52 protein-coding genes and 1 tRNA gene are annotated in these 56,860 nt (G+C 67.5%); 21 read left to right on the top strand and 32 right to left on the bottom strand.

Annotation, left to right across the window (positions count from 1 at the left end; all coding sequences use genetic code 11):
• Positions 1-76 precede the first annotated feature (76 nt).
• The 6 genes from MFF07_RS09105 to MFF07_RS09080 all read right to left on the bottom strand — a co-directional run bounded on the left by MFF07_RS09105 (position 77) and on the right by MFF07_RS09080 (position 6,071).
• Positions 77-289 carry a TOBE domain-containing protein gene (locus MFF07_RS09105; RefSeq protein ID WP_147817939.1) on the bottom strand — a complete coding sequence of 71 codons (213 nt, stop codon included), beginning with the start codon at positions 287-289 and terminating at the stop codon, positions 77-79.
• Between the two features lie 106 nt (positions 290-395).
• Complete coding sequence (gene xseA / locus MFF07_RS09100) at positions 396-1,898, bottom strand: exodeoxyribonuclease VII large subunit (RefSeq protein WP_238231660.1); 1,503 nt, start codon at positions 1,896-1,898, stop codon at positions 396-398.
• Between the two features lie 46 nt (positions 1,899-1,944).
• On the bottom strand, positions 1,945-2,283 hold the full coding sequence (locus MFF07_RS09095) for a hypothetical protein (RefSeq protein WP_238231658.1): 339 nt from the start codon (positions 2,281-2,283) through the stop codon (positions 1,945-1,947).
• Positions 2,284-2,486: 203 nt separating this feature from the next.
• Complete coding sequence (locus MFF07_RS09090; protein WP_147817550.1) at positions 2,487-3,257, bottom strand: helix-turn-helix domain-containing protein; 771 nt, start codon at positions 3,255-3,257, stop codon at positions 2,487-2,489.
• Between the two features lie 61 nt (positions 3,258-3,318).
• Positions 3,319-3,903, bottom strand: coding sequence for a class GN sortase (locus MFF07_RS09085; protein WP_147817549.1), 585 nt, complete (start codon positions 3,901-3,903; stop codon positions 3,319-3,321).
• The gene (locus MFF07_RS09080; protein ID WP_147817548.1) at positions 3,903-6,071 is read right to left on the bottom strand and encodes a marine proteobacterial sortase target protein; all 2,169 of its coding nucleotides are present in this window, start codon (positions 6,069-6,071) and stop codon (positions 3,903-3,905) included. Before MFF07_RS09080 ends, MFF07_RS09085 begins: the two co-directional genes overlap by 1 nt.
• 351 nt (positions 6,072-6,422) lie before the next feature.
• On the opposite strand from MFF07_RS09080, the gene uvrA reads away from it, so the two are divergent.
• The 3 genes from uvrA (at position 6,423) to MFF07_RS09065 (ending at position 11,845) form a co-directional block, all read left to right on the top strand.
• On the top strand, positions 6,423-9,506 hold the full coding sequence (uvrA, locus tag MFF07_RS09075; protein WP_147817547.1) for an excinuclease ABC subunit UvrA: 3,084 nt from the start codon (positions 6,423-6,425) through the stop codon (positions 9,504-9,506).
• Between the two features lie 544 nt (positions 9,507-10,050).
• Positions 10,051-11,064 (top strand): transporter, encoded by a 1,014-nt coding sequence (locus MFF07_RS09070; RefSeq protein ID WP_147817546.1) that lies wholly within the window; start codon positions 10,051-10,053, stop codon positions 11,062-11,064.
• 220 nt (positions 11,065-11,284) lie between these two features.
• A complete protein-coding gene (locus MFF07_RS09065) occupies positions 11,285-11,845 on the top strand; it encodes a fasciclin domain-containing protein (RefSeq protein WP_147817545.1) in 561 nt (186 codons plus the stop codon).
• Between the two features lie 215 nt (positions 11,846-12,060).
• Here MFF07_RS09065 and MFF07_RS09060 read toward each other — a convergent pair whose 3' ends face one another.
• Together MFF07_RS09060 and MFF07_RS09055 are read right to left on the bottom strand one after the other, a co-directional pair.
• Positions 12,061-12,771 (bottom strand): anti-sigma factor, encoded by a 711-nt coding sequence (locus MFF07_RS09060; protein ID WP_147817544.1) that lies wholly within the window; start codon positions 12,769-12,771, stop codon positions 12,061-12,063.
• Complete coding sequence (locus tag MFF07_RS09055) at positions 12,768-13,319, bottom strand: sigma-70 family RNA polymerase sigma factor (protein WP_147817543.1); 552 nt, start codon at positions 13,317-13,319, stop codon at positions 12,768-12,770. The genes MFF07_RS09060 and MFF07_RS09055 overlap by 4 nt, the downstream gene beginning before the upstream one ends.
• 245 nt (positions 13,320-13,564) lie before the next feature.
• Between MFF07_RS09055 and MFF07_RS09050 the strand changes: the two genes are divergently transcribed.
• Both MFF07_RS09050 and trmFO read left to right on the top strand, forming a co-directional pair.
• The gene (locus MFF07_RS09050; protein WP_147817542.1) at positions 13,565-14,539 is read left to right on the top strand and encodes a S1C family serine protease; all 975 of its coding nucleotides are present in this window, start codon (positions 13,565-13,567) and stop codon (positions 14,537-14,539) included.
• Positions 14,540-14,635: 96 nt separating this feature from the next.
• Entirely contained in the window at positions 14,636-16,060 is a 1,425-nt protein-coding gene (trmFO, locus tag MFF07_RS09045) for a methylenetetrahydrofolate--tRNA-(uracil(54)-C(5))-methyltransferase (FADH(2)-oxidizing) TrmFO (RefSeq protein WP_147817541.1), read from the top strand.
• A 12-nt stretch (positions 16,061-16,072) separates the two neighbouring features.
• On the opposite strand, the gene MFF07_RS09040 is transcribed toward trmFO, so the two are convergent.
• The 7 genes from MFF07_RS09040 to yajC form a co-directional block, all read right to left on the bottom strand.
• Entirely contained in the window at positions 16,073-16,678 is a 606-nt protein-coding gene (locus MFF07_RS09040) for a GNAT family N-acetyltransferase (protein WP_147817540.1), read from the bottom strand.
• A 122-nt stretch (positions 16,679-16,800) separates the two neighbouring features.
• Positions 16,801-18,537: an L-lactate permease gene (locus tag MFF07_RS09035; RefSeq protein ID WP_238231655.1), complete on the bottom strand. Its 1,737-nt coding sequence runs from the start codon at positions 18,535-18,537 to the stop codon at positions 16,801-16,803.
• 146 nt (positions 18,538-18,683) lie between these two features.
• The gene (locus MFF07_RS09030) at positions 18,684-19,565 is read right to left on the bottom strand and encodes a phytoene/squalene synthase family protein (RefSeq protein WP_238231653.1); all 882 of its coding nucleotides are present in this window, start codon (positions 19,563-19,565) and stop codon (positions 18,684-18,686) included.
• Positions 19,566-19,575: 10 nt separating this feature from the next.
• Entirely contained in the window at positions 19,576-19,971 is a 396-nt protein-coding gene (locus tag MFF07_RS09025) for an Mth938-like domain-containing protein (protein ID WP_147817537.1), read from the bottom strand.
• A gap of 7 nt (positions 19,972-19,978) precedes the next feature.
• Complete coding sequence (gene secF / locus MFF07_RS09020; protein WP_147817536.1) at positions 19,979-20,920, bottom strand: protein translocase subunit SecF; 942 nt, start codon at positions 20,918-20,920, stop codon at positions 19,979-19,981.
• A gap of 127 nt (positions 20,921-21,047) precedes the next feature.
• The gene (gene secD, locus MFF07_RS09015; protein ID WP_147817535.1) at positions 21,048-22,649 is read right to left on the bottom strand and encodes a protein translocase subunit SecD; all 1,602 of its coding nucleotides are present in this window, start codon (positions 22,647-22,649) and stop codon (positions 21,048-21,050) included.
• 67 nt (positions 22,650-22,716) lie between these two features.
• Positions 22,717-23,052 carry a preprotein translocase subunit YajC gene (yajC, locus tag MFF07_RS09010; RefSeq protein ID WP_147817553.1) on the bottom strand — a complete coding sequence of 112 codons (336 nt, stop codon included), beginning with the start codon at positions 23,050-23,052 and terminating at the stop codon, positions 22,717-22,719.
• A gap of 405 nt (positions 23,053-23,457) precedes the next feature.
• Between yajC and MFF07_RS09005 the strand changes: the two genes are divergently transcribed.
• The 5 genes from MFF07_RS09005 (at position 23,458) to MFF07_RS08985 (ending at position 26,191) form a co-directional block, all read left to right on the top strand.
• On the top strand, positions 23,458-23,670 hold the full coding sequence (locus MFF07_RS09005; RefSeq protein ID WP_147817534.1) for a hypothetical protein: 213 nt from the start codon (positions 23,458-23,460) through the stop codon (positions 23,668-23,670).
• Positions 23,671-23,701: 31 nt separating this feature from the next.
• Positions 23,702-24,613 (top strand): metallophosphoesterase, encoded by a 912-nt coding sequence (locus MFF07_RS09000; protein WP_147817533.1) that lies wholly within the window; start codon positions 23,702-23,704, stop codon positions 24,611-24,613.
• Positions 24,614-24,702: 89 nt separating this feature from the next.
• Entirely contained in the window at positions 24,703-25,257 is a 555-nt protein-coding gene (locus tag MFF07_RS08995; RefSeq protein ID WP_238231652.1) for a TerB family tellurite resistance protein, read from the top strand.
• A 58-nt stretch (positions 25,258-25,315) separates the two neighbouring features.
• Positions 25,316-25,783 carry an ABC transporter ATPase gene (locus tag MFF07_RS08990; RefSeq protein WP_147817532.1) on the top strand — a complete coding sequence of 156 codons (468 nt, stop codon included), beginning with the start codon at positions 25,316-25,318 and terminating at the stop codon, positions 25,781-25,783.
• Positions 25,784-25,882: 99 nt separating this feature from the next.
• Positions 25,883-26,191 (top strand): hypothetical protein, encoded by a 309-nt coding sequence (locus MFF07_RS08985; protein WP_238231650.1) that lies wholly within the window; start codon positions 25,883-25,885, stop codon positions 26,189-26,191.
• A 17-nt stretch (positions 26,192-26,208) separates the two neighbouring features.
• Here MFF07_RS08985 and MFF07_RS08980 read toward each other — a convergent pair whose 3' ends face one another.
• Positions 26,209-27,741, bottom strand: coding sequence for an acyl-CoA carboxylase subunit beta (locus MFF07_RS08980; RefSeq protein WP_147817531.1), 1,533 nt, complete (start codon positions 27,739-27,741; stop codon positions 26,209-26,211).
• A 347-nt stretch (positions 27,742-28,088) separates the two neighbouring features.
• Here MFF07_RS08980 and MFF07_RS08975 point away from each other — a divergent pair, with 347 nt between their 5' ends.
• The 4 genes from MFF07_RS08975 to MFF07_RS08960 all read left to right on the top strand — a co-directional run bounded on the left by MFF07_RS08975 (position 28,089) and on the right by MFF07_RS08960 (position 32,753).
• Positions 28,089-28,511 (top strand): hypothetical protein, encoded by a 423-nt coding sequence (locus MFF07_RS08975; RefSeq protein WP_238231648.1) that lies wholly within the window; start codon positions 28,089-28,091, stop codon positions 28,509-28,511.
• A gap of 558 nt (positions 28,512-29,069) precedes the next feature.
• A complete protein-coding gene (locus MFF07_RS08970; RefSeq protein WP_238231647.1) occupies positions 29,070-29,798 on the top strand; it encodes a hypothetical protein in 729 nt (242 codons plus the stop codon).
• Between the two features lie 397 nt (positions 29,799-30,195).
• A complete protein-coding gene (locus tag MFF07_RS08965) occupies positions 30,196-31,407 on the top strand; it encodes a GNAT family N-acetyltransferase (protein WP_147817529.1) in 1,212 nt (403 codons plus the stop codon).
• 188 nt (positions 31,408-31,595) lie between these two features.
• A complete protein-coding gene (locus MFF07_RS08960) occupies positions 31,596-32,753 on the top strand; it encodes a M20 aminoacylase family protein (protein ID WP_147817528.1) in 1,158 nt (385 codons plus the stop codon).
• An 85-nt stretch (positions 32,754-32,838) separates the two neighbouring features.
• Here the strand turns inward: MFF07_RS08960 and MFF07_RS08955 are convergent, their stop codons facing one another.
• Positions 32,839-33,792, bottom strand: coding sequence for a cation diffusion facilitator family transporter (locus MFF07_RS08955; RefSeq protein WP_147817527.1), 954 nt, complete (start codon positions 33,790-33,792; stop codon positions 32,839-32,841).
• A gap of 180 nt (positions 33,793-33,972) precedes the next feature.
• On the opposite strand from MFF07_RS08955, the gene MFF07_RS08950 reads away from it, so the two are divergent.
• Complete coding sequence (locus tag MFF07_RS08950) at positions 33,973-34,404, top strand: HIT family protein (protein ID WP_147817526.1); 432 nt, start codon at positions 33,973-33,975, stop codon at positions 34,402-34,404.
• 6 nt (positions 34,405-34,410) lie between these two features.
• On the opposite strand, the gene MFF07_RS08945 is transcribed toward MFF07_RS08950, so the two are convergent.
• The 3 genes from MFF07_RS08945 to MFF07_RS08935 form a co-directional block, all read right to left on the bottom strand.
• Positions 34,411-34,827, bottom strand: coding sequence for a PilZ domain-containing protein (locus MFF07_RS08945; protein WP_147817525.1), 417 nt, complete (start codon positions 34,825-34,827; stop codon positions 34,411-34,413).
• Between the two features lie 103 nt (positions 34,828-34,930).
• Complete coding sequence (locus tag MFF07_RS08940) at positions 34,931-35,158, bottom strand: hypothetical protein (protein WP_147817524.1); 228 nt, start codon at positions 35,156-35,158, stop codon at positions 34,931-34,933.
• A 104-nt stretch (positions 35,159-35,262) separates the two neighbouring features.
• Positions 35,263-37,320, bottom strand: coding sequence for an NAD(+) synthase (locus MFF07_RS08935; protein WP_238231645.1), 2,058 nt, complete (start codon positions 37,318-37,320; stop codon positions 35,263-35,265).
• 285 nt (positions 37,321-37,605) lie between these two features.
• Here MFF07_RS08935 and MFF07_RS08930 point away from each other — a divergent pair, with 285 nt between their 5' ends.
• Together MFF07_RS08930 and MFF07_RS08925 are read left to right on the top strand one after the other, a co-directional pair.
• Positions 37,606-40,734: a DNA translocase FtsK gene (locus MFF07_RS08930; protein WP_444543601.1), complete on the top strand. Its 3,129-nt coding sequence runs from the start codon at positions 37,606-37,608 to the stop codon at positions 40,732-40,734.
• A 126-nt stretch (positions 40,735-40,860) separates the two neighbouring features.
• The gene (locus MFF07_RS08925; protein WP_147819120.1) at positions 40,861-41,751 is read left to right on the top strand and encodes a LolA family protein; all 891 of its coding nucleotides are present in this window, start codon (positions 40,861-40,863) and stop codon (positions 41,749-41,751) included.
• Positions 41,752-41,755: 4 nt separating this feature from the next.
• Here the strand turns inward: MFF07_RS08925 and MFF07_RS08920 are convergent, their stop codons facing one another.
• Complete coding sequence (locus tag MFF07_RS08920) at positions 41,756-42,505, bottom strand: lysophospholipid acyltransferase family protein (RefSeq protein WP_238231643.1); 750 nt, start codon at positions 42,503-42,505, stop codon at positions 41,756-41,758.
• A 137-nt stretch (positions 42,506-42,642) separates the two neighbouring features.
• Here MFF07_RS08920 and xth point away from each other — a divergent pair, with 137 nt between their 5' ends.
• Positions 42,643-43,452, top strand: a complete 810-nt coding sequence (xth, locus tag MFF07_RS08915; protein WP_147819124.1) for an exodeoxyribonuclease III — start codon at positions 42,643-42,645, stop codon at positions 43,450-43,452.
• A 156-nt stretch (positions 43,453-43,608) separates the two neighbouring features.
• Here the strand turns inward: xth and MFF07_RS08910 are convergent, their stop codons facing one another.
• The 4 genes from MFF07_RS08910 to MFF07_RS08895 form a co-directional block, all read right to left on the bottom strand.
• Complete coding sequence (locus MFF07_RS08910) at positions 43,609-45,051, bottom strand: amino acid permease (RefSeq protein WP_147819126.1); 1,443 nt, start codon at positions 45,049-45,051, stop codon at positions 43,609-43,611.
• Between the two features lie 51 nt (positions 45,052-45,102).
• Positions 45,103-46,233 (bottom strand): aminotransferase class I/II-fold pyridoxal phosphate-dependent enzyme, encoded by a 1,131-nt coding sequence (locus tag MFF07_RS08905; RefSeq protein WP_147819128.1) that lies wholly within the window; start codon positions 46,231-46,233, stop codon positions 45,103-45,105.
• Positions 46,234-46,285: 52 nt separating this feature from the next.
• The gene (locus MFF07_RS08900) at positions 46,286-47,929 is read right to left on the bottom strand and encodes a B12-binding domain-containing radical SAM protein (protein WP_147819129.1); all 1,644 of its coding nucleotides are present in this window, start codon (positions 47,927-47,929) and stop codon (positions 46,286-46,288) included.
• Between the two features lie 121 nt (positions 47,930-48,050).
• Positions 48,051-49,745, bottom strand: a complete 1,695-nt coding sequence (locus tag MFF07_RS08895; protein ID WP_147819131.1) for a sensor histidine kinase — start codon at positions 49,743-49,745, stop codon at positions 48,051-48,053.
• A 513-nt stretch (positions 49,746-50,258) separates the two neighbouring features.
• Between MFF07_RS08895 and MFF07_RS08890 the strand changes: the two genes are divergently transcribed.
• From MFF07_RS08890 to MFF07_RS08880, 3 genes are read left to right on the top strand one after another with little or no spacing between them, the layout of a single operon-like run.
• A complete protein-coding gene (locus tag MFF07_RS08890) occupies positions 50,259-51,011 on the top strand; it encodes a glycosyltransferase family 2 protein (protein ID WP_238231641.1) in 753 nt (250 codons plus the stop codon).
• A 26-nt stretch (positions 51,012-51,037) separates the two neighbouring features.
• On the top strand, positions 51,038-51,763 hold the full coding sequence (locus MFF07_RS08885) for a TVP38/TMEM64 family protein (protein WP_187272645.1): 726 nt from the start codon (positions 51,038-51,040) through the stop codon (positions 51,761-51,763).
• Complete coding sequence (locus MFF07_RS08880; protein WP_238231640.1) at positions 51,760-53,208, top strand: DUF2142 domain-containing protein; 1,449 nt, start codon at positions 51,760-51,762, stop codon at positions 53,206-53,208. Before MFF07_RS08885 ends, MFF07_RS08880 begins: the two co-directional genes overlap by 4 nt.
• Before the next feature lie 62 nt (positions 53,209-53,270).
• Here the strand turns inward: MFF07_RS08880 and rplA are convergent, their stop codons facing one another.
• From rplA to MFF07_RS08845, 7 genes are all read right to left on the bottom strand, one after another.
• On the bottom strand, positions 53,271-53,966 hold the full coding sequence (gene rplA, locus MFF07_RS08875; protein WP_147817317.1) for a 50S ribosomal protein L1: 696 nt from the start codon (positions 53,964-53,966) through the stop codon (positions 53,271-53,273).
• 10 nt (positions 53,967-53,976) lie between these two features.
• Positions 53,977-54,426: a 50S ribosomal protein L11 gene (gene rplK, locus MFF07_RS08870; RefSeq protein ID WP_147817316.1), complete on the bottom strand. Its 450-nt coding sequence runs from the start codon at positions 54,424-54,426 to the stop codon at positions 53,977-53,979.
• Between the two features lie 156 nt (positions 54,427-54,582).
• Positions 54,583-55,116 (bottom strand): transcription termination/antitermination protein NusG, encoded by a 534-nt coding sequence (gene nusG, locus MFF07_RS08865; protein WP_147817315.1) that lies wholly within the window; start codon positions 55,114-55,116, stop codon positions 54,583-54,585.
• A gap of 56 nt (positions 55,117-55,172) precedes the next feature.
• On the bottom strand, positions 55,173-55,475 hold the full coding sequence (secE, locus tag MFF07_RS08860; protein ID WP_147817314.1) for a preprotein translocase subunit SecE: 303 nt from the start codon (positions 55,473-55,475) through the stop codon (positions 55,173-55,175).
• Between the two features lie 170 nt (positions 55,476-55,645).
• Positions 55,646-55,722 (bottom strand) — tRNA-Trp (locus MFF07_RS08855).
• 76 nt (positions 55,723-55,798) lie between these two features.
• Entirely contained in the window at positions 55,799-56,206 is a 408-nt protein-coding gene (locus MFF07_RS08850) for a DUF1444 domain-containing protein (protein ID WP_238231638.1), read from the bottom strand.
• A 12-nt stretch (positions 56,207-56,218) separates the two neighbouring features.
• Entirely contained in the window at positions 56,219-56,707 is a 489-nt protein-coding gene (locus tag MFF07_RS08845) for a hypothetical protein (RefSeq protein WP_238231636.1), read from the bottom strand.
• Positions 56,708-56,860: the final 153 nt, after the last annotated feature.

Here is a 56,860-nt window from a genome sequence, read left to right as displayed (position 1 = left end):
AGCCGTGCCGCGGTTCGCAAAGGCGGCCCGAGGCGTCAACCCGGCCGCGGCGCGGGAGGGGAATGCGAGGCGCGTTCTACGGCTTCACCAGCAGCACGTTCACCGCCTTGGCGATGACGTGGACGGTGTCGCCGTCCTTGAGGTCGAGTTCGTCGAGAGAGTCGAGGGTCATCACCGAGGTGATGCGATAGTCGGTGCCGACGAGCTTCGCCTCGACCTGCGCCATCACCGAGCCGCGCTTGATCGCGACCACTTCGGCGGGGATGTCGTTGCGCGCGCCGTGCTTCATGGGACCGTCCTCGTCGGCCGGCCCGGTGCCGGTGCGAGCGGATAGGTGTGGCGCGTGCCGTATCCGGCAAGGCGCGCCCGGCTTTCTGGTAAGCTGAGGACGCGTTTCAGAACAATGAGCCCTGGCGCGCCGCCGGCCGCTTCGGCTCGCGGGTCTTGCCGCCGCGAGCCGAGCGCTTGGCGTGGCCCTCCCCGTCCGCTGTATCGGATTCGGGGATCGCGACGACGGCGCCGTCCGCGAATTGGAGGTGCAGCCGCGCCGCCATTCCCGCGATGGTGGCCGAGCGCAGCGGTGCGCCGTCCTCGTCGCGCACCAGCACGTAGCCGCGGGCCAGGACCCCGCGATAGCTCAGCGCGCCGAGGAGGCCGCCCAGCGCTTCGAGGCGGTCGCGGCGGCGCTCGATGGCGTAGCGCAGGGCCGTGCGGGGCCGTTCGCCGATTCGGGCGAGACGGCCGCGGGCATCGGCTAGGGCGACGGCCGGCGAACGGCGGGCAAGGCGGTCGCTCAGGCGGGTCAGCCGCTCACGGTGGTCGCGGGCATTGGCGGCAAGAGCTGGGGCGAGCCGGGCTTCGGCGAGGTCGAGGCGCTGGCGCTTGGCCGCGAGGAAGGCGTCGGGGTCCGGCATCGCCCGCACCAGGGCGCGCAGGTCCATGCGCTCGCGCTCGAGCCGGCGCAGGATGGTGGCCTGCTGACGGCCGCCGAGATCGCGGACCTCGTCGAGCAGGTCGGCGCGCACCGGCACCGCCATCTCGGCCGCGCCCGTCGGCGTCGGCGCGCGGCGGTCGGAGACGAAGTCGATCAGCGTGGTGTCGGTCTCGTGCCCCACCGCCGAGATCAGCGGAATCGTACTCTCCGAGGCGGCGCGCACCACGGCCTCCTCGTTGAAGGCCCAGAGGTCTTCGATCGAGCCGCCGCCGCGGGCGACGATCAGCACGTCGGGCCTTGGGATCTTTCCGCCGGGCGCGAGGGCGTTGAAGCCGCGGATGGCCGCCGCGATCTCCCCCGCCGCGCCCTCCCCCTGCACCCGCACCGGCCAGACCAGCACGGGTCGCGGGAAGCGGTCCTGCAGGCGGTGCAGGATGTCGCGGATGACCGCGCCGGTCGGCGAGGTCACCACGCCGATGACGCGCGGCAGGTAGGGGATCGGCCGCTTGCGCTCGGGGGCGAACAGGCCTTCGGCGGCCAGCAGCTTCTTGCGCTCCTCCAGCAGCGCCATCCAGGCGCCGATGCCGGCCGGCTCCATCGAGTCGACCACGATCTGGTACGAGGATTTCCCGGCAAAGGTCGTGATCTTGCCGGTGACGAGGACTTCGAGCCCCTCTTTCGGCTTCTGCCGCAGGCGGCCGAGCACGCCCTTCCAGACGACGGCGTCGATCTTGGCCGTGCCGTCCTTCAGCGAGAAGTAGGCGTGGCCGGAGCCGTGCGGCCCGCGATAGCCCGAGATCTCGCCGCGTAACCGGACATGACCGAAAGCGTCCTCGAGCGTCCGCTTCAGAGCGGATGCGAGATCGCCTACCGACCATTCGGGGGCGTTGCCAACGAGATGCGAGGACGGCGGCGTGTCCGTGCCGAGCGGAGGCGTCGCTTGTGGAGGGGGAACGAGAGGCATGCCGAGACGCTAAGGCGAAGCCGCGGCAATCGCAATTTCGGTACGGCTAGAACAGCCCGGCAAATGCCAACACGGCCGTCAAGGTTGGAACGACCGCGATGCCGACGGCCCAGTGCCAGGCATGAGCGCCGCGGGGACGGCGGTTGTCGTTGGCGGCATGGGGAGCGCTGCGACGGGCCACGATGTAGTGCGAAAGACGCACCTTTTCCGGCTGCGGGACAGCGTCCTGGGGCGGGACATGGATGCGGCAGATCGGCATGGCTCCAGACAACGCCGATGCGGGCATCGCCGTTCCGCTCGCACGCAGAGATCGTGGGGTCATGATGCCGCCGGCCTGAGGCACGGTGCGGTCGAAACGTTTTGCGGGGGCGGCGAGGTCGCGCATGACGTCTTCCTCAATGACCGAGAGCGACTGCGAGCGTCGGCCAGCTCAGTGCGAGGCCGGCGACGGCGAGGCTGGCGGCGAAGACGAAACGGTGCATGGTCGATGGCTCCCTGCGGCTCACCGATGACGCGCATGGGGCGGCCGGGTTCCCTCCCCTCTCGACGTCCATGCGAAGGCTGGCGGCCCGACAGACGCACCCGAACTCACGCCGGGCAGGTGAAGAACATTGCGTAGGCATCGTCGCTGACGCGGGCTAGCGCCTCGCGGCAGGCGGCGAAGCCCGGATGGCCGGGCGCGATCCGGCCGTAGGCGTCGGCTCCGGCCGGGACGCCGCGTTCCGGGATCAGCGCCAGCGGGCAGGCCGCCGGGGTCAGGTGCGAGCCGCGGCCGGAATGCAGGGTCGTCAGGATGCCGTACATCTCGCCCCGGATCGTCGGGCGGCAGAGCATGGCGATGCGGTGCTGGCCCTGCCAGTTGGTGACGAGATAGATCTGGCCCGACAGGTTCGGCACCGAGACGAAGCCTGACTGTGCGAACGGCGCATCGAGCCGCTCGGCCTCGCGGAAGGCGAGCCGGCCGCTCTCCGGCTCCCAGGCGATCTCGGTGCGGTAGGCGAAGATCGCATCCGCCGCACCGAAGGACGGTCGCAGGGTAAGGTAGCGGCCCTCCAGCCAGGACACGCCTTCGCGGGAATAGGCGCCCAGCTCTTCCGGCGCATGACGCACCGTGTCCGAGGATTTTTCGTGTGGCGCGGCACCGCGCAGGCCGACGCCGAGCGCCTCTTCGAGCCGGATCGTGGTGGCCAGGGTGAAGGGGCGGCGGCCCGACAGCGCTTTCTCCAGGGTCGAGATGCTGATCCGCGCCTCGTCGGCCAGCATCTGCCGCGAGATTCGCCGTCGCGCCAGCGCCTCGCGCACGGCCTGGGCGATGGCCCGGCTCTGCGCCTCGGGCAGTTCGGTCTCCGCTGCTGACATGCGCCCCTTCCGGTCGGTGCGCACAGATCCGCACGAAACCGGACAGGATGGCAAGGCCGGCTCAGCTGCCGATGTCGCTGTCGGCCTCCACGATGAGGCGTAACGAGCCATGAGTGACCGCGTCGAGGGGCCAGCAGGTGGACAGCACCAGCCGTCGCCCTGGCGCCTCAGGATCGATCCCGGACGAATCCCACGCAGCGACCCTGCTGCCGGTTACGCGAAACGTCGCGGTTCGCCCGTCGGCTCGGGTGACGGCGATCGGGTCGCCGGGCTTGAGCCGGCCGAGGACGGCGAACTGCGTGTCGCGGTGCGCGGCGTAGACCGCCGTGCCGGGCTCGCCGGCCTGTGGGGTGCCCTCGACATGGCCGGGGCCGAAGGCGAGGGCCTGTCCGCTGCTGCCGGCGAGCGCGATGAAGCTACTGCCGTCGAGGGTGAGACGGGCGACCGGGACCGTGTCGGCCCAGGGCCAGGGGCGGATCGGCCGCCTGGTCGCCAGGGTCTCGGCGAATGCGCGTTCCAGCAGCACCTGCGCCAGGGCCGCCTTGGCCGGAATCCAGGCCGCTTGGGCCGTAAGGCCGAGGCCGGCCATGACGAGGAGGACGGCCGCAGCCGCCCTTCCCCTCGCTCGGATGCCGAGACCGCGCATCACGCGAACCGGCGGGCGCGGGCGACGAGCAGGCCGAGGCCGAGCAGCGTCAGCCCGAGCCAGAGCCGGATCTCGAAATCCGTCGCGGTCTGCGGCAGGCTGACCTGACGGATCGGCGCGGCCGCTTCGGCCCGGCGCTGGACCGGCGGCTTGGCGACCCCCTCCGGGCGCTCGCCGGCCGGCCCGAACACCGTCTCGAAGTCCCAGCCCGCGGGCAGGTTCAGCGGCAGTTCGGTCGCGGCGAGACGGGCCCCTGCCGGACGGCGCGGGGTGGCGTCGATGGCCACCAGGCTGGTGAGGCGCGTCATCAGCTTGTGCGCCAGGGCGAGCTTCAGGATCGCCGAATCCGCGGTGTCGGGCGTGAGCTTGCCAGTGATGCGCGCGGTCTCGGCGTCGCCGATCTTGGCGCGCGCCCAGGCCTTCGAGATGCCGGCGCCCTCGGGCGCAGTCGCGAGATCGAGACTCTGCCGCCAAGGCGTGTCGCCGATGCGTCCGCTGAGGGTCAGCGTGCCGCCGGCCTTGGCGAGTTTTGCCGAGAGCATCAGCGGCTCGCCGCGGTAGAGGTCGGGCAGCAGGTCGGGCGTCACGTCGGCGCCGTGCTCGGAAAAGGTCGCGACGAGGTCGGTGACGACCGGGCTTTCGAGCTTGGCGAACAGCGCGCGGGTGCGCTCGGCGACCTGATCGATGGTGCCGATGTTGGTGTAGCTGCCGCGCCCGAGTTCGGCGGCATGGGTCATCAGGTGGCCGTTCGGGGCCGAGCCGATGCCGACCATGAACAGCCGCGAGCGGCCACGCCCGGCGCTGATCGCAGAGAAGATCTGGTTCTCGTTGCCGATGGCGCCGTCGGTGAGGAAGACGATCTGGCGGACGCGGGTCCTCTCCTCCGGGGTCGGATCGGCGAGCGCAGCCTTGAGCGGGGCCAGCATCTCGGTGCCGCCGCTGGCCTCGATCCCCGCGACGAAGGCTTTTGCTTGCGCGAGGTGGCTCTCGTCGGCCGGCATCGCGCCGGCAAAAAGGCTCTGCATGGTATTGTCGAAGCGGATGACATCGAAACGGTCGCCCGCGTCGAGGCGATCCAAGGCCGCCAGAAGGCTGGCCTTGGCCTGCCGCATCGAGGCGCCGGCCATCGAGCCGGAATTGTCGATGACGAAGGTCACGTCGCGCGGGCGGCGGGGGCCGGGCTGGCCGACGGGCGGGGTCACGCTGGCGAGAACGTAGTCGTCCGCGCCGATATGCTCGCGGAACAGGCCGATGGCGGGCGTCTCGCTGGGGGCCGGCCGCCAGGTCAGCTCGAAATCGCTGTCGGCCGGGACGGGGCCGTCATCGAGGCTGATCCGGCGGGCATCCGGCCCGGTCTCCTCGATGCGGACCTTGTGGGTGTCGCTGCGCATCGCCCCGAGGGCGAAGCCCGCCTTGAGGGTGACGTGCAGCGTCACCGGATTGGTGGGAGCGTGCTTCGCGGGATCGAGCACGGGCGGGCCGATGCGGGCGCGGTCGGGCACCGGATCGCTGCCTGCTGCAGCCGAGCCTTCGCCGACGAGGTTCACGATCGGCGGCGCCGGGTTGTAGCGGGGCGCGACGACGAGGGGCACGCGGAGCGCGTAGGTGTCCCCCGAGTGGCGGATCGTCTGCTGGTATTCGATGCGCACCAGCACGGTCTCGCCGGGGCCGATATTGGCCACCGCGTTGGTGAAGACGTTGGGGCGCTCCTGCTCGGTGAGCGCCGCGGTCTTGCCCTCGCTCTTCGCTGCCTCGTAGTCGCGCCGGGCCTGGGCGCGCTCGCGGATGTCGGCGACGATGATGCGGTCGCCGACCACGAGCTTCATGGCATCGACCGCCGCATCCTCCGGCAGCGGATAGACGTAGGTGCCCTCGACCCATTCCGTGGTGGTGTTGCGGAAGGCCTGGGTGACGACGGCTCGCGCGGTCGGCCCGCTGACTTCAACGGTCACGTCGGTCATCAGGCGCGGCGCCTCGACCGGGGCGGCATCGGACGGTCCGCGCAGGACGAGTTCGCCGCTGCCGGGCGCGACCGGCGCGGCACGGGCCGTGCCGGGGCCGGCGAAGAGGGCGAGGAGGCCGATGAGCACTGGCGCGAACCGGGTTGCCCGCGGACGGGCTCCGATCGCGAGGGAGGGACTTTTGATGAGGAAAGGACTTGGGATCATGACGCATCTCCGGGTCGTCCGGCGTCGGGGCCGGTCGATCCGAAGGGTCTCGCAGGGCGCCCTGCCCCGCCACGGGCAAGGTCACGCTTGTTCGGCAGCCACCCGCACCGGCGCGGTCGGCGAAGGCGGATTCGTGCGGAGCGCGTGCGTGCCGGTGCGGTCGCATATGGGCGAAGGACGGATTGCCGCCGCATGGCCGAACCGCCATGGCCGGCGGTGTACTCTTTTCGTTCCAGGCGCTAGGGAAACGCCGAACGGTCTTGTCCAGTCCCGGCGGGACACGACATGGGTTTCGCGCGGCGTTTCGAGCGTCCGCATGCCGTCACGACCTCTCGCGAGACTGAGCCCTGCATGGCCAGAGCCACACAAGCCGCCAAGCCAGCCAAGACGTCGGCGCCCAAATCCGCCGGCAAGGCTGTGGCCAAGCCTGCGGGTAAAGCTTTGGCGAAGGCACCGTCGAAGCCGGTCGAGAAGTCCGATACCGAGCTCGACAGGTTCTTCGATCAGGCCGGCCCGGCCGCCCGCGATACCCGCGTCATCTCCGTGCGCGGCGCGCGGGAGCACAATCTCAAGAACGTCGACCTGACGATTCCGCGCGACCGTCTCGTGGTGTTCACGGGGCTCTCGGGTTCGGGCAAGTCGTCGCTCGCCTTCGACACGATCTACGCCGAGGGCCAGCGCCGCTACGTCGAGTCGCTCTCGGCCTATGCCCGCCAGTTCCTCGAGATGATGTCGAAGCCCGACGTCGACCAGATCGACGGGCTCTCTCCGGCGATCTCCATCGAACAGAAGACCACCTCGAAGAACCCGCGTTCGACGGTCGGTACCGTCACCGAGATCTACGACTACATGCGCCTGCTCTGGGCGCGCGTCGGCATCCCCTACTCGCCGGCCACCGGCCTGCCGATCGAGAGCCAGACCGTCAGCCAGATGGTCGACCGGGTGCTGGAGCTGCCGGAGAAGACCCGGCTCTACCTGCTCGCCCCCGTCGTGCGAGGCCGGAAAGGCGAGTACCGGAAAGAGATCGCCGAGTACCAGAAGAAGGGCTTCCAGCGCCTGCGCATCGACGGCGAGTACTACCCGATCGACGACGCGCCGAAGCTCGACAAGAAGCTCAAGCACGACATCGACGTTGTGGTCGACCGCATCGTGGTGCGCGACGACATCAAGGCGCGTCTGGCCGATTCCTTCGAGACGGCCCTCGAACTCGCCGACGGTATCGCGGACATCGAATTCGCGGAGACCGCCGAAGGCGAAACCCCCAAGAAAATAACGTTCTCGTCGCGGTTCGCTTGCCCCGTCTCGGGCTTCACCATCCCCGAGATCGAGCCCCGGCTCTTCTCCTTCAACAACCCGTTCGGAGCCTGCCCGACCTGCGGCGGCATCGGACACGAGATGCGGATCGATCCGGAACTCGTGATCTCCGACGAGGGGCTGACCCTGAAGCGCGGCGCGGTCGCGCCCTGGGCGAAGTCGACCTCGCCCTATTACGAGCAGACGCTCGAGGCGCTGGCCAAGCACTTCGAGTTCAAGACGACCGTGCCCTGGGCCGCGCTGCCGACGGAGGCGCGGATCGCGATCCTCTACGGCACGGCCAAGGAATCGGTGCGCTTCGCCTATAACGACGGGCTGCGCTCCTACTCGGTCAACAAGCCCTTCGAGGGCGTCATCCCGAACCTGGAGCGGCGCTATAAGGAGACCGAGAGCGACGCGTCCCGCGAGGAGATCGGCCGCTACATGAGCGCCACGCCCTGCGAGGCCTGCGACGGCAAGCGGCTGAAGCCGGAGGCGCTCGCGGTCAAGATCGACATGCAGGACATCGGTCAGGTCACCGGGCTTTCGGTGCGCGAGGCGCACCGCTGGTTCTCCGAGATCTCCGAGAAGCTGACGGCCAAGCAGAACGAGATCGCCGTCCGCATCCTCAAGGAGATCCGCGACCGGCTGACCTTCCTGGTCGATGTCGGGCTGGAATACCTGACTTTGGCGCGAGGCTCCGGCTCGCTGTCCGGCGGCGAGAGCCAGCGCATCAGGCTCGCGAGCCAGATCGGCTCGGGCCTGACTGGTGTGCTCTACGTGCTCGACGAGCCCTCGATCGGCCTGCACCAGCGCGACAACGAACGGCTGCTCGGGACGCTGAAGCGGCTGCGCGACCTCGGCAACTCGGTGATCGTCGTCGAGCATGACGAGGACGCGATCCTGCAGGCGGACTACGTGGTCGATGTCGGCCCCGGCGCCGGCATCCATGGTGGCCAGATCATCGCGCAGGGCACGCCCGCCGAGGTCCTGAAGAACCCGGCGTCGCTCACGGCGAAATACCTGACCGGCGAGATGTCGGTTCGTACGCCGACGGCGCGGCGCACGGCGAAGAAGGGCGCGCTCAAGCTCTTCGGCGCGCGCGGCAACAATCTGAAGGACGTCGACGTCGCGATTCCACTCGGCACCTTCACCTGCATCACCGGCGTCTCCGGCGGCGGCAAGTCCACCCTCGTCATCGACACCCTGTACAAGGCCGTCGCGAAGAAGCTGAACGGGGCGCTTGAACACCCGACGCCGTTCGACCGCCTCGAAGGCCTCGAGCATCTCGACAAGGTCATCGACATCGACCAGTCGCCGATCGGACGCACACCGCGCTCGAACCCGGCCACCTATACCGGCGCCTTCACGCCGATCCGCGACTGGTTCGCCGGGCTGCCCGAGGCCAAGGCGCGCGGTTACCAGCCGGGGCGCTTCTCCTTCAACGTGAAGGGCGGGCGCTGCGAGGCCTGCTCGGGCGACGGCGTCATCAAGATCGAGATGCACTTCCTGCCGGACGTCTACGTCACCTGCGACGTCTGCAAGGGCAAGCGCTACGACCGCGAGACGCTGGAGGTGAAGTATCGCGGCCGCTCCATCGCCGACGTGCTCGACATGACGGTCGAAGAAGCCGCCGAGCTGTTCAAGGCCGTCCCGACCATTCGCGAAAAGATGGAGACGCTGAAGCGCGTCGGACTCGACTACGTCCATGTCGGCCAGCAGGCGACGACGCTGTCCGGCGGCGAGGCGCAGCGGGTGAAGCTCTCGAAGGAGCTGTCGAAGCGGGCCACCGGCCGCACGCTCTACATCCTCGACGAGCCCACCACCGGCCTGCACTTCCACGACGTGGCGAAGCTCATGGAAGTGCTCCACGAGCTGGTCGACCAGGGCAACACTGTGGTGGTGATCGAGCACAACCTCGAGGTCATCAAGACCGCCGACTGGGTGATCGACATGGGTCCCGAGGGTGGCGACGGCGGCGGCATGGTCGTCGCCGAGGGCACGCCGGAGCAGATCGCGAAATCGACTGCGAGTCACACCGGGCGATTCCTGCGCGATGTTCTGGCGCGGCGGCCTGCGACGGCTCGGCCGGTGCCCGCTGGCGATGCCGCGACCCCGAAACGGCGTCAGGCTGCCGAATAGTTCGATGCGCCGGCGCGATTCGACTGGAGTCGGTCGCGGCAGCCGAACCGATTCTGCGGGTACAGCCTCGCGAGAGCCGGTCGCGTTGCCCCGATTCTCGGTTTCGTGGCCATGGCCACGTGTCCGGCCGAGCGGGCGCCCGATCCGCGGAAACGGCAGCTTGCGCAACCGTCCCTCCCTCGATGCCGGTTGCACCCGTATCGGTGTCTTACGGCAAAGCTTTGATCCCGATGCGCTATTTTGCCGAGCGCAGGCCTCCGAGGCGTCTGTTGCGCTGCAGTAAAGCTGCCAAAACGCTCTGTTGCCCCGCGGCAAAAATGCGGCTTTTGGGCAACGGTGGATCTGCAACTGCCCAGCGGAACGGCAAAGCTCTGTCCTTCCGGATCGGAGTGTAGAATAGTTCCCATCGTTGAGACATGAGGTGAGGCCGTAAGGGGGCGCTTGAGGCGACGGAACAGAACCCGCGAAGCAAAGCGAGGTACTGACCAAGTCGTGTTCAAGGCTACGGGGCGGACGCCTGAAATCCTTGGGAAGGAATGAGAAAATGATGAAGAACTGGCTTGCTGCAGGAGCCCTCGCGCTCACCGCCGGACTGACCGCTACCGCCGCCCAGGCCCAGACCACCACCGTTCCCGGTGAGCAGGTCGGTCTCGCCACCGGTGCGCCGCTCCCCGAGGGCGTCTACGCCCTGAACACCTTCGTCTACCGTTCGCCCGACGCGCCGGTCGTGAACAGCCCGGTCGACGTCGCCGTCAACGTGCCGGTCCTCGTCTGGGCCACCCCGTTCGTTCCGCTCGGCGGCCGCATCGAGCTCCTCGTCGCTCCCCCGACCGTCTTCGCCTTCGGCCGTAACGGCGGCCCGACCGGCATCAAGGATCTCTCGATCAGCGTCGGCACCTTCGTCGGCGGCATCTGGGCCTTCGATCTCGGCGGCAACTTCGGCGTGTCGGTCCTCGGCGGTGTCTACCTCAACGACCTGAACGGCGATCGCGGCGTCCTCGTCCAGAACAACGGCGCCTTCGTCGGCGCTCCGGTGCTCTCGCAGCTCGCTTCCAACACCTACCGCGCCGGCATCGCTGCTTCGTACACCGGCGATGGCTACAACCTCACCGCCAACCTGACCGGCAACTTCTACGACTCGCCCGGCCGCTTTGACGGAGCGAACGTCGCCGGCTTCGGCAACACCCGCGGTCCGTTCGTGATCTCGGACTCGCTGAACCTCGACCTGACCGCCACGAAGAAGTTCGACCTCTTCAACGAAGGCAAGCCCAAGTTCGAGTTCGGCGCCATCGGCTACGGCACCGTCAACGTCGGCAACGCCGCCAGCATCGTCGGTCGCCAGGGTCGCTTCGCCCTCGGTGGTCTCGTTGGCTACGACTTCGGCCTCTTCACCGCCCAGGCCTACGTCGCTCGCGACGTCGTGACCCAGGCCCGCTTCGTCGATGCCACCGGCCGCAGCCGCGACATCGAGAACACCGAAGGCTGGGTCCGCATCATCGTCCCGCTGTACAGCCCGGCTCCGGCTCCGGCCCCGGCCCCGATCGTCCGCAAGTATTGATCCGAACCGGGACGCCCCCTGGGCGTCCCGACTCGGCAACGAGGACAAGCCGTTCGATCCCTCGGGGTCGGACGGCTTTTCTTTGCGCGCAGTCCGGCCCCGGTGGTGCGGCGAAGACTATTTTCTCGGACGCGATGGGATCGCGCGAAACTTTAGGCCTCCTGCGCCCGTAACGACGCCTGAACCCCGGACAACCGGGCGTCGAACAGGAGGACTACCCATGATCCGTGCACCCCAGCGCATCGCCGCCATCGCACTCTCGCTCGCCCTCGGCGCTGCCATGCCCGTCGCCGCCTTCGCCAAGAACCCGATGGTCGGCGGCGCGCCGATGTACGCCTCGAAGACCATCGTCGAGAACGCGGTGAACTCGAAGGATCACACCACGCTCGTCGCCGCCGTGAAGGCCGCCGGCCTCGTCGACACGCTGTCCGGCCCCGGCCCGTTCACGGTGTTCGCACCGACCAACGCCGCCTTCGCCAAGCTGCCGGCCGGCACCGTCGAGACCCTGGTGAAGCCCGAGAACAAGGCCACCCTCACTGCGATCCTGACCTATCACGTCGTTCCCGGCACCCTGACCGCCAAGGACCTGGCGGCGGTGGCCAAGGAAGGCGGCGGACAGGGCACGATCAAGACCGTGCAGGGCGAGCCGCTCACCGTGCAGACCAAGGGCAAGAAGGTCTTCGTGACCGACGCCAAGGGCAACACCGCCACCGTCACCATCGCCAACGTGATGCAGTCGAACGGCGTCATCCACGTCATCAACGGCGTCCTGCAGCCCTGATCCGAACCGGATCGCAGCACGACGAAAACCGCCCCGGCTCGCGAGAGCCGGGGTTTCCTTTTGCGGATTTGGTCGGATGCCTGGGAACTCGTCCCAGGACGGCTAAAGCGACGGCGAACCCTGATACCAGGGCGCAGCACAAGCGCCGCGAAGCTTCGCTGCTACAGGCGCCCGTGAAGGGGCTTCGCAACAGGTCCGACCGCTCGGCGAAGAAATCAGTCGCGGATCAACTTGCCGGTATAGACGACCTGCCCGGTCGGCTGGCCGGTGGGGGAGCCACCCTGCGGCTCGACCGAAACCGCGATGAGGCCGTCGCTGCCGGCGCCGGCCGGGAGCGCGATCCGGCTCGCGCCCGTGCCGACGAGGCCGAGCGTCTTCGGGGTCTTGTCCGCGCCGATGAACCAGAGCTCGAGGCTGCGGCCGTCCGGCGCCTTCGCGGCCACCGGGCGCACCTGCGCCGTGCCGGTGCTCGTGTCGACGCTGACGATCAGCGCCGGCAGGTCGCCGGCACTGGTGACGACGGCGACGTAGCGGCCGGCGGAATCGGGCGCCGGCATGCGCGGCCCCACCGCGACGAACAGAGCGAGCCCGGCCGCGATCAGCCCGGCGCCGGCCGAGGCCAAGCGCCAGCGCCGGACCTGGCCCGACAACGCGGCGATGCGGTTGTCGTTGGCCGGCCTTGCGATCGCCGACGGTCCCGGCAAGGCCTGGACGATCGCGCCCCAGAGGCGCGGCGGCGGGTTCTCCTCCGGGACGGCGAGGCTCAGCGGCGCGAGCCGGCGCTCCCAGTCTCGCACGTAGGCCTCTGTGACCGGGTCCGTCCGGATCTCGGCTTCCACCACCGCGCGCTCATCGGCGGGCAGGGTGCCGATCACGTACTCGGCAGCACGAAAGTCGCGGTCGGTATCGAACGGGCCGGCGCTCATCGGGCGCCCTCCAGGCAGCCCTTGAGGGAGGCGAGCGTGCGATGCAGCCAGGTCTTGATGGTGTTGACCGGCTTGTCGTGGCGGCGCGCCAACTCCTCGCGCGACCAGCCCTCGCAATAGGCCAGCATCACGCACTCGGCCTGGGTCGCGTCGAGGCGGCCGAGGCAGACCCGCAATGCGTCGCGGTCGAGCAGCGCCCCTTCGCTGGAGCGAGGGTCGGCCAGCCGCTCCAACCAATCCTCGCCGTCCTCGTGCACGGGACCCTGTACCTCACTCTTGCGCCGGACACCGTCGATCGCGCGGTTGCGTGCGATGGCACAGAGCCACGGCAGCGGCCGTCCGTTCTCCGGGGCATAGGAGCCTGCCGCCTGCCAGACCTTCAGGTAGACGTCCTGAAGCACGTCCTCGGCTAAGCTCCTGTCGCGTTGGATACGGAGGACGATGCCGAATAGTTTCGGAGCGGTGAGATCATACAGCGCCCGGAGTGCGGATTGGTCCCCGGCGGCAATCTCGCGCAGGAGCCGCTGCAATGTCGGATCGTCACGCAAGGGTCTTCACCTGTTCGTCGCGTGACATGGCGTGTGCCGGATCCTGCCCTGCCGTTCGCTAAGCGGAACGTTGGAAACATCTTTACCCGAGACCGCGGCAGCGCGCCACGGGGCGACGGTGCGAACGAACCGGGACGGTTCGGCGACCGGATCGTGACGGGGCGGGTGTCGGAACCGGCCTCCCGACCCTATTCTCTCTAAGCTATCTGCCGACCTCACCGGAGGGAGGCCCAGGTCCGTTCCCCATGGCCGTCCGCGGCGCTTCCAGGATTCCCGCCTCCGTGCAGCCCAAGCCCGCCGATTACAGCTACGACCTCGACCGGGCCCTCGCCTCGGTCGTGTCCCTGTCGAGCCGCATACCGTCCGAGGCCTTCACGGCCGAGACGCTCGGCACCGAGCGGGCCGGCAACGGTGTGGTCATCGGCGAAGACGGGCTGGTGCTCACCGTCGGCTACCTGATCACGGAGGCTGAATCCGTCTGGCTCACCACCCATGACGGCCGCTCGCTGCCGGCGCATGTCGTCGGCTACGATGCGGCCACCGGTTTCGGTCTGGTGCAGGCCCTCGGCCGGCTCGACCTGCCGGCCCTCAAGATCGGTCATTCGGAGGCGCTGAAGGTCGGCGACAAGGCCGTGGTCGCCGGTGCGGGCGGACGCGGGCACAGCGTCGCGGTCGAACTCGTCGCGCGCCAGGAATTCGCCGGCTACTGGGAATACCTGCTGGACGAGGCGCTGTTCACGTCGCCTGCCCATCCGCATTGGGGCGGCACGGCGCTGATCGGCCCGGACGGCGACCTCCTCGGCATCGGGTCGCTGCAGTTGCAGCAGGGCGGCTCGGGCAAGGCGCAGGCGATCAACATGGTCGTGCCGATCGACCTGTTGCCGCCGATTCTCGACGAGCTGCGCCTGCAGGGGCGCACCAGCGGACCGCCCCGGCCCTGGCTCGGCCTCTACGCTACCGAGACCGAGGACGGCGTCGTGGTGATGGGGCTGGCCGACGACGGCCCGGCCCAGGCCGCGGACCTTCGCCCCGGCGACATCCTCTCGGCCGTGGCCGGTGAGCCCGTCGCCGACCTTGCCGGTTTCCTGCGGCAGGTCTGGGCGCTCGGCGAGGCGGGAGCGCGCGTGCCGCTGAGCGTGCGGCGGGACGGCACCGACATCGCGCTCTCCGTGATGTCGGGCGACCGCGAGCGCTACCTCGTGCGGCCCAAGCTGCACTGATTTCTTTGCGGTTTTGAAGGGACATTGCGGGCGTCCGTGCGGCCGACCGAACCGCGAGGCGTTGATCCTCCGGGGCGCGATCCGCTATTCCGGCGCATGACCGGATCGAACCCCATTCATATCATCGGCGGCGGCCTCGCAGGCTCCGAAGCCGCTTGGCAGATCGCCGAGGTCGGCCACCGCGCCGTGCTGCACGAAATGCGGCCCGTGCGCCGCACCGATGCGCATCATTCGCAGGATCTGGCCGAGCTCGTCTGCTCGAATTCCTTCCGCTCCGACGACGCCAACGGCAACGCCGTCGGCCTGCTGCACCAAGAGATGCGCAGCCTCGGTTCGCTGATCCTGCGGGCGGCCGACGCGCATCAGGTGCCGGCCGGCGGTGCGCTCGCCGTCGACCGCGACGGCTTCGCCGCCGCCGTCACCGCCGCGCTCGAAGCGCACCCCAACGTCACGGTCTGTCGCGAAGAGATCGACGGCCTGCCGCCGGCCGATTGGGATCAGGTGATCGTCGCCACCGGTCCCCTCACCTCTCCGGCGCTGGCCGAGGCCATCGCCGGGCTGACCGGCGCGGAATCCCTCGCCTTCTTCGACGCCATCGCGCCGATCGTGCATCGCGACTCGATCGACATGGGCAAGGCGTGGTTCCAGTCGCGCTACGACAAGGCCGGGCCGGGCGGCACCGGGGCCGACTACCTCAACTGCCCGATGGACCGGGAGCAGTACGACGCCTTCATCCAGGCGCTGATCGCCGGCGAGAAGACCAGCTTCAAGGAGTGGGAGGCCTCGACCCCCTATTTCGACGGTTGCCTGCCGATCGAGGTCATGGCCGAGCGCGGACCCGAGACCCTGCGCCACGGCCCGATGAAGCCGGTGGGGCTGACCAACCCGCACGATCCGACGGTGAAGGCCTGCGCCATCGTCCAGCTGCGCCAGGACAACGCACTCGGCACGCTGTTCAACATGGTGGGCTTCCAGACGAAGCTGAAGCATGCCGAGCAGGTGCGCGTCTTCCGCACGATTCCGGGCTTGGAGAACGCCGAGTTCGCCCGCCTCGGCGGGCTCCACCGCAACACCTATCTCGACAGCCCGCGCCTCCTCGACGCGACTCTGCGCCTGAAGGCCGAGCCGCGCCTGCGCTTCGCCGGGCAGATCACCGGCTGCGAGGGCTATGTCGAGAGCGCTGCGATCGGCCTGATGGCCGGGCGCTATGCCGTGGCCGAGCGCGAGGGCCGTACGTTGGCGCCGCTGCCGCAGACCACGGCGCTCGGCTCCCTCATCGCCCACATCACCGGGGGGCACCTTGCGGCCGAGGAAGAAGCCGGCAAGCCGCGGTCGTTCCAGCCGATGAACGTGAATTTCGGGCTGTTCACGCCGCTCGACCGGATACCGCGCAACGAGACCGGCAAGCGCCTGCGCGGACCGGAGAAGGCGGCGCTGAAGAAGCGCGCGCTGACCGATCGGGCGCGGGCGGATCTGGCGGCTTGGATGTCGGGGGAGGTTTTGCCGAGCGCTGCGGAGTAATCGCGACGGTGGTTATCGCGCTCGTGCGCCGTCCGGTCTTGCGGTGCCGCCCGATCCGGCCGAATGGCCCTGCGGCGCATCCCTCACGTCCCACACCATGAGCTTGCGGCCCGGCCGCTGGCCGCCGTCGCCGGTGGGGCGGAAGCCGAGGCCGTGCAGCATGTTCCAGGAGGCGACGTTCTCCGGCCGGCATTCGGCGACGACCGCGCGGCGGGGATAGGCCCCGGCCAGCGCCCGCACCACGGCGCCGACGCCCTCCGCGCCGTAGCCGCGACCGCGGGCCGACCCGCCGATCCAGTAGCCGATCTCGATCGCCTCCAGCGCCCGCAGATGCGCGCCGACGATGCCGACCAGGCTGCGGTCCTCGCGCTCGTGCAGGCCGAGGAAGACGTCGCGGCCGGTGTCGGCCGCGCGGATCAGCCCGCGGGCATCCTCGATCCCGACGCGTTCGGGCAGGAAGTCGACCGCGCCGGTGATCGCCGGATCGTCGGTCAGGCGGCGGACCTCCTCGGCCATGTCCGCGTGCAGCGGTGCGATGCGCAGGCGATCGGTGTCGATCGCCGGCAGGGCGAGGCGTTCCCAGCGGGTGCCGCGCCTGATGCGAGTGAGAATGCCCATGGTCTCGAGATGGGGGCGCCGGAGCGCGGGGAAAGGGACGGGCGCGAGGCCCGATGATGGGACAGACGAAAAGGCCGCCCCGGATCATCCGGGACGGCCTGCGTTTCCGCCATGGCAGCCGGTCAGTGCGCCGGAGCCGCCATGGTCGGCGGGTGGATCACCATCTCGGTGAACGGATAGACATAGGCCTGGAGCATCACGAGGCAGCCGACGAGGCAGGCCAGGGCGATCGAGTGCCAGAACACGAAGCGCAGGATCTTGCCCTCCTGGCCGAAATAGCCGGTGGCGGTCGAGGCGACGACGATCGACTGGGCGTCGATCATCTTGCCCATTACGCCGCCGGACGAGTTCGCCGAGGCCATCAGGATCCCTGAGAGCCCGAGCTGTTCCGAGGTGATCCGCTGCAAGCCGCCGAAAAGCACGTTCGAGGCCGTGTCCGACCCGGTCAGCGCGACGCCGAGCCAGCCGAGCAGCGTGCCGAAGAACGGGTAGAGGATGCCGGTTCCGGCGAAGGCAAGTCCGAGCGTGGCGTCGACGCCGGCGTAGCGGGTGAGCACGCCCAGCGCGAGCATCGCTGCGATGGTGATGAGCGAATAGCGCAGCACCCAGATCGTCTCGACGTAGGCGGTGACCAGGCGCTTGGGCGAGAAGCGCATGATGAAGCCGGAGAGGATCGCGGCGATGAGCACGCCGGTGCCCGTGTAGGACATGTAGCTGAACTTGAAGATGGCCGGTTCCGCCTTCGGCGCGGCTTCGACGGGCGGAACCTTCATGATCATCTTGTGAAGGCCGGGCACTTCGTAGTTCCAGATGAAGATCGGATCGACGATGTCCTTGAAGAACTTCGTGCCCCAGATCGCCACGACCACCGAGAGGATGATCCACGGCACCCAGCTCCAGGCGATCTCGCTGGAGGTCGCGGTGCGCTCGGGCGCGGTGGAACGAGGAAACTCGCCGGGGGTGCCGGCGGCGGCCGCGCGGCCGCCGTTGACGTAGCCGACGGAAGGGTCGTTGCCGCGGAGCGCCGGGGAGGTCCAGATCTCGGCGGGCTGCCAGACCTTCAGGAACAGCACCAGCGCCGCCATCGAGACGAGCGAGGCGCCGATGTCGACGATCCAGGGGTTCACGTAGTTCGAGATCAGGAACTGCGCGGTGGCGAAGGAGGCGCCGCAGACCAGGATCGGCGGCCAGATCCTGATCATGCCGCGGAAGCCCGCGAACACCCAGATCAGCCAGAACGGTACGATCAGCGAGAAGAACGGCAGCTGCCGGCCGATCATCGCGCCGAGCACGTAGGGGTCGTAGTTGGTGACCGAGGCGAGGCCCTGGATCGGAGCGCCGAGGGCGCCGTAGGCCACCGGTGCGGTGTTGGCGATGAGCGACAGTCCCGAGGCCGCGAGCGGCGAGAAGCCGAGGCCGATCAGGATCGCGCCCGTCACCGCCACCGGGGTGCCGAACCCGCCCGCGCCCTCGAAGAAGGCGCCGAAAGCGAAGGCCACCAGCAGGAGCTGGATACGCCGGTCGGCCGTGATGCCGGCCACCGATTGTTGGAGGACGCCGAACCAGCCCTTCTCCACCGTCAGCCGGTAGAGGAAGATCACGTTGAGGATGATCCAGCCGATCGGGAAGAAGCCGGTGACCATGCCGAGCACGGCGGCGCGCCAGGCGAGATCGCCGGGCATGCCGAACAGGAACACCGCCACGGCAAGCGCCAGCAGCAGCGAGAGCACGGCCGCGATATGCGCCTTGACCTTGCCGCTGGCGATCATGCCGAGCAGCGCGATCACCGGCAGCGAGGCGGCCAGCGTCGAAAGCCACGCATTCCCGAAGGGATCGTAGACCTGATTCCAGGTTTGCATGGGGCCGTGCTCCTCCGACGGCGCGGTCTTGTAGCCGGCCTGGGAGTATCGCTAGCAGAGCGCGGGAAGCCGCTCAACGACGCTTAATGATGTATTCAGAGGGTGTTGCGCCTGCGCGTCGCGTCGCCGGGCGAAGCGCCTCGGCGTCACCCTCTCTTGGCCGCCCGCCAAAGCCGCCAGAGCCTGCGCCAGCGCGGCATCTCGATCGTCGTGTTGAGCGGGTCGTAACTCGCCCGCTCCATGGCCGAGAGATAACCCTCGACGAGGGCGACCGGCAGGAAGGCCGGCCGGGCGGCGGGCGCGATGGTGGCGCGGGCCGATTCGCAGGCCTTGAGGTGGCGGCGGGCGAGCGCGCGCAGTTCGGCGCAGGCCCGCACGAGCCCGGGGCCGCCGCGGCCCGATACGATGTCCTCGCGGGTGACGCCGTTCTCGCGCAGCAGGTCCGCCGGCAGGTAGACCTGTCCGTTGCGGGCGTGCCAGGGCAGCGCCCGCAGCAGCCCGGTGACGCCGTAGGCGACGCCGGCATGGCCTGCGGCGGCCGCGCCTCCCGGCTCGGCGCCGTCGGCGAGGACGAGGCCGCCGAGGCGGATCAGGGCGGAGGCGGTCTCGCCGCAATAGCCTTCGAGATCGTTCACCCGGGGCATCGGGTCGTCGTAGAGATCGAACACCCGCGCATCGATCAGGTCGACGAAGGGCTGCCGGCCGAGCCGGCGCTTGACGATGGCGTCGTCGAGGGCGGCCGCGACGGGATTGGCCTTCACGTCCCCCCTCGCCTCGCCCTGGAGGGCGTCGCGCCACCATTGCAGGCGGATCTCGCCGGCCATGGGGTTCGACGCCGCGTCGCGCACGCGAGCGACGGTGAGGCTGAAAGCGCCGAGGGCGAAGAGATGGGGCCGGAAGGCGGCGGGTGCGAACAAGGTGGCGAAGTAGCGGTCGGGGTCACCCTCGCGGACCAGCTGCTCGCAATGACGGAAGGCGAAGGCGAGACCTTCGTCGGGGACGGCGACGCTGGTCTCGGTTTTGGTCACGCGGTCCTCGTCATGCGACCGCAATCAACGCGGCGGCGACCTTGCGGTTCTCGGCCAGCAGAATGTTGTAGGTCCGCGCGGCGGCGCCCGTCTGCATCACGTCGAGGCCGATGCCGCTGTCCTTGAGGCGGCGGCGGAGCGCCTCCGGTAGCGGCACGATGTCGAGCCCGGTGCCGACGAGCAGGAGTTCGATGCGCTCGCTCTCGGCGATCACCGGCCGGAGCCCGGCGAGATCGATGCCTGTCGCCTCCGTCGCGGCCCAGGCCCGGATTCCGGAGGGCAGCATCAGCACCGAACCGCGATGCGACATGTCGGCGAAGCGGAAGCCGCCGTTGCCGTAGGCGTCGATGCCGTAGCGGCCGGGAACGAAACCCGATGGAATCGTATCGTGCTGGCGCCCGTCCATGCCGCTCCTACTCGGCGGCCTGCGGTAGGCCGCTCTCGCGCTGGGCGGATTTCACGCCCGACAGCATCAGGCCGATATAGATCAGCGCGGGCGTCGAGACGAAGATCGCGGAATAGGTGCAGATCACTACGCCCGCCAGCATCACGGTCGCGAAGCCATGGATCGCCTCGCCGCCGAACAGCACCAGCGAGAGCAACGCCAGCGAGGATGAGATCGAGGTCATCACGGTGCGCGACATGGTCGAGTTGATCGAGAGGTTCAGCAACTCGACGGTCGGGATCGTCTTGTAGCGGCGCATCAGCTCGCGGGTCCGGTCGAACACCACGACGGTCTCGTTCAGCGAGTAGCCGACGATGGTCAGGATCGCCGCGATCGAGGTCATGTTGAACTCGATGCGGGTGATGATGAAGATGCCCACCGTCAGCACGATGTCGTGCAGGGTGCCGACGATGGCGCCGAGCGCCAGCTCGCGCTCGAACCGGAACCAGAGGTAGAGCAGCACCGCGACGACGGAGAGGACGACGCCGATCGTGCCCGATTGCACCAGCTCGCCCGAGACGCGGGGGCCGACGGTCTCGGTTCGGCGGAAATCGTAACCCGCGTCGAAGGCGGCGTGCGCCTTCTGCATCACGGCGGTCTGACCCTGCTCGCCGGCCTGGAGCGGGAGCCGTACGAGCACGTTGCCCTGCCCGCTGAGCTCCTGAACCTCGGCCTCGCCGAAGCCGAAGCCGTTGGCGGTGTGACGGATCTCGGCGACGTTCGCCTCGCCGGATTTGGCCTGCAGCTCGACGAGCGTGCCGCCCTTGAAATCGATGCCGAAGTTCAGGCCGACCGTGAGGAACAGCACGACGGTCGCGATCGACAGCACGGCCGAGAGCGGAAAGGTCAGCCGGCGGAATCGCATGAAGTCGAAATGCGATTCATCGGGCCAGAGTCGGAGCAGGCGCATGGTCTGTCTCGGTGCAGCGTGCGTGTCGGGACGGCGCGCCGTCCCGTGGATTCTTTGCGACTTCAGCGGGCCTTCCGGAAGGGCGATGCCTTCGGAACGGCCGGGTCTTCCAGAACGGCAAGGTCTTCTAGAACGGCAAGGTTTTGGGCCGCGCGTATTTGTACCACAGCGCGATCATCATCCGGGTGAGCGTCACCGCCGTGATCACGGTTGTGAGGATGCCGAGGATGAACACGACCGCAAAACCCTTCACCGGGCCGGAGCCCATGAAGAACAGGATCAGCGCGGCGATCGCCATGGTGGAGTTCGAATCGATGATGGTGGCGAAGGCCTTGTCGAAGCCGGCCTGCAGGGCCGAGACGAGCGAACGCCCGGCCCGCTGCTCTTCGCGCATGCGCTCGTAGATCAGCACGTTCGAATCGACCGCTGTCCCAATGGTGAGCACGATGCCGGCGATGCCGGGCAGCGTCATCGTCGCCTCCAGCACCGACATCAGGCCGAGGATCAGGCCGACGTGGACGGCGAGCGCGATGTTCGCGAAGAAGCCGAAGGTGCCGTAGGTCGCGAACATGAAGATCACGACGAAGATCGCGGCGAACAGCGTGGCGTGCTTGCCGGCCTCGATCGAGTCCTTGCCGAGGCCGGGGCCGACGACGCGGCGCTCGACCACGGTGAACTTCGCGGGCAGCGCGCCGGCGCGCAGAAGTACGGAGAGGTCGTTCGCCTGCTGTACGGTGAAGTTGCCGGTGATCTGGCCCGAGCCGCCGGTGATCGCGGTGCGGATCACGGGTGCCGAGACCACCTCGTTGTCGAGCACGATCGCCATGCGGCGGCCGACATTCTCCGAGGTGGCCTGACCGAAGCGCTGGGCGCCGCGCAAGTTGAACTTGAAGCTCACCATCGGCTCGTGCGTCTGGGTGTCGAAGGCGGGCTGCGCGTCGGTCAGCTCGCCGCCATCGGCCATGACGCGGCGCTCGACGGGGACCTTGGCGCCCTTCTCGTCCTTGGACGGCAGCATGTCGACGTCGCCCGAAGGGCTGTCCGCCAGCATGCGGAATTCGAGCTTGGCAGTGGACCCGAGGAGCTTTTCGAGGCGCTCCGGGTTCTGCTCGCCTGGGACCTGCACCAGGATGCGGTCGGCGCCCTGCTGCTGGATCGAGGGTTCGAGCGTGCCCGTCGAGTCGAGGCGGCGGCGGATGACCTCGATGCCCTGGCTCACGGCCCGGCGGGTGCGATCGATGATGCCGGCATCGGTGAAGGTAAGCGAGATCAGGCCGTCGGGCTGCTCGTTCACGTCGAGGGTGCCGGTGCCGGCCGAGGCGATGCTCTGGATCGGCTGCGAGAGCTCGCGCAGCTTCGGCATGATCTTGGCGCGGCCGGCCGCGTCGGCGATGCGGACCTGGACGCCGCGCTTCAGCGTCTGGATGCCGCCGTCGGCGCGGACCTGCTCCTGCTGCAGCGCCCGGCGCACGTCGTCGCGCAGGCCCTTCACCATCGAGCCGGTCAGCTCGTTCTGGTCGACCTCCAGCAGCAGCTGCGAGCCGCCCTGCAGGTCGAGGCCGAGTACGATCGCGCGCTGGGGGATGATCCAGTGCGGCACGAAGCTCGGCAGCGCGGCCATGAAGCCCTTGCGCTGCTCGGGGGAGAAGAAGCTCGGGATCGCGAGGCTGAGCCCCACGAGGATGACGGCGAGCGTCCCGATGATCTTGGACTTCGAAAAGCGCAGCATCCGCCGGTTCCGACTCTTCTTCTTGTCAGGGATGAAGGGCTCGAGACCCCCCTCCCGCCGCGCCGCCTCAGGCTGCCTTGACCGGGGCGCCCTTGACCCGGACCTCGGAGATCATGGTGCGCACGATCTTCACGCGGACGTTCGGGGCGATCTCGACTTCGACCTCCGCGGCGTCGTCGGTCACCTTGGTGACGCGGCCGACGAGTCCGCCCGTGGTGACGATGGTGTCCTCGCGGCGCAGGGCCTTCACCATGGACTGGTGATCCTTGAGCCGGCGCTGCTGCGGCCGCAGGATCAGGAAGTACATGATCACGAAGATCAGGGCGAAGGGCACCAGCTGCAGGGCGATCTCGCTGCCGCTGGAGGCGGCGCCGGCTCCTTGCGCGAAGGCGGGGGTGATCAGCACGGAAACTCCTGATGGTGCGACGGCCCGCACCGCGGCGTATCCGGGTGATGGATTGGGTTCGGGCCTGTCGAAAAGCGCGCGGACTATAGCCACGGGCGACCCGAAAGCAACGGCGCCGATCGCGGTTGCGTCGCCGCCGCGACGGCGATGGCCCGAGATCGGCCGCTCCACTCTATTGCCGCACTGCAGCAAGACTGCCCGAAAGAACGCCATGCTCAAAGCGTGGGCTTCGGAGAAACCTTAAGGTTACGTTCATGGAAAGGACCAGCATAGTATTCTCCCGGTCTCGACGATGCCCATGTCGGGCCGCAATGATGCCCAACCCTCGTCGCGGTCACTGGCGACATCTGCACGCGAAGGCCGATCAACGGCCCGGACAACACGGGACAGGACCCAGGAACGATGTACGCCTCCAATCGGAGCCAGGATGCCGTCGGCCAGTCGGGCTCGCGCGGTACGGACGACAGCCGGGGCCGCGAGAGCTTTCGCCCCGTAGCGCTGCCCGCTTTGGCCGCCGCCGTCCACATCGGCAGCGCCGCCGCCCAGGCCGTCCGCGCCAAGGTCGCGGCCCAGCGCACGTCGCGGATCGTCTACGAGGACGAGCCGTTCATTTGAGCGCTGCCCTTGGCGGCTCGGCGGATTGGGCATGCTGATCCTGCCGAGCCGCCGGCAGGTGCTGACCGGGCTCGGCGCGAGCGCCCTCGCCGCGGGGTCCACCGGCACCTACGCCTTCGCCATCGAGCCGCGCTTCCGGCTGGCGGTGACGTCCTATGCTCCCGTGCTGCCGGGCTGGACGCCCGGGCTCTCGCTGCGCATCGCGGCGATCGCCGACATCCATGTCGGCGAGCCGTACATGCCCCTCGACCGGGTCGCGGAGATCGTCGCGGCGACGAACGCGCTGAAGCCCGACCTGATCCTGCTGCTCGGCGATTATCCGGCGGGCCGGCGGGTGACTTGGACGCGCGTCGCGCTGCCCGATTTCGCCCGCGTGGCCGAGGGCCTCCGCGCGCCCCTCGGCGTCCACGCCGTCCTCGGCAACCACGATTGGTGGGACGACACCGACGCCCTCGACGCCCGCAAGGGGCCGGTCGAGGCACGTCGGGTGCTGGAGGCGCGCGGCATCCCGGTGATGGAGAACGATGCCATCCGCCTCCTGAAGGACGGCAAGCCGTTCTGGCTCGCGGGACTCGCCGACCAGCAGCCCTTCAAGGTCCGGCGCGACCTGCGCAGCCTCGCCGACATCCCCGGCACGCTCGCGAAGATCACCGACGATGCCCCGGCGATCCTGATGGCGCACGAGCCCGAGATCTTTCCGGAGATCCCCGACCGGTTCGCCCTGACGCTGTCCGGCCACACCCATGGCGGGCAGGTCCGGGTCTTCGGCCACTCGCCGTTCGTCGCCGGCTACCACGACCCGCGCTACATCTACGGCCACGTGGTCGAGGGCCGGCGCCACCTCATCATCTCCGGCGGGCTCGGCGTCAGCAATGTCGGCGTCCGCTTCGGGGTGCCGCCCGAGATCGTGCTGATCGAACTCGGGTCGCCGCGCACAGCTTGAGCGCTGCGTCACCCTTGATCCGCCCTTAAGGCAATGGTTGATCCCGACGAAACCGCAACGCTGTCGAGTCGCAACTCGGAGCCCGACCGATGCCCGCCCTCATGCTCCTGGCCGCCGTACTGGGCGGGATCCTGTTCTGGGTCCTGAGGGTCCACGGCACTGTCCGGGCGCTGCGCGAGGTCGACCGGGACACCAAGGGCCTGCAGGGGCGGGCGCGGTCCGTCCTGCACGACATCTTCGGGACGCAGCTCGGCCGGGTGCGCGACGTCCGGCTCGCCGCCACGATCCTGATGATCCAGATCGTGCGCACCGGCAGCCCCGTCACCGCCGCCGAGAAGACGCAGATCCTGGAGCTGATGGAGCACTCGCTCGCCGTCGAGGCCATCTCGGCCACCTTCGAGCGCGCCTGGGGCTACACCCAGGCCCGGCGCCCGTTCTCCCTGGTCGCGGACGAGCTGCTGCCGCTGCTGCGCGAATCCCTGACCGGCCCCGAGCGGACGCAGCTGATCGAGATGCTGAGCAAGGTGGCCGGCGCGCATTCGAGCCCGAGCGAGTTGCAGCGCGAGGCCGTGACGCGGCTGAAGCGCAGGCTCCTCTCCGGCACGCCGGCACTGAAGGCGGGCCGCTCCGGCGATGTCGGCTGAGGCCCGGCGGCGCCACGCCGCGCTCGCCCTCGGCTGCCGCGCGCCCTAGACTTTCCGGATGAGCATCTTTCGCAATCGTCCGCTTTTCGTTGCCCTTGTCGCCCTCCCTGCCTTCGCAGGGCCGGCCGCGGCCGATTCCTGCGGCGATCTGGCCGACAAGGTCGTGACGGAGACCAAGGCCGAGATCGGCGAGCGCATCGACGACTTCGTACGCTTCAAGGCCGGGACGGACATGACGCTGTCACTCTCCTGCGGCGGCAGCTACCCCTCCTCCGTCGGCGCGCAAGTCAAGGGCGAGGCGGCGCCGGACGACTTCTTCGAGATTTTCGGCAAGGCCGGCCATGCGGTCACCGGCGTCGCGGCCGACCTGCTCAAAGAGGCAGCCCGCAAGGCCCGCGCCGACGCCGAGACCCGCCGCCACAGCAACGTGCCCGCGGGCGGCGTGCTCGTCACCTGCTCATTCTCGAAATCCGACAAGGGCGCGCTGACCATGTGCGCCGCGATCGAGCAGGCCGACCGGAGTTAAGCCTGTCCGACCCCCGATGCCGCTTCGCGGCATGTCGGGATGGGAAAATACTGTCGGCATCCGCGGCGCAGTCTATGATAAGCTTCATAGACGGGTGGAATGGGGCCGATCGTGCTGAAAAAGCTTACTCTTATCTTATTCTTTGTTTTCGGCGCCGTCGGCATTGCCGAGGCGCGGCTGACGGTGACCGACAAGCTCAGCACCTATCGCCGCGCCTCCAGCCAGGACCGGATCGACCTCGCGACCCGCCTGGGCAAGTCGTTCTCCAGCCTCGCGCCGGGGCTGAACCGCGACTACTTCATCAAGTGCCTGGAGGAGACCGTGAACATCGGCGACCCCCGCGACCTCGAACTCGACGAGGCCGTGAGATTGTGCGTTGCCGCCCATCGGGCACCGGGGGAGGAATAGCCCCCCGGCTCCACCGCTCAAAGCGGGATGTTGTCGTGCTTCTTCCAGGGCTGCTCCATCTCCTTGGAGCGGAGCATGCCCAGCGCGCGGGCGATGCGCTTGCGGGTGGAGTGGGGCATGATCACCTCGTCGATGTAGCCGCGCTCGGCAGCCACGAACGGCGAGAGGAAGTGCTTCTCGTATTCCGCCGTGCGCTCGGCGATCTTGTCCTTGTCGCCCGCCTCCGCGCGATAGATGATCTCGACCGCGCCCTTGGCGCCCATCACCGCGATCTGTGCCGTCGGCCAGGCGTAGTTCAGGTCCGCGCCGACGTGCTTCGACGCCATCACGTCGTAGGCGCCGCCGAAGGCTTTTCGCGTGATGATGGTGACGAGGGGCACGGTCGCTTGGCTGTAGGCGAACAGCAGCTTGGCGCCGTGCTTGATCAGGCCGCCATATTCCTGCGCCGTCCCTGGCAGGAAGCCCGGCACGTCCACGAAGGTCACGATCGGCACCGAGAAGGCGTTGCAGAAGCGCACGAAGCGCGCCGCCTTGCGGGAGGCGTCCGAGTCGAGCACGCCGGCCAGCACCAGCGGTTGGTTTGCGACGAAGCCCACCGTGCGGCCCTCGATGCGCCCGAAGCCGGTGATGATGTTGCGGGCGTAGGTCGCCTGGATCTCGAAGAAATCCTCTTCGTCGACGATGCGCCGGATCAGCTCGCCCATGTCGTAGGGCTTGTTCGGGTTGTCCGGGATCAGCGTGTCGAGGCCCTTGTCGAGCCGGTTGACGTCGTCGAAGCTCTCGATCTCCGGCACGCCGTCGATGTTGTTGGCCGGCAGGAAGTCGATCAGGCGGCGGATCTGCAGCAGCGCCTCGACGTCGTTCTCGAACGAGCCGTCGGCGATCGAGGACTTCGTGGTGTGGACCTTGGCGCCGCCGAGCTCCTCCGCGGTCACGACCTCGTTGGTGACGGTCTTCACCACGTCCGGGCCTGTGACGAACATGTAGCTCGTGTCGCGCACCATGAAGATGAAGTCGGTCATGGCCGGCGAGTAGACGTCGCCGCCCGCGCACGGCCCCATGATCACCGAGATCTGCGGGATCACGCCCGAGGCAGCGACGTTGCGCCGGAACACCTCGCCGTAGCCGCCGAGCGCCGCGACGCCCTCCTGGATGCGCGCGCCGCCGGCATCGAAGATGCCGATGATCGGGGCGCGCATCTTCAGGGCCATGTCCTGGACCTTGATGATCTTTTGCGCGTGCGTCTCCGACAGGGAGCCGCCGAACACCGTAAAATCCTTCGAGAACAGGAAGACGGTGCGGCCGTTCACCGTGCCCCAGCCGGTGATGACGCCGTCGCCGGGGATCTTCTGCTTCTCCATGCCGAAATCGGTGGAGCGGTGCTGCACGAACATGTCGAATTCCTCGAACGACCCGTGGTCGAGCAGGAGTTCGATGCGCTCGCGCGCCGTGAGTTTTCCACGGTTGTGCTGAGCTTCGATGCGCTTCGTGCCACCACCGAGACGGGCGGCATCGCGCCGCTCTTCGAGCTTTTCGAGGATGTCCTTCATGGTGTCAGCGCGCCCGTTTGTATTCAAAATTCGATTGGTGCGAACGCGCTAGGCCCGAAACGGGCTTGGCGGTTCGCCAGCTGACCGCCAATAGCATGGGGTGTTGTAGGCGGGAACGGGGTGCCGCAGGAGGGTTATGCTGGCGATCGAAATTTGGATGGAAAGCGGAATAGGCATGAAAATCAGCTCAATAGCTGTTTGCAAGTCCTTGCGAATGCGTATATTTCAACCGTCGAACGAGCTAGCTCGATTGTTTTCTTTGATCAGTAGCGCCGTTGTTCCGGCAAAAATAGCGTTAAATCACGTTTACAGGTCACGATAGCACGCTGCCGGAAAGCATTGTAGGAATGAGCGCCAAGAATAAATCAGAGCGCGTGAAGCGATTAGTTTCCCACGGATACTTTGCGCCAGAGCTTCCGCCGTGTTTTGTCTCTGAAAATTTAGCTAGGTATCGAAAATCGATTATTTCTGGGATCGACAAACTGCCGCTAATACAGAAAAAGCCTAACTATTACTATTTCAAGTCTGAGCCGACTTGGTTTTACTTCCCGCGCTTCGGGAAGCAAGATCGCCGGCATGGAGTGCCAAACCCTGTAGCTCACTTGCTGCTAGCTCGGGCTTGGGCCGAAAACTACATCGACCTGCGACGCAAGGCTCGTAAATCGAAGTTTACTCTTTCGCCGCCTGTGTTTGACTGGGCAGGCTCACGAGCGCTGATGCGTCCGAGTATTGAACTCAGGGACGACTTTCGCATCAATCTTTCATCGTGACGCGAGGAATATGTTGCGGCGGACGTCCGAGCCTTTTTTCACTCAATCTATACCCACGCCATTCCTTGGGCGATCCACGGCAAGGAATTCGCCAAGCAAAACCGCGGTTTGGAGCACTATGGAAACCTAATCGATCTATTGTGCCGCAATGCTCAAGACGGTCAGACATTAGGTCTTCCGGTCGGCCCAGACACATCGCGGCTGATTGCCGAAGTGGTAGCATCGGCGATGGATGCACACCTCCAACAAAAATTGCAGATCGGAGCTCGCGACGCATCCCGATACATCGACGATTACACACTTAGTAGTCCAAATGGCGCTAGTGGTGAAGAGTTGTTGGCGGCTGTGCGGCAATCGGCCGCCACTTTTGAGTTGGAGTTAAATAGCGATTAATCGTCGATCTATCTTACATCTCATCGTCAGAGTACGGGTTGGCAGCAGGCCGCTCGCGCATATCTTCCAAAGCAGTCGCCGCCGGGTCACAAGGTTGAAATAGGAGAGCTGCAGCATTTTCTTTATCTACTCGGCCGCACCTGCCTTGCTCACGCAGATATCAATGTGGAGAAGTTTGGCCTCCAGCATGCTCGTTCCGCTCTGGTTAACGTCGATGACTGGAGTGCGCTCCAGTTCAGCTTAATTAACGCTTATCGTCGCAATCCTAGTCTTATATCTCTCCTTGTTGAGGTATGCTTATTGCGGCAGGTAGCCCACAGTGATGTTCGAGTTGATATAATAACAGAGTTCATAGAAAGTCGAATACCCGTCCTCGCACGCGCTAATCGTACTGGCGAGATCATATGGCTTCTGTTTTTAGCTATTCGCCTTGAGCTAACGCTTTCGAGCGAGCGGCTTGCTGTGTTGTTTGTGATAGAGAATGCATTTGTCGCGCTTCTAGTCGTATGTCTTGCCAGTCGAGGCTTCGTAAAAGGAGTTGTCGATCGTGGCTTATGGGATCGATCCTTGAATGTGGAGGGCTTGCGTAGCCCTATGTGGCTTTATGCGTATGAGGCCGTTACTCAAGGATTTATTCCAGAAGTAGATGATGGATTTATCGTAGGGGATGCATACTTCAAGTTTCTGCGTACTAGGCGCGTGCAGTTTTTAGATCTCAGAAAGGGCTATGCCTCTATCTCAACAACTCTTCGTAGATTACGAGAAGAGAATATGCGTTTAATGCGATTGCGAGAGGCGATTCAGGACGAAGATACAGAAGAGTTCGATGATTTTTTTGATTTCGATGAAATCGAAGATGAGCATGATACGCCCGATGAGATGAATATTTATTGATTTATGATGATTAGATGTGGGCGCAATATAAAAATAGATTCTACAGTATTTAAATTGGCGAATTTTGACCGCCAAAAATTTGAATATTTTACGGGATACTGACTATTTAACCGTATTCGCTGCCTTCAGACGGGAGGATCGAGCGTTCGCAGAGGCTTCAGAAGTGGGCGATTGGCATCACTTTTGACGAGATTGCCTATTGAGGGACCGCGATTTTCTGCTGCCCATTGAACGAGTGCTCGGGGGAGCGCGACTAAGGCTTCCATGATCGGGTCGGATCGAGAACGATCAGTTGGACGCAATCGAATTTCCGTCTGAGTCTTTTCCGAACATCCTGTGATGCGACACCACCCCCACCCGCCTTGCCCCCGCCCCCAACGCGGCTATCTTTCCCGCGATGGAGACAGCCTCCCGGACCCAGGACGACGCGCCGGCGGCAGAGCTTCATGTGCGCGCCGTACCGGGTCTTGCCCGGATCCCGGCGGCCGCGTGGGACGCCTGCGCGACCTCGCCCGAGACGCTCTCGGCCGGCGACGAGACCTTTAATCCGTTCGCGTCCCACGCCTTCCTCTCAGCGCTCGAGGAATCGGGCTGCGTCTCGCGAAAGACCGGGTGGCTGCCGCTGCACGTCACCGTCGAGCGGGCGGGAAAGCTCGTCGGGGCGGCGCCCTGCTATCTGAAATCTCACAGCCAGGGCGAATACGTGTTCGACCAGGGCTGGGCCGAGGCCATCGAGCGGGCCGGAGGGGCCTATTACCCGAAGCTGCAGGTGAGCGTGCCGTTCACGCCGGTGACCGGGCCGCGCTTCCTGATCGCGCCGGGGGAGGCGCCGGACGCGGCGGCCTCGGCCATCGTCGCGGGATTGCGGGCGCTGCGGGCCGAGACCGAGGCCTCGTCGATCCACGTCACCTTCATGCGCGAGCGGGAATGGGACCAGGCCGGGGCGCTGGGGCTGCTGCAGCGGATCGACCAGCAATTCCACTGGGAGAACCGGGGGTATTCGGATTTCGACGCCTTCCTGGGCGATCTGGCCTCGCGCAAACGCAAGGCGATCAAGCGCGAGCGGCGCGAGGCGCTGAGCAACGGCATCACCATCGAACACGTCACCGGGCCTGAGATCACCGAGGCGCATTGGGATGCGTTCTACGAATTCTACGTCGACACCGGCGCCCGCAAATGGGGCCGGCCCTACCTCAACAAGAAGTTCTTCCGGCTGATCGGCGAGCGCATGCCCGAGCGCATCCTGCTGGTGATGGCCCAGCGCGAGGGCCGCTGGATCGCAGGCGCGATCAACTTCATCGGCGACGTCGCGCTCTACGGGCGCAACTGGGGTTGCGTCGAGGACCATCCCTTCCTGCATTTCGAGGTCTGCTATTATCAGGCGATCGAGTTCGCCCTGGCCCATGGGCTGAAGCGCGTCGAGGCCGGGGCCCAGGGCGAGCACAAGCTCGCCCGCGGCTACCGCCCCGTGGCGATGCACTCGGCCCACGACATCGCCGAACCGAGCCTGCGCCGCGCCGTCGCCGGCTATCTTGAGCGCGAGCGCGGCTACGTGCAGGCGGCGATGGACGAGTACGCGACGATGACGCCGTTCCGGCAGGAGAGCTGATCCGGAGCGGTGCCGTTCGTCGTCGTCCCACCCGCGCCCTCATCCTGAGGTGCCCGCGCGCGCGGGCCTCGAAGGAGGGCTCCAGGGATCGTGCGGCCGGCTGGAGCCCTCCTTCGAGGCCGCTTCGCAGCACCTCAGGATGAGGGTGTGGGTGGGATTGCAGCCAACCCGAGAGAGGAGTGATCACGATGAGCCCGATCGACCGCATCCAGGGGTATGCCGACGAACTGACGGCGATCCGGCGGGATCTGCACGCGCATCCCGAACTCGGCTTCGAGGAGGTCCGCACCTCCGGCATCGTCGCCGAGCAGCTCGAGGCCTTCGGCGTCGCGGTGCATCGCGGAATCGGCAAGACCGGCGTCGTCGGGGTTCTCGAAGGGCGGCCGGGCAAGCGCCGGATCGGGCTGCGCGCCGACATGGACGCACTGCCGATCACCGAAGAGACCAACCTCCCCTACCGCTCGACGAACTCCGGAAAAATGCACGCCTGCGGCCATGACGGGCACACCACCATGCTGCTCGGCGCGGCCCGCTACCTCGCCGAGACCCGGGATTTCGACGGCACTGCCGTGTTCGTGTTTCAGCCGGCCGAGGAGGGGCTCGGCGGCGCCCGGGCGATGATCGCCGACGGCTTGTTCGAAAAATTTCCGGTGGACGAGATCTTCGCGATCCACAACCAGCCGAACGGGCCGCATGGCCGGCTGATGGTGCGCCCCGGCCCGGCCATGGCGGCGGCGGATTTCTTCGACATCCGCATCACCGGCCGCGGCGCCCACGCCGCCCAGCCGCACGAGAGCGTCGACCCGATCGTGGTCGCCACCGCCATCGCGCAGGCCATGCAGTCGATCGTCAGCCGCAACGCCGACCCGCTGAAATCCGCCGTGGTCTCGATCACGCAGATCCATGCCGGCGCGGCCTACAACGTGATCCCCCAGGGCGCCCACATCGCTGGCACGGCGCGGACCTTCGATCCGGCCCTGCGGCAGCTGGTGGGCCAGCGGATCAGGGAGATCGCGGAGGGCATCGCCGCCGCCCACGGCGCGCGGGTCGAGGTCGAGATCCGCGACGTGTTCACGGTGCTCGACAACAGCCCCGAACAGGCCGCCGCCGCCGCCGAGATCGCCGCCGAAATCCTGGGGGCCGACAACGTCGATTCGGACTGCACGCCACGCATGGGCAGCGAGGATTTCGCCGACATGCTGAGGATCGTGCCCGGTGCGTATGCTTGGCTCGGTGCAACGCCGGGACCCGGCCTGCACAATGCCGGGTTTGATTTCGACGATAGCCTCTTGCCCCTCGGTGCTGCCTTTCTGGCCCGTGTCGTACAACGACGCAGCACCGTTTGAGGCAGGGCGGCATGACTCCGGCGGCGACCGCATGATCGCGGCCGCCCCAGATATGTCGACGGCGAGATCGGGTTCGGCGCCACCGTCAGGCGGGCGGCACCTGCGCGGGGTGCTTCGACTGGATCTCGATGAAGACCCGTTTTACATCGGCATTCCGGGTCTTTAGCTCCCTGTCGAGACGGCCGACGAGTTTCTCGATCTCCCCCGCAGGGATGTCGTCCGCCACATCGAGGCTGACATTCACCAGGATGTCCGAAGGCCCCATATGCTGGGTCAGGACCTCGTTGACATGGTGGACCGAGCGCTCGCCGCGCACCGCCTCGTCGATGGCTTTGACCACAGTCGGGTCGGCCGCCTCGCCGATCAGCAGCCCATGCGTCTCCTTCATCAGGAAAATCGCCATACCGACCAGTACGATACCGATCCCCACCGAGGACCAGCCGTCGAGCACCGGCATGTCGAGGACATGGGCCAGAACCACGCCGGCCAGCGCGATGACGAGGCCGATCAGCGCGGCGACATCCTCGACGAGGATCGTGTAGAGCGCCGGGTCCTTGCTCCGCCGGATCGCGGAGATCGCCGATTGCCGGCCCTTCTCGGCCTGGAACGAGCGGATGGCGACAAGGCAGGAGTAGCCTTCGGCCACGATGGCGAAGCCGAGGATTCCGACGTTGATCCAGAATCCCGAGAGCTGATAGCCGAGGATGGTCGCATCCGCCGGCGGCTCGGGATGCTGGATCTTGTGAGCGCCCTCGTAGATCGCGAAAATTCCGCCGCCGAGGAAGATCAACAGGGCGACGACGAAGGCGTAGAAGTAGATCTCGCGGCCGTAGCCGAAGGGGTGCTTCGCATCCGCCGGCTTCTCGGCGCGCTTGATGCCGACGAGGAGCAGGATCTGGTTGGTGGTGTCGACCACCGAGTGGACGCCTTCGGCCATCATCGCAGACGATCCCGTCAGGAACGCGCCGACGAATTTCGCCGCGGCGATGGCGAGGTTTGCCCCCGCCGCCGTGTAGATCGCACCCGTGCTCTCGGCCAATGCCTGCTCCCCTGCCCGAACCGCCTGCCGGTGCAAGCGTGACCGTAGTTTCGAACGCCCGACCGCGGCAAGGGTTCGCCTGATGCGTGCGCGATGCCGGCGCCCGTCGGCTGTGGACGCCTACGGCCGGCCCGTGCAACCTGCCGGCCGATCCCGACCGATGATCAGGAGCCCTGCTCGATGAGCACCGCCTACGACCCGGACAACATCTTCGCGAAGATCCTGCGCGGCGAGATCCCGGCCCACAAAGTCTACGAGGACGACGACACGCTGGCCTTCATGGACGTGATGCCCCAGGCCGAGGGTCACACCCTGGTGATCCCGAAGACGCCCTCGCGCGGGCTGCTCGACGCCGACCCTGCGGTGCTGGCGCGTCTGATCGCGGTAGCGCAGCGCGTCGGACGGGCCGTTAAGACGGCCTTCGAAGCAGACGGCCTTACGGTGTTCCAATACAACGAGCCGGCTGGCGGGCAGACGGTGTTTCACCTGCACGTGCATCTCGTGCCGCGCCGCGAGGGCGTGTCGCTCACTCGCCACGAGGGCGGCATGGCCGACAACGCCGTCCTGGCGGACCACGCCGAGCGGATCCGGAAGGCTTTGAAGGAAGCGTAGAACGCCTCAGGCGGCGGTGCTCGTTGCCCTGCCCATGGATGCGATGACCGACCGCAAGGCGGCGTTCTCGGCCTCGAGTTCCGTAATGCGACGCACCAGCATCGTCATCGACGGATCGGCGGCGGCCGGCTCGGCGACGACCTCCCTAGCGAGGGCGGGCGCGGGCTTCGCGGCCATGTCGAAGGTGACACCGACTCCATTGGCGCGCCGCCAGCGCAGGGTCGACCGGTAAGTCTGGTCCTTGTTCTGGATGTAGAGGTCGAACGCTTCCGGCAGCGTCGTCGTCTCGCTCAGTTCCAGCCGCGCTCCGGTCCCCGACATGTCGCGGACCAGGCAGTCCATGGTGGAGCGGCCGTTGTTGAAGACGATCTTGCCTTTGAGGAACGTCCTCATGCGCACGGTCTGGCGCTGATCAATCGACATCTCGATCCCCGAGCAACGGCTCCGATTCGATTGTCGCCTGCGACCCCTTAAGGAAAGCTCGCCGATTTTCTCGAAACTCGGGGAGATCCCCGATCGACGGTCTTCAATTCGCCGGTCGGTCCATCGCCTGGAACAGGTAGAAGCCGTTGAAGCGCACGGACGTCGCGGCGGCCTTTCCGTCGAAGCCTGGCGTGCCCACGGCATGCTCATCGACCTTGCCGCCGAAGCTCCAGCGACCGCCTGTCACGAAGCGCGGTACGACATGACTCTCGGGGACTGCGCAGCAGAGGCCCTCGTCGCTCTTCAAGCGAAAAAGGTTGTAGCTTCGCATCGGATCGTCCTCCGCATGCCAACCAGCGGAGAATGGCATAGCCGTACAATCGGACAGGTTTATGTCCGCCGGCCTTCTGCGCGGGCGCGGCAGGACGGGAGGCGTCACTCGGAGGGGACGTTGCCCTCCCACTCGTCGAGCCAGGCCCTGGCGCTGGCGTCGGACGGCGCGCGCCAGTCGCCGCGCGGCGAGAGGGCGCCGCCGGAGGAAACCTTCGGGCCGTTTGGCAGGGCGGAGCGCTTGAACTGGCTGAACCGGAAGAAGCGATCGAGGAACACGCCGAGCCAATGCCGGATTTCCGGCAGCCCGTAGGCCACGCGCTTGGCGGCCGGCATATCCGGAGGCCAGGAGCCGGCCTCACGATCGCTCCAGGCATGAAGCGCCAGGAAGGCGATCTTCGAGGGTCGGAAGCCATGACGGAGCGTGTAGTAGAGGTTGAAATCCTGCAGCGCGTATGGCCCGATTTTGTCTTCTGTGCTCTGCGGCCCCTCGCCTTCGGCGGCGGGAACGAGTTCGGGCGAAATCGCGGTATCGAGCACGGCCAGGAAGGTGCGGTTTTCGGCCTCGCCGAATTGCCCGGAGGCGACGACCCAGCGGATCAGGTGCTGAATCAGGGTCTTGGGCACGCCCGCATTGACGCCGTAATGGCTCATCTGGTCACCGACGCCGTAGGTGCTCCAACCGAGCGCCAGTTCCGAGAGGTCGCCGGTGCCGAGCACGATGCCGCCCTGCTGGTTGGCGAGGCGGAAGAGGTAGTCGGTGCGAAGCCCCGCCTGCACGTTCTCGAAGGTGACGTCGTAGACCGGCTCGCCCCGCCCGAACGGGTGGCCCATCTCCTCCATCATCGTCTTCGCGGTCGGCCGGATGTCGATCTCGTGCGCCGTGACGCCGAGCGAGGCCATCAGCGCGTGAGCGTTGGCCTTGGTCTCGTCCGAGGTGGCGAAGCCCGGCAGCGTGTACGCCAGGATGTTGGTTCGCAGGCGCCCGAGCCTGTCGAAGGCCTTGGCCGCGACGATCAGTGCGTGCGTGGAATCGAGCCCGCCCGAAACGCCGATCACGAGTTTCTTCGTGTTCGTCGCCTCGAGGCGCTGTGCGAGGCCGGCGACCTGGATGTTGTAGGCCTCGTAGCAATCCTGGGCGAGGCGGGCCGGGTCGGCCGGGACGAAGGGAAAGCGCTCGACGCGCCGCCTCAAGTCGAGATCGCCCGCCGGCGGATCGAGCCGGAAGGCGATGCGCCGGTAGGTGCGGCCGCGCTCGCGTGCATTGTCGTCGAAGCTGCCCGAGGACAGGCGTTCCTGCGCGATCAGGTCGAGGTCGATGTCGGCGAGCGTCGTCACCGGGTCGAGGGAGAAGCGTGCCCCTTCGGCGAGCCGCACCCCGTTCTCGTCGATGCTGGTCTGCCCGTCCCAGGACAGGTCCGTGGTCGATTCGCCCTGCCCCGCCGCGGCGTAGACATAGGCGCAGAGCCCCCGCATCGAGGCCGAGCGGCTGAGCAGAGCCCGTGACTCGGCCCGTCCGATCGTGATCGGGCTTCCCGAGAGGTTGGCGAGCACGGTCGCGCCGGCCAGCGCCGCCTCCATGCCCGGCGTCGTCGGCACCCAGAGGTCCTCGCAGACTTCGATGCCGAGGACAAAGCCGGGTAGGTCCTCGGCCTCGAACAGCAGGTCCGTTCCGAACGGCGCCTCGACGCCCGAGACCCGGATGCTCTCGCCGCTCACACCGGCACCGAGGGCGAAGTGCCGCTTCTCGTAGAACTCGCGGTAGTTCGGCAGGTAGCTTTTCGGGATCACGCCGAGGACGCGGCCGCCATGGATCGCGACGGCGCAGTTGTAGAGCCGGTGTCGCCAGCGGAGCGGCGCGCCGACGACGAGGACCGGCGTCAGGCCGGATGATGCCGCGACGAGCGTGCCGAGCGCATCCTCGACCGCATCGAGGAGCGTGCCTTGCAGCAGCAGGTCGTCGATGGCGTAGGACGACACGCAGAGTTCGGGAAACACGGCCAGCGCCGCGCCGGCCTCGTGGCAGCCTTTCGCGAGGTCGAGGAGCGCCCGGCCGTTGGCCGCCGGGTCGCCGGGGTGACTGCGTCCGGTGCAGGCGGCGACGCGGGCGAAGCCGTGCCGGTACAGCGACCGGAAATCCTTCGTGTTTTCTGCCTGAGCCACCGGACCGACTGCTGCTCCGCACGTCACGACCCGACTGAGGAATGCCGGATAACGCGCGGAGTTTACGCGCAAACCCGCTCCCGGACAGCCCGTCCCCGGCACCCGGCTCTCAAGCGATTCTCGCCGGGTGAAGAGGGCGCTCCGCATCGTATTTCGGGGTGACCCGAAGCCATCCGGGACGGTCGGGCGAGGGCGCTTTCAAGCGTTCATTAACGACGCTGCGCCTAACTGGTGGGGAACCGCTCCGCGGGGAGTCGGACCTTGTATCGAGTCATTTCACAGATCATGCGCGCAACGGGACGGCCTCCCCAAACCCATCGTGATCCCTCTCGCCCGGGGCGCGGCGGCGACCGCCTCGACCTCTCCATCGGCGCCATCACGCAGCGCCTGATGGCTCTACGCTCGAACGTCGCCCGCCGCCTCTACGGGCCGCCGCAGCGCTCGGCCCAGCCGGTGGCGCGCCCCGCGCCCGAGGCTCCCCCGAGCTGGCTTACCGCGCCGGGCGCGATGCTCGCCCAGCCGGAGCCGGCCCGGCCTTCGGTGGCTTGGTCGCACCATGCCTTCGAGGACGGTATCGTCCCGCAGGATGCCTACGATCTCGACCCGTCCTACGAGAGCCGCATCGATGCGGGCGCCTCGGGCGCCGGCGTCCTCGTGCGCACCCCACGCCGCCCGGATTCCATCGTGCCGGCCGCGATGCCGGCGCAAGCCTACGACCCGAGCGTGCGCTTCACCCGCACGCCCGATCCGGTGCTGCAGGAGCGCCGCCAGCGCGCCATCGAGGCCGAACGTGAGGCGCAGCGTCAGGTTCAGGCGCTGCACGAAGCGCAGGCCGCCGCCTTCGCCGCCGCCGAGGCCGCCCGCGAGGCCGCCGCGGCCGAGGCGCTGCGTGCGCAGGAACTCGCCATCGAACTCGCTGCGCAAAAGGCGGAGGACGCGGCCCGCGCCGCCGCCGAGGCCATGCCGGCCTGGCGTCGCCCGTTCGTGCCGCCGCCCGGAGTCCGCTTCTTCCGCACCCCCGATCGGCCGCGTCCCCCGGCCCCGAAGCCGGTGGCGGTCTCCGAGGAGCCTGTGCCCGATGCCGAGTGGTCCGACGTGCCGGACTGGTCGGATCTGCAGGGCTGGTTCGGTGCTGCCGAATCCTCCTCGACCGAACTGTGGTTCGCCGATGCGCCGAGCCCCGACGTCACGATCCCGCAGGCGGTGACGCAGACCCCCGAGATGTACGTCTCCGTGCCTCTCGACGTCTCGCTGCTGCGCGCCCTGCCGACGGCTCCGGTCTATGCGCTCGATCACCTCGTGCGCTTCGAGGGGATGCCGATGCCGCTTCCGGCCAACGCTCCGGTCGTACTCGAGCAGGACGACATGCGGCCCGCCGCCGCGAAGCCCGCGCTGAGCCTCGTACCGGGCGGTCTCTCCGAGCGCGCCGCGCCGGCTCCGCGTCCCGCACACTCCGCCATGGCCGCCCGCGCTGCCATCCGCCCGGCCGTTACCCCTCAGCCGGTCGTGCCGACGCCCGTCGCGACCTTCCCCTCCCCTCCCCCGTTTGTGCAGGAGGAGATCGCCGCTGCGCCGCGTCCCGTGCCGATCCCGTCACGTCCGGTCCTGCTGCGCACGCCGAAATCGGCCCTGTCCGAGATCGATGAGCCCGAGATCGCACTGGTCGAGCCCGAGCCGGAGCCCGCTCCCGAGCCGGTCGCCGCCCTGCCGGCGCCGGTCTCGACGTCCCGTGCGATCATGCCCGAGCGCCGCACCCTGGTGCCCGCGAACCAGCATGTGCCGATGTCCTTCGTCGGCAACGAGAACTACGAGCTTCCGGCCCTCGAACTCCTCGCCGAGCCGATGCTCTCCGACACGGAAGAGGTCGACGCGGACGAACTCGAGCAGAACGCACTCAACCTCCAGCAGACCGTGCAGGATTTCGGCGTGCGCGGCGACATCCTCGCTGTTCGCCCCGGCCCGGTGGTGACGCTCTATGAGCTGGAGCCGGCACCCGGCACCAAGTCGAGCCGCGTCATCGGCCTGTCTGACGACATCGCCCGCTCGATGTCCGCCGTCTCGGCCCGCGTCGCCGTTGTCCCCGGCCGCAACGTCATCGGCATCGAACTGCCGAACGCCGTGCGCGAAACCGTGTATCTGCGTGAGCTCCTCGCATCCGAGGACTTCGTCCACACCAAGCACAAGCTGGCACTGTGCCTCGGCAAGAACATCGGCGGCGAGCCGATCATCGCCGACCTCGCCCGGATGCCGCACCTGCTCGTCGCCGGCACCACCGGCTCGGGCAAGTCGGTCGCCATCAACACGATGATCCTGTCGCTGCTCTACCGGCTGAAGCCGGAGGAGTGCCGCCTGATCATGGTGGACCCCAAGATGCTGGAGCTCTCCGTCTACGACGGCATCCCGCACCTGCTTTCCCCCGTCGTCATCGACCCGAAGAAGGCGGTGATCGCCCTCAAATGGGCCGTGCGCGAGATGGAGGAGCGCTACAAGAAGATGTCCAAGGTCGGTGTGCGCAACATCGACGGCTACAACGGCCGGATGAAGGAGGCTCGCGAGAAGGGCGAGGTCATCAACCGCACGATCCAGACCGGCTTCAACCGCGAGACCGGCGAGGCGGTGTTCGTCGAGGAGGCGATGGACCTCTCGGCGCTCCCCTACATCGTCATCGTCGTCGACGAGATGGCCGACCTGATGATGGTCGCCGGCAAGGACATCGAAGGCGCGATCCAGCGTCTCGCCCAGATGGCACGTGCCGCCGGCATCCACCTGATCATGGCGACGCAGCGCCCCTCCGTCGACGTCATCACCGGCACGATCAAGGCGAACTTCCCCACCCGCATCAGCTTCCAGGTCACCTCGAAGATCGACTCGCGCACGATCCTCGGCGAGATGGGCGCCGAGCAGCTTTTGGGCCAGGGCGACATGCTGTTCATGGCCGGTGGCGGCCGCACCACCCGCGTGCACGGTCCGTTCTGCTCGGACTCGGAAGTCGAGACCGTCGTCGACCACCTCAAGCGCCAGGGCCGGCCGTCCTATCTCGAAGCGGTCACGGCGGATGACGGCACGGGTGAGCCGGAGAAGGCTACGAAGGGTTCTCGTGCCAAGGCCGACAAGGAAGAGGCCGAGGGCGAGGAGGCCGACGCTCCGGTCTTCGACGTCGGCGCCTTCGTCGCGGCCAGCGGCGGCGATGCGGCCGATCTCTACGACCAGGCGATCGCCGTGGTGCTGCGCGACAAGAAGGCCTCGACCTCTTACATCCAGCGTCGCCTGCAGATCGGCTACAACCGCGCCGCCTCGATCATGGAGCGCATGGAGATCGAGGGCATCGTCGGGCCGGCCAACCACGCCGGCAAGCGCGAGATCCTGGTCGACGGCGTGCCGATGCCCTCCTCGGGCTACGACGACGACGAGTGAGGCCGCAACTTCGCCACAGGCGCGGGCTCTAACCACGAACGTTCCGGTGCTTTGCGCTCCGGAACGTCAAGGTGGACCGAAGCGGTCCCGACCAAAACGCCCGCAAGTCTCGGAGAACGCAAGACGATGACTGGCCGCCGCTCCCGCCTCGCCGCCGGTCCGCTGCTTCTCCTGGCCCTCGCGCTGCAGCCGCAGCCGGCCTCGGCGCAGCTGTCCAACTTCATCGATGGCCTCCTCGGCAACAAGGAGGAGAAGGCCGCGCCTGCGCCCTCCGAGCCGGACGCGCCGTCTGCCAAGAAATCCGCGCAGAAGCCGGCCAAGGACAAGGCTGCGAGCACCGACAAACCCGTCGCTCCCAAGGCTGCCGGGCGGCCCGCCGAGTCCCAGGTCGCCGCGGTCGGAGCGCCGGGTGCCGGGTCGTCGCTGCAGAATGCCGAGCCCGAAGCCGTCGTCCAGCGCGCCAACGCCTATTTCAACAGCTTCCAGACGCTCACCGGCAGCTTCATGCAGATCGGGCCGGACGGCCGCAGGATCGGCGGCAAGATCTCGCTGGCCAAGCCCGGCCGCCTGCGCTTCGAGTACGACCAGCCCTCGCCGCTGGAGGTGATCGCGGACGGCACCTCGGTGGCCGTGCGCGACCGCAAGCTGAACACGCAGGATCTCTACTTCATCTCGCAGACGCCGCTGAAATTCCTGATCCGCGAAAAGATCGACCTCGCCCGCGACCTCAGCGTGACCGATGTCTCGAACGAGCCGGGCGGTATCCGCGTGACGCTGGAGGACCGATCGACGCTCGGCGGTACCTCGAAGATCCAGCTCTATTTCGACGCCGAGATGAAGACGCTCTCGCAATGGCGGATCACCGATCCGCAGGGCTACCTGACCACGGTGCAGCTCGCGAACCTGCAGAAGGGCAAGGCCGTCGACGGCACACTGTTCTTCATCGATTACGGCCGCGCTGAGGACAAAGCGATGCGCGAGCAGATCAAGCGCAACGAAGCGCAGGCGGAGCAGTAGGCCGTCAGATCGCCTGCAGCGCCGGATCTACGGTCCGCGCTCGCGGCTCCCGCCAGCGGTCGAGCTCCGAATCGATCGCTCCCTGCGTGCCGCGCATGAACTCAGCCCCGGTCAGGCCCGGCGCGAGCGTGGAGAGGTAGCTCACCACAACCGTTCCGGGCTTGTGGCGAGAGCCGCCATGCGGCCAGTACAGCCCGGAATTCACCGCGACCGGCAGCACCGGCAGCCCGAGCTTGGCGTAGAGCAGCTCGACGCCGCGCTTGAACTGCACCGGCGCCGCGATCTCCCCGCGTGTCCCCTCCGGGAACATCAGGATCGAGCGCCCCTGCCCGATGGCGGCGCGGCTCTCGTCGATCATGATGCGCAGGGCCTGCGTGCCGTTGGCGCGGTCGATGATGATCATCGGTGAGCGCTTCAGGAACCAGCCGACGATCGGGATCGCCACGAGTTCACGCTTGGCCACGATCGCCACGTTGGGGACGAGGGTCAGGAAAGCCAGCGTCTCCCAGGCCGATTGGTGGTTGGCCACGATCAGGCACGGTCCGGATGGGATGCGATCGCGACCCTCCTCCACGTAGGTCAGGCCGATGATGTGATGCAGTCCGAACAGGATGCCCCGCGACCACAGCCGGGTGAAAGCCCGGATCGGCCGGGCCGGCGAGCCGAGGGCCGCGAGCACCACCAGTGGGAACGCGAACAGGCCGGTCCAGCCGGCCCAGTACAGGTTGAAGAGCACGGAGCGGGTGCGTGACACGCGGGGGGTCCTTGAACGAGAGGTCGCCGGCCGCCGTGGAGAGCAGACCGCCGGCGGCATTTCACCGGCGACGGGCGCACGAAACCGATCTATCGGTAACGCCCTTCGCCGATGCCAACCCAACAGGGCCGGATCCGTTGCGCTTCACCGTCACCACCTGGAACATCAACTCGGTGCGGCTGCGCATCGACTCGGTACTGCGTTTTCTCGACGCTGCGAAGCCCGACGTCCTCTGTCTGCAGGAGACCAAGTGCCCCGACGATGCCTTTCCGCTGAAGGCGCTGCGAGGCTCCGGCTACGAGAACGTCGCGTTCGCCGGGCAGAAGGGTTACAACGGCGTCGCCATCCTCTCGCGGTTTCCGCTCATCACCCGCTGCGTGATGCCGTTCTGCGAACGGGCCGACGCGCGCCACATCTCGGCGGTGCTCGGGCCGGAAGCCGGCAAGGCGGCGGGGATCGCGCTGCACGACTTCTACGTGCCGGCCGGTGGCGACATTCCCGACCGCACCCTCAACCCGAAATTCGCGCACAAGCTCGACTTCTTGGCAGAGTTGCGTGCCTGGGGCGGCAAACGCGTTGCCGGGCCGGCGATCCTGGTGGGCGATCTCAACGTCGCGCCGCTCGAGCACGACGTCTGGTCGCACAAGCAGCTGCTCGACGTGGTGAGCCACACCCCCGTCGAGACGGAAGCGCTGGAGACCCTCCGCGGCGAGGCCGACTGGATCGACACGGCACGCCTGCTCACGCCCGAGCCCGAAAAGATCTACACGTGGTGGAGCTATCGCTCGCCCGACTGGCAGGCCGCCAACAAGGGCCGCCGCCTGGACCACGCCTGGGTCTCGCCGGACCTCAAGGACACGGTCCGCAAGGTCGAGGTGTTTCGCGACGCACGCGGCTGGGAGAAACCCTCCGACCACGCCCCGGTGACCCTGACGCTGGAGCTGTGACGGAACATCGCCGCCCGATGGGCGATTGAGGCTTCACAAAAACGATACCGGAGCCCTGACCCGCATCATGCGCAAATTGATCCTCGCCTTCCTGCTGCCCAAAGTCGTGTCGTGGCTGCGTCGGCGCTACGGCGGTGGGCGCACGGGTCAGCGGACCTACTGAACTGCGGCGGCTCGCAGTCGTCGGCGGCCGTAGCCAAAGAAGATCGCGAGCCCCAGCGCCAACCAGGCGACGAGCCGAATCCAAGTGTCGCCCGGCAGCCCGACCATCAGGGCGAGACAGGCGAAAATGCCGAGGACCGGCAGCACGTTGCCGCCGGGCACCCGGAATGGGCGGGCCTGCTCCGGCTCGGTCCGGCGCAGGATCAAGACGGCGCTGCAGACCAGGATGAACGCGAACAGCGTTCCGATGCTGACGAGTTCGCCGAGAATTTCTATCGGCACCAGCGCAGCGACCGTGGCGGTAACCAGCCCGATCGAAACCTGACTGATCCGCGGTGCCCGCGTGGCTGGATCGAGCCGCGCGAAGATATCCGGCAGCATCCGATCCCGCGCCATCGCATAGAAGATTCTGCCCTGCCCGTAGAGCGCGCTCAGGCAGGCGGTGGTCAGGCCGATCAAAGCGCCGACCTTGATCAGCAACCCGAAGCCATCGAGGCCGATCGTGTCGACCGCCTTGGCGATCGGATCAGACACGTTCAGCGCCTTGTAGGGCACGAGACCGGTCAGCACGATCGCGACCGCGACGTAGAGCAGCGTGCTGACGATCAGTGCTCCGATCAGCCCAATCGGCGCGTCACGTTGCGGGTTGCGCGTCTCGGCGGCGGCGCAGGAGACGGTCTCGAAGCCGATATAAGCGAAGAACACCACGCCCGCCCCACGCAGGATGCCGCTCCAGCCGAAGGCGCCGAACGCGCCGTCGTTTTGGGGCACCAGCGGCGACCAGAGCTCGGGCTTCACGTGAGCTGCGCCGACCACGACGAATCCCAGGATGATCGCCACTTTCAGGGCCACCATGATCGTATTGCCCATGGCCGCGTCGCGCGCCTCGCGCATGAGCAGCAGGGTGAGCAGACAGGTGATCGCGGCGGCCGGCAGATCGATGGTGCCGCCGCGTCCCGGGGCGGAGGCGAGCGAGGCCGGCAGCCGCAGCCCGAAATCCGCGGCAAGGCTCTGTGCGTAGCCGGACCAGCCCACCGCGACGGTGGAGGCTGCCATCGCGAATTCGAGCACGAGGTCCCACCCGATGATCCAGGCCGCCAGGCTGCCGAGGGTCGCGTAGGTGTAGGTGTAGGTCGATCCGGCGACCGGGATCATCGCCGCGAGTTCGGCGTAGCAGAGTCCGACGAGCCCGCTGGCGATGCCGGCGAGGATGAAGGACAGCGCGAGGCCCGGCCCCGCGAACTGCGCCGCCGCCGTCCCGGTCAGCACGAAGATTCCAGCCCCGATCGTGCCGCCGACGCCGATGCAGACGAGGCTCAGCGCCGAGAGGCTGCGGGCGAGACCGTCGGAGGCCTCGGAACCCTCCGCTTGCGCCAGGATCGTCGCGATGGGCTTGCGGGTGGCGAGGACGGAGGCGAGCACAGGCAGCGTGTCCATAGAGTGGAGGCCAGACCGGACACTGACCGCATCCGCGCCGCAACGCGAATGCTATGCCGTCGCGGCCGGTCGCAGATCCGCCAGGGCTGCGGCGATCGCATCCACCTGCGCCTCGCTATGCGCGGCCGAGAAGGCGACGCGCAGTCGTGCCGTGCCGGTCGCCACCGTTGGTGGGCGGATGGCGACGACCAGGAAGCCGCGGGCTTCGAGCGCTGACGACAGGGCTAGTGCCGTTTCCGCCTCTCCCACCACGACCGGGACGATCGGGCTCTGCGCCTCGGGCAGCCCGAGCCGCGCCGTGAAGCGGCGGGCGAGCGCCAGAGGCCGGGCGGCGCGTTCCGGCTCCGCTTCGACGATATCGAGTGCCGCCAATGCGGCGGCGGCCGACGCCGGCGGTAGACCGGTGGTATAGACGAAGCTGCGTGCGCGGCAGGTCAGCAGGTCGATGACGGGCCGTGAGGCGCAGAGATAGCCGCCATAGGAGCCGAGCGTCTTCGAGAGCGTGCCCATTTCAAGGGGTGCGCGGGCACCGGGCTCGACCACGCCGAGTCCGTGGGCATCGTCGACCAGTACCCAGGCGTCGTGCGCCTCGGCCAGCGCCAGGATTCCGTCGAGGGGCGCCCGGTCGCCATCCATGCTGAAGACCCGCTCCGTGAGGATCATCGCCCGTCGCGCCTTGCCCCGATGCTTGCCGAGCAGCGTCGCGAGATGCGCAAGGTCGTTGTGACGGAAGCGGAGCGTCTCGGCGCCGGACAGCTTCGCCCCGGCGAAGAAGCAGGAATGCCCGAGGGCATCGACCAGGATGAGGTCGCCCGCGCCGACGAGTCCGGAGACGATGCCGAGATTGGCGAGGTAGCCGCTGCCGAAGACGAGCGCCGTTTCCGTACCCTTATGGGCGGCCAGCCGTTCCTCCAGCGCGATCAGCGGCGGATGGTTGCCGGTGACGAGCCGTGAGGCCCCGGCCCCGGCTCCATAGCGCGCCAGGGCTTCGGTCGCCGCCGCCACGACCCGTGGATCGTGGCTCAGGCCGAGATAGTCGTTGCAGGAGAACGAGACGAGATCGCGTCCGGCCCGCCGGGCCAGTGTACCGTCTCCGCGCTCCGTCGCTGCGAGGCGTCGGCGCAGGGAGGCGGCATCGAGCTGGGCTAGGGTATCGAGCGCGAAGGCATCGAGGCTGGACATGCCGCCTCAAGGCCCTCGAGCAGCCGGCGAGTCAAGCCGGCTGCCGGGGCGGCTATGCCGCCTCGCGCTCCGGCACGAACCGGCGGCGGGCGCTGGCCCAGAAGCCGCGCTCGCGCGCCTCTTCCGTCTCGGCGGCCTTGGCCGCGTAGAACGAGGCGTTGTGCTCGCCGCGCAGGGCCTCGCGGGTGAAGCGGATCAGGTGGTGGGCGACGAAGCCCATGTTGAACACGGCCTCGATCTGCCCGCGCTTCAGGGCGTGGCGCGCCGCGTTCCAGAACGGCCGCCGGTAATCCGAGAACATCCCGACGCGAGTGATGATGTTGAAGCCGAGGATCAGGCCGCGGCGAAGGTTGGTGAAGGTCAGCTTCCCCTTGGTCGGCGTGACGATGCGGTTGCCGTAGGTCACATCGCACTGGTGCTTGAAGCGCTCGAAGAGATGTTCGGGCGTGTAGGCATGACCGATCGCCCTGCGCCAGCTCGCCACCACGGTGTCGTGCGGGCGCATGAACAGGACGTTCGATTCCAGGCTGGCGTCGTGGACGAGCCGGCCCTCGCGTTCGAGGCGGTCCCAGAGCGGCGTCTTTGGTAACGCCTGCAGCAGGTTGATCGTCAGCACCGGGATCGCCGACTTGTCGATGAAGTCGATCAGGTTCTGTTCGGACAGGTCGCTGTCGGTGTCGAGCCCGAGGATGATGCCCGAGGTCACTTCGAGGCCGTAGGAGTTCAGCGTCGAGATCGCCTCGTACATCGGCACGGCAGCGTTGTGGGTCTTGTCGATGCCCTTGAGGGCGCCCTCCTCCGGCGTTTCGATGCCGACGAAGACGGTCATGAAGTTCGCCTGCCGCATCAGCTCGAGGATCTCGGGCTGCTTGGCCATGTTCAGCGTCGCCTCGCAGGCGAACTGAAGCGGGTAGTCGTTCTTCTTCTGCCAGGCGACGAGATGCGGGAGCATGTCCCGCGTCGCCTTGCGATTGGCGATGAAGTTGTCGTCGACGAAGTAGACCACGGCCGGATGGCCGGGCTGGCTGATGATGGCGTCGAGCTCGGCACACATCTGCTCCGGGCTCTTCAGTCGGGGCTGGCGGCCGTAGAGCTGTGGGATGTCGCAGAACTCGCAGCGATAGGGACAGCCCGAGGAGAATTGCAGCGAACCGATCAGGTAGCGCTTGAGCGGTGCCGCCTCGTAGGACGGCGCCGGAAAGTCGGAGAGCGGGAGCCGGTCCTTGGTCTCGAAGATCACCTGACGGTCGGGTCGCGACAGATCGTGGTCGAGCGCCTCGATCAGCCGGTCGGTGGAATCGCCGATCTCGCCGACATGCAGGTAGTCGTAATCCGGGTACTTCTCCTTGGCGCCCGAGACAGAGGGGCCGCCGAGCGCCGCGACCTTGCCGGCGGCATGCGCGCGCCGGCCGATGTCGTGGATCTGGCCTTCCTGGATGTGCATGCCCGACACGAACACGGCATCGGCCCAGGCGAAGTCCTCAGGACCCGCGCGGCGGATGTTCTCGTCGATGAAGCGGCACTCCCAGCTCTCGGGCATGTAGGCCGCAATCACCAGGAGCCCTTGTGGCGGCATGAACGCCTTCACGCCGCCCATCAGGGGGTAGGCGTGCGAGAACGTGCCGAAGGACGGCGTGTAGGCGGGAAAGACGCACAGGATGCGCCGCTGAGAGGTAACCGGGACTGTGCTTCGCATGGAGGCGGATATAGCACAGGCTCCGACCGCGGTGTCCCCCCTTCACGCAATTTTGCCCGCCTCGGCCCGATCGTCGCAGGCGCGGAGATTATCTCCGTCGTCGGCACGCTGACCGACAGCCTCAATGTGCGGTGGCGCACGCCTCGAGCGGCACGTCGATGACGCAGCGCAAGCCGTCCGGGTCGAAGTCGAGCCGGACCTCGCCGGCGAGTTCGCGCGCGATGCCGCCGGTGATCAGGCGGCTGCCAAAACCGCGGTGGCGCGGGATCGTGACGGGCGGGCCATCGCGCTCGCGCCATTCGATCCGCAGGCGGCTCTGGCCGGCACCACCGCGGGTGACCCGCCAGCCGACGCTGACGCGGCCGGTGCCTGTCGAGAGCGCACCGTACTTGGCGGCATTGGTGGTGAGTTCGTGCGCCGTCATGCCGAGCGCCAGCACGTAGCGCGGCGGCAGGTCGACGTCCTCGCCGACGAGTTCGAACTGGTCTTCGCCGTTGCGGTAGGGCGAGAGTTCGTTCTCCAGCACCTGCCGGAGCGACGCCCGCGTCCAGTCCCGGCGGGTGAGCAGATCGTGCGTCTTCGAGAGGGCCAGGATGCGGTTCTCGAGTTGCGCCACCTGTTCCTCGCCGCCGCGCGATTGCCGGGCGAGGGATTGCACGGTCGCGAGCGTGTTTTTCACGCGGTGGTTCAGCTCGTGCAGCATCGTGACTTGCTGCTCCTGCAGAGCATGGCTGCGCGAGAGTTCGGCCTTGAGGTCCTGTTCGTGGCTCTGCAGCGCCGCGGCCATGGTGTCGAAGGCTTGGCCGAGTTCGCCGAATTCGGAGCTGCCGCTCAGTCCCGAACGGGAGCCGAGATCGCCGCCGCGCCAGGCATGCGCGGCTCTGAGAAGTCTTTGGACGGGGCGGCGGATGAAGAGGCGGCCGCCGACCAGCGCCGCCAGCAGGGCGATCAGGATGCCGACGAGGATCAGCACCACGCCGCGCCGGTTCGCCGCGTCGATATCGGCGAAGGCCGCCTCGCGGCTGATGCCGACGGCGATGGTGATGCCGTCGAGCGCGCCTTGCGGACGCACGACGCCGGTGATGCGCAGGGTGCCGCGAAGCCCACGCATCTCGGAGACGCCCCCGGCCGCCACGGCCTCTTTCAGTGCCGCCTCGAAGCTGTCGGGCACGCCGTGCCCGATCCAGGCCTCCGGATCGGGCAGCCGTACGACCACGGACCCGTTGCGATCGATGACTGTGACGGCGGCGTCCCGCGGTATTCCGGCCTGGGCGAGACGGCGGCTCAGCCATTCCGGATCGAAGCCGAGATTGATCAGGCCGTCGACCCGCCCACTGCCGTCGCGAAGCGGGTGCGCGAACTGGATGGTCGGGCGCCCGTTGCCGCGCCCGATCACATATTCGCCGATCGCGGAGCGGCCGGTCGCCATCACCGTCTTGAAGTAGTTGCGGTCCGCCAGGGAATAGGAGCCCGCTGCCGCTCCCTTGCTGTTGCAGACGACGCCGCCGGCGGCATCCGTCACCACGATGATGTTGGAGCCGGTGAGCCGGCCGGCCACGGACGCGAGGAAGGGCGTGCAGGCCGTCGCGTCCCGGTCGCGGATCGCCGGTTCCTCGGCCAGGATCTCGAGCACCTGGCGGGCCCCGTCGGCGAACTGGGCAAGGTCGGCGGCGACGGCCTGGGCCCCGCGCGCCGCCGCCGCCCGCACAGCCTCCGCCCGCGAATCCCGCAAGGCCCGCTCGTTGTAGACCTGCACCGCCACTGCCGGCGTGAGCGCGAGCAGGACGAGAAGCAGGATGCGTGCGGTCAACGTCATGGGATGTTCGGCATGAGGCGGACCCGCGGATTGCGAGGCACGTCGATCGAGTTCGCCTCGCCCGTCACGGCATCGGTCCGTCGTCGATCACGGTCGACGGCAGCGTCCTATGCCACGGTTAACTCACCGTTAACCGCGCAGGTCCTGGCCGGCCGCATGTGGCCGAGTCCGCTGCGCTGCCGGACGTCCGACGGATGGGATGGTTTTCTCTCAGCCGGATCGAAGGTGCGACGGCGTGTCTGAGGCAAGCGCCCGTGCAATTTCGTCAGGTACGGCTTTCGCGGCAGAGCTCGGGCAAATCCGAAACTCGTCTCCAATCTCGCCGTAATTGTCGGGATTTGTCGATGCGCAGTTTCGATCGAGGAGTTGCCCGATATCCTCATGTTCCCCAGGGAGGGCCTGAGGTTCGGTCGCTGCGGATGATGACGTAGACCGCAGCGCGCGCGTATGGCGGATGCAGTTCAGTTACGTAGAGTCGGTCGACAGATGTTGCATGGTCAGAAAATTGCCGTCGTGCTGCCGGCGTACAATGCGGCGGCCACGCTCCGCCGGACCTATGCGGAGATTCCCCTCGATATCGTCGACGATGTCATCCTGATCGATGACGCAAGCCGTGACGAGACCGTCGCGGTGGCGCAGTCCCTCGGCATCCACACGGTGCGGCACACGCGCAACCTGGGCTACGGCGGAAACCAGAAGACTTGCTATCGCACGGCGTTGGACCGTGGCGCCGACATCGTCGTGATGCTCCACCCGGACTATCAATACGCCCCGCGTCTCGTGACGGCGATGGCCTCGATGATCGTCTCCGGCGAGTACGACGCGGTGCTGGCCTCGCGCATCCTCGGCAAGGGCGCGCTCGTCGGCGGCATGCCGCTCTACAAGTACGTCGCCAATCGCGGCCTGACCTTCGTGCAGAACATTCTCATGGGGCAGAAACTCTCCGAGTACCATTCCGGCTATCGCGCCTGGAGCCGCACCGTCCTCGAAAGCATCGCCCTCGACCGCTGTTCGGATGATTTCGTGTTCGACAACCAGATGCTCGCCCAGACCATGCATGCCGGCTTTCGCATCGGCGAGATTTCCTGCCCGACCCGCTATTTCGACGACGCGTCCTCGATCAATTTCCGCCGCAGCTGCATCTACGGCCTCGGTGTCCTGAAGACGGCGCTCGACTATCGGCTGAACCGGTTCGGCCTGCGTAGCGACCCGCTCTATTCCCCGTCGGTTCCGGCCGCGAGCGAGCCGGCGCAGGTGCGGTCGTGACGGGGCTTCGGCGACATCTTCCGATCGTGGCGCTCGGTCTCGTCACCGGATTGCCGCTCCTTCTCGCCATCGCCTCGCCCAAGACCGCCCTCGACGCCGTGACCTGGGTCCAGGCTTTCTGTGAGCAGCGCGGCGCCCTCGGCCCGGCCCTTCTGCTCGCCGTGCAGGCGCTCGTCGCCGCGAGCGGCGTGCTGCCCGCCTCGTTGATCGGCGTCGCTGCAGGTACGCTGTTCGGCACGCAAACCGGGTTCCTGGTCGCCGCCGCCGGCACGATGACGGGAGCGCTCGCGAGCTTCGGCCTCGGGCGGGTCATGCGGCCACGCAAGCCGGGTGGCTCCGAGAGACGCGGACGTCTCGCCGGCCTCGACCGGTCGCTGGCCAAGGAGGGCTGGCGGGTCGTCTGCCTGCTGCGCCTGTCGCCGATCATGCCGTTCGCGCCGACGAGCTACGCCTTGAGCCTCACCAGCGTGCGCCTGTCCGACTACCTCATCGGTACGGTAGCCTCCCTGCCGGCACTGCTCGCCTACGTGATGATCGGCGCGCTCGGCCGCTCCGGCGGCCTCGCCGTCGCCGGCGGCAACCTCGCCGAATGGCTGCGCATCGGCGTTCTGGCGCTCGGCATCGGCGCGACGTTGATGCTGATGCTCAAGCTCCGCCGTCTCCTGGCGCAAAAAGTCGAGATGCCCGCGATCGAGACGGGGCCGTTCGGTCGCGACCCGGCGCAGGACGCCTCCGAAAGCTCGGCGGCGTGACTCCCGACAGGCCGGCGCTGCTCGCCCCCACCCGTTCTCCGCTCTGGATGATCGCCCTGGCGGCCTTCGGCCTGCCGCTCGGCATCCTGCTGGCACTGCTCGTCCCCTTCGGCGAAGTCGCCGACGAGTCGGCTCATCTGCTGCGCGCCGTGGCCCTCATGGACGGGCAGATCGTCGGGCACCGGGAGGCGATCCCGTTTTCCGACGGTTCGACCCGGACCACGGCCGGCGTCACCATCGATCCGGCCTGGGAGCGGCTGAGCCGGTCTCGGCCGATCACGTCGGCCTACTCGCCTGCCCCGATGTCGCTCGACGACGATGCCGCGGGCAAGCCGGCCTTCGTTCCGCTCTACACGATCGGGACCTACTGCCCCGTCTTCTACGTACCGTCGGCAATCGGCCTGTTGCTCGGCACAGCGCTCGGTCTTCCCGACGCCACCGCCGCGCTGATCGGGCGGTTCGCGAACCTCGCGGCCTACTTCCTGATCGGGCTAGCGGCGCTGGCGCTGGCGCAGCGCGGCCGCATCCTGTTCTTCTGCATCCTGATGTTGCCGATGTCGCTCTCGCTCGCGGCCTCGTTCAACCACGACAGCCTGATCATCGCGACGACGGTTCTCGCCGCCGCCCTGCTCTCGCGGCGCTCGCCCCGCCATGCCGGGCCGTCGCGGCGCAGCCTCGGGGCCGCCGCCGCCCTGATCGCCCTCGTCCTTCTGGCCAAGCCGCCCTACGCACCGTTGGCAGCGATGCTGCTCGTGCCGCTGCCTGCCGGCCGCGACATCGGCCGCTTCCTGCTTCGCCGGACGGCGTTGGCCGCGCTCGTCGTGCTGCCGGGCGTCTTTTGGTTCGGCTATGCGAATTCCGTCGTGGCGACGCCGGTGCCGCGCTACGCCTACGAGGCCGGCCCGCTCTGGAACGGAGCGCGTCCCGCCACCTTCGACGGTACCGACACGCGGGCGCAGGCCCAGGTGCTGCTATCCCAGCCGATCCGCCTGCTGACCGTGCCGGCAAAGTTTCTGTTCACGGTCAAGCATATGGCGACCCTCGCCATGGGCGCCATCGGCTTCTTCGGCTGGCTCGATAAACCGCTGCCGGTTGCGCTCTATTGGCTCTGGGCAGCCGGGTTCGTCGTCCCGTTCGTGGCGCTCGCCGGTCAGGGAGAGGCCATCCGCCGCGCCGATCTCGCGCTCCTTGCCGGATCCGCGCTGCTCTGCGTCTGGCTCGTGATCCTGTCGCAGTACCTGTCCTGGACGAATGTCGGCGAACTGGCGGTCTATGGACCGCAGGGGCGCTACCTCCTGCCGATCCTGCCGATGCTGGCCCTCGCCGTGCCCCGTCTGCGCGAAGCCTCCCTCGCCGGATGGCGGTGCATCGCCGTCGCGGCACCGATCCTTATGGCTGCCGTCAGCCTCGCCGCCGTACCGATCACCACCGCCCGGATGTACTGACAAACGAAAAACGCCCGGCCGCTGGGGCCGGGCGCTTCTGGTCTTCTTGGGTTGCGAAACGATCAGGCCGTGAGCACGGAGCTCGGCTCGACCTTCACACCCGGGCCCATCGTCGAGGTGACGGCGATGCGCTGGATGTAGGTGCCCTTGGAACCCGTCGGCTTCGCCTTGGAGACGGCGTCGGCGAAGGCCTTGATGTTCTCGACGAGCTTCTGCTCATCGAAGGAAACCTTGCCGATGCCGGCATGCACGATGCCGGCCTTCTCGACGCGGAACTCCACGGCGCCGCCCTTGGCGGCGGCGACGGCGGCCTTCACGTCCATGGTCACCGTTCCGACCTTCGGGTTCGGCATCAGGCCGCGCGGGCCGAGCACCTTGCCGAGACGCCCGACGAGGGGCATCAGGTCGGGAGTCGCGATGCAGCGATCGAACTCGATCTTGCCGCCCTGAACGATCTCGAGAAGATCCTCCGCACCGACGATGTCGGCACCGGCCTCACGGGCGTCGTCGGCCTTGGCGCCGCGGGCGAAGACCGCGACCCGCACGGTGCGGCCGGAGCCGTTCGGCAGGTTGCAGACGCCGCGGACCATCTGGTCGGCGTGGCGGGGATCGACGCCCAGATTCATCGAGACCTCGACGGTCTCGTCGAACTTGGCGGTCGCCTTCGACTTCACGAGCTTGATCGCTTCGTCGATGGTGTAGAGCTTGGTCGGCTCGATGCCCTCGCGGGCGGCGCGGATGCGCTTACCTTCAGCCATTCTGACCTCCTCAAGCCGTGACTTCGAGACCCATGGCCCGGGCGGAGCCGCGGATCATGGCAACGGCGGACTCGATGGAGTCGCAGTTGAGGTCGACCAACTTCTTCTCGGCGATCTCGCGAAGCTGAGCCTCGGAGATCGTGCCGACCGTCGGACCCTTGCCCGGGGTCTTCGAACCGGAAGCCGGCTTCTTGCCGATCTTCAGGCCGACGGCCTTTTTCAGAAAGAAGGTGACCGGCGGCTGCTTCATCTCGAAGGTGAACGAACGGTCCTGATACGCGGTGATGATCACCGGGATCGGGGTACCCTTGTCCATCTGCGCGGTCTTCGCGTTGAAGGCCTTGCAGAATTCCATGATGTTGAGACCGCGCTGACCGAGCGCGGGACCGATCGGCGGCGACGGATTGGCGGCGCCGGCCGGGACCTGAAGCTTCACGTAACCCGTGATCTTCTTCGCCATGGGGACTGCTCCCAATGTATGCCCGCCGCCGGGCTGCCTAAGCCTTCGACGGAGCGGGCGGTTGCAGGTCGCGGTGCGATCCGAAATTCCCGGAGGCGAAGCCGGGCGGATCTCCCGCGTGTGATGGGCGAGCGGGCTAGCCGATCGACCCTACGATCAGGCCTTAACGACCTGTCCGTATTCGAGCTCGACCAAGGTAGCGCGTCCGAAGATCGACACTGCCACCTTGAGGCGAGAGCGGCCATCGTCGATCTCCTCGACGACACCGTTGAAGCTGGCGAAGGGGCCTTCCGACACCTGAACGGTCTCGCCGATCTCGAAGGATACCGAATGCTTCGGGCGATCAACGCCCTCCTGCACCTGACCCTTGATCCGCTCGGCTTCCGCGTCGGGAATCGGCACGGGCTTCGACTTGTCGGCGCCGAGGAAGCCTGTGACCTTCGGGGTGTTCTTGATAAGGTGGTAGACCTCGTCGGTGAGTTCGCACTTCACGAGGACGTAGCCGGGGAAGAACTTGCGCTCGGCCTCGACCTTCCGGCCGCGGCGCACCTCTGTGACCTTCTCGGTCGGCACCATGACCTCGTCGAAGAGCTCCGTGAGTCCGCGCTGCGCCGCCTGATCCTTGATGGACTGGGCGACCTTGTTCTCGAAGTTCGAGTAGGCGTGGACGATGTACCAGCGCTTCGACACGGGTCGGTTCAACTCCCAAAGCAATCGTCGGCGCGAGAGATCGCACCGGAAAATGACTAGCCGGCGATCCCGAGGAGGAGCCCGACGGCCCAGCGCAGGAACTGATCCACGACCGTGAAGAAGATGCTCGCGACGACGACCATGACGAAGACCATGATCGTGGTCACCGTGGTCTCCTTGCGGCTCGGCCACGTGACCTTGCGGCCCTCGTCGCGAACCTGACCCAGGAACTCCAACGGTCCGACACGCTTGGCCGGCGGGCGAGGCGCAGGCGCGGAGCGCGCCGTCGTCGGGGCTGCCGGCCCGCGGGCGGCAGCCCGGGCGGGATCCGCTTTCTTCGTCGCTTCGTTCGATGCCATGATCTTACGTGTACCGGAAATTCCGAGAGCCGGCGGGGCGAAGGACCAAGGCAAACGCCTCGACCACGCCCGAACCGCGATAGCGCAATCGACGATCTCGGAGTGCGCACGCTCTAGCGCAAGTACTCCGGCTTGTCGACTATCCACGAAAAGGCTGAGTTGTGCCGGACTGGCAGGAGTGGAGGGACTCGAACCCGCAACCTCCGGTTTTGGAGACCGGCGCTCTGACCAGTTGAGCTACACTCCTACGGCGCCGCGGCGCGGCGACGTCAATGCCGCAACGTTCGGCGGGATGCAAGAGGCTCGGCGACGTCCCCTGTCGTTCATCGACCGTGATCGGCCCGCTCGGCCACCGTGAGGGGTCTGACCGCGCCTCTTTCGAAGCGGAACAGCTCGTCGGTACGGGCGTAGGCGCCGGTCCGCATCTGCTTGCGCACTTCCTCGGCCAGGTCCTGGCGTGCCTTGCTGTCGGCGGGCCATGCCATCAGCAAGTCGCGAGTCGGAATGGCCAGTGTCAAGCTGTCGGTCTTGAGGGCCTCGGCGATCTGGGTGAGGTAATACGGCAACATGAGGCGCGCGGCATCGTAGTTGTCGCCGGTCGCGACCAGGGCCAAGACCGGAACGTCGTCGGCGAGGGCGAGCCGAAAGTTGGCTTTTTTCGAAGCGGCCGCGAGATTGACCAGGGCGGGCGCTTCGAGGCTCGCGGCGTCGATGTTCCAGCGCGCCAGCATCGGTCGGGTCACCTATTGATAGCGGTTCGGTTCGTCGAGGACGTAGGTGACGATCAGCGTCTCCGAGAAGGCGCGGTGAACGAGTTCGGGCGTCTGCCGGAGCACTTCGCGCGGCACGAGCTGGACGCGCAGGCGTGATTTGACTGTCTCGAAGGTCTGGGGATCGCCCGAGGGTGTGCCGGGCGCGGGCCGCATGAGTTCGGTCAAATACGATTCGATCGCTTGCCGACGGTCCGTCCCCGACAGCGTCGCGACACGGGGATAGAGGTTGGTCAACGCGATCGTGAAACGGCCGACGCGGATCTGACCCGGGTCGGGATCGGGAAGAATCGTCGCGGTCGGCTCGACCGCACGCACAATCTCTGCGACCTCGCTCCGGAAACGACCGTCGCTGAGCGCATCCGCGTAGGCGACGCCCGAGTGGACCAGGCTGCCCGTCCCCGCGAATAACAAGCTTCCGGCCAGGAATCGGCGCCAGGATGGCGACGGGTATACAGACATGGATGGCTCCGCCGGAATCGGGCGGGGCCAGAAAATGACTCCGCCGGCCACCCGTCAAGACGAGGACCGGCGAAGACTGTAGATCGGCGGCATTATTTGATCGGCCGTACGGCCGGCAACAGCCCCGCGTCCTATTCCTGGATCGAAGCGACG

The sequence above is a fragment of the Methylobacterium thuringiense genome, from assembly GCF_022179645.1.
Taxonomy (GTDB): domain Bacteria; phylum Pseudomonadota; class Alphaproteobacteria; order Rhizobiales; family Beijerinckiaceae; genus Methylobacterium; species Methylobacterium thuringiense.
Note: the sequence above shows the minus strand (reverse complement) of the source record. Positions and strands in the feature narration are given on the sequence as shown.

Coding starts and splice junctions, on each gene's coding strand:
- MFF07_RS09105 (WP_147817939.1), bottom strand. CDS start 289: ATGAAGCACGGCGCGCGCAACGACATCCCCGCCGAAGTGGTCGCGATC.
- xseA (WP_238231660.1), bottom strand. CDS start 1,898: ATGCCTCTCGTTCCCCCTCCACAAGCGACGCCTCCGCTCGGCACGGAC.
- MFF07_RS09095 (WP_238231658.1), bottom strand. CDS start 2,283: ATGCGCGACCTCGCCGCCCCCGCAAAACGTTTCGACCGCACCGTGCCT.
- MFF07_RS09090 (WP_147817550.1), bottom strand. CDS start 3,257: ATGTCAGCAGCGGAGACCGAACTGCCCGAGGCGCAGAGCCGGGCCATC.
- MFF07_RS09085 (WP_147817549.1), bottom strand. CDS start 3,903: ATGCGCGGTCTCGGCATCCGAGCGAGGGGAAGGGCGGCTGCGGCCGTC.
- MFF07_RS09080 (WP_147817548.1), bottom strand. CDS start 6,071: ATGATCCCAAGTCCTTTCCTCATCAAAAGTCCCTCCCTCGCGATCGGA.
- uvrA (WP_147817547.1), top strand. CDS start 6,423: ATGGCCAGAGCCACACAAGCCGCCAAGCCAGCCAAGACGTCGGCGCCC.
- MFF07_RS09070 (WP_147817546.1), top strand. CDS start 10,051: ATGATGAAGAACTGGCTTGCTGCAGGAGCCCTCGCGCTCACCGCCGGA.
- MFF07_RS09065 (WP_147817545.1), top strand. CDS start 11,285: ATGATCCGTGCACCCCAGCGCATCGCCGCCATCGCACTCTCGCTCGCC.
- MFF07_RS09060 (WP_147817544.1), bottom strand. CDS start 12,771: ATGAGCGCCGGCCCGTTCGATACCGACCGCGACTTTCGTGCTGCCGAG.
- MFF07_RS09050 (WP_147817542.1), top strand. CDS start 13,565: ATGGCCGTCCGCGGCGCTTCCAGGATTCCCGCCTCCGTGCAGCCCAAG.
- trmFO (WP_147817541.1), top strand. CDS start 14,636: ATGACCGGATCGAACCCCATTCATATCATCGGCGGCGGCCTCGCAGGC.
- MFF07_RS09040 (WP_147817540.1), bottom strand. CDS start 16,678: ATGGGCATTCTCACTCGCATCAGGCGCGGCACCCGCTGGGAACGCCTC.
- MFF07_RS09035 (WP_238231655.1), bottom strand. CDS start 18,537: ATGCAAACCTGGAATCAGGTCTACGATCCCTTCGGGAATGCGTGGCTT.
- MFF07_RS09025 (WP_147817537.1), bottom strand. CDS start 19,971: ATGGACGGGCGCCAGCACGATACGATTCCATCGGGTTTCGTTCCCGGC.
- secF (WP_147817536.1), bottom strand. CDS start 20,920: ATGCGCCTGCTCCGACTCTGGCCCGATGAATCGCATTTCGACTTCATG.
- secD (WP_147817535.1), bottom strand. CDS start 22,649: ATGCTGCGCTTTTCGAAGTCCAAGATCATCGGGACGCTCGCCGTCATC.
- MFF07_RS09005 (WP_147817534.1), top strand. CDS start 23,458: ATGTACGCCTCCAATCGGAGCCAGGATGCCGTCGGCCAGTCGGGCTCG.
- MFF07_RS09000 (WP_147817533.1), top strand. CDS start 23,702: ATGCTGATCCTGCCGAGCCGCCGGCAGGTGCTGACCGGGCTCGGCGCG.
- MFF07_RS08995 (WP_238231652.1), top strand. CDS start 24,703: ATGCCCGCCCTCATGCTCCTGGCCGCCGTACTGGGCGGGATCCTGTTC.
- MFF07_RS08990 (WP_147817532.1), top strand. CDS start 25,316: ATGAGCATCTTTCGCAATCGTCCGCTTTTCGTTGCCCTTGTCGCCCTC.
- MFF07_RS08985 (WP_238231650.1), top strand. CDS start 25,883: ATGGGGCCGATCGTGCTGAAAAAGCTTACTCTTATCTTATTCTTTGTT.
- MFF07_RS08980 (WP_147817531.1), bottom strand. CDS start 27,741: ATGAAGGACATCCTCGAAAAGCTCGAAGAGCGGCGCGATGCCGCCCGT.
- MFF07_RS08975 (WP_238231648.1), top strand. CDS start 28,089: ATGAGCGCCAAGAATAAATCAGAGCGCGTGAAGCGATTAGTTTCCCAC.
- MFF07_RS08965 (WP_147817529.1), top strand. CDS start 30,196: ATGGAGACAGCCTCCCGGACCCAGGACGACGCGCCGGCGGCAGAGCTT.
- MFF07_RS08960 (WP_147817528.1), top strand. CDS start 31,596: ATGAGCCCGATCGACCGCATCCAGGGGTATGCCGACGAACTGACGGCG.
- MFF07_RS08950 (WP_147817526.1), top strand. CDS start 33,973: ATGAGCACCGCCTACGACCCGGACAACATCTTCGCGAAGATCCTGCGC.
- MFF07_RS08945 (WP_147817525.1), bottom strand. CDS start 34,827: ATGTCGATTGATCAGCGCCAGACCGTGCGCATGAGGACGTTCCTCAAA.
- MFF07_RS08940 (WP_147817524.1), bottom strand. CDS start 35,158: ATGCGAAGCTACAACCTTTTTCGCTTGAAGAGCGACGAGGGCCTCTGC.
- MFF07_RS08930 (WP_444543601.1), top strand. CDS start 37,606: ATGCGCGCAACGGGACGGCCTCCCCAAACCCATCGTGATCCCTCTCGC.
- MFF07_RS08925 (WP_147819120.1), top strand. CDS start 40,861: ATGACTGGCCGCCGCTCCCGCCTCGCCGCCGGTCCGCTGCTTCTCCTG.
- MFF07_RS08910 (WP_147819126.1), bottom strand. CDS start 45,051: ATGGACACGCTGCCTGTGCTCGCCTCCGTCCTCGCCACCCGCAAGCCC.
- MFF07_RS08905 (WP_147819128.1), bottom strand. CDS start 46,233: ATGTCCAGCCTCGATGCCTTCGCGCTCGATACCCTAGCCCAGCTCGAT.
- MFF07_RS08900 (WP_147819129.1), bottom strand. CDS start 47,929: ATGCGAAGCACAGTCCCGGTTACCTCTCAGCGGCGCATCCTGTGCGTC.
- MFF07_RS08895 (WP_147819131.1), bottom strand. CDS start 49,745: ATGACGTTGACCGCACGCATCCTGCTTCTCGTCCTGCTCGCGCTCACG.
- rplA (WP_147817317.1), bottom strand. CDS start 53,966: ATGGCTGAAGGTAAGCGCATCCGCGCCGCCCGCGAGGGCATCGAGCCG.
- rplK (WP_147817316.1), bottom strand. CDS start 54,426: ATGGCGAAGAAGATCACGGGTTACGTGAAGCTTCAGGTCCCGGCCGGC.
- secE (WP_147817314.1), bottom strand. CDS start 55,475: ATGGCATCGAACGAAGCGACGAAGAAAGCGGATCCCGCCCGGGCTGCC.
- MFF07_RS08850 (WP_238231638.1), bottom strand. CDS start 56,206: ATGCTGGCGCGCTGGAACATCGACGCCGCGAGCCTCGAAGCGCCCGCC.
- MFF07_RS08845 (WP_238231636.1), bottom strand. CDS start 56,707: ATGTCTGTATACCCGTCGCCATCCTGGCGCCGATTCCTGGCCGGAAGC.